Annotated in this window: 48 protein-coding genes (2 of these 48 only partly in view); 26 read left to right on the top strand and 22 right to left on the bottom strand. The window is 66.9% G+C overall.

Annotated features, from left to right (window positions below; genetic code table 11):
- A protein-coding gene (locus ACZLZY_RS19270) for an AI-2E family transporter (RefSeq protein WP_472935664.1) crosses the window boundary here: on the top strand, positions 1-689 show its 3' portion. Its footprint begins 1,252 nt before the window's first position; only the last 689 of its 1,941 coding nucleotides appear in the window; its start codon lies off the left edge, out of view; it ends in the stop codon at positions 687-689.
- Positions 690-742: 53 nt separating this feature from the next.
- Here ACZLZY_RS19270 and ACZLZY_RS19275 read toward each other — a convergent pair whose 3' ends face one another.
- The gene (locus tag ACZLZY_RS19275; RefSeq protein ID WP_472935665.1) at positions 743-1,129 is read right to left on the bottom strand and encodes a response regulator; all 387 of its coding nucleotides are present in this window, start codon (positions 1,127-1,129) and stop codon (positions 743-745) included.
- Positions 1,126-4,395, bottom strand: a complete 3,270-nt coding sequence (locus ACZLZY_RS19280; RefSeq protein ID WP_472935666.1) for a response regulator — start codon at positions 4,393-4,395, stop codon at positions 1,126-1,128. The genes ACZLZY_RS19275 and ACZLZY_RS19280 overlap by 4 nt, the downstream gene beginning before the upstream one ends.
- A 319-nt stretch (positions 4,396-4,714) precedes the next feature.
- On the opposite strand from ACZLZY_RS19280, the gene ACZLZY_RS19285 reads away from it, so the two are divergent.
- Positions 4,715-4,930 (top strand): CsbD family protein, encoded by a 216-nt coding sequence (locus ACZLZY_RS19285; protein ID WP_472935667.1) that lies wholly within the window; start codon positions 4,715-4,717, stop codon positions 4,928-4,930.
- A 705-nt stretch (positions 4,931-5,635) separates the two neighbouring features.
- Here ACZLZY_RS19285 and ACZLZY_RS19290 read toward each other — a convergent pair.
- The 6 genes from ACZLZY_RS19290 to uxaC all read right to left on the bottom strand — a co-directional run bounded on the left by ACZLZY_RS19290 (position 5,636) and on the right by uxaC (position 11,897).
- Complete coding sequence (locus ACZLZY_RS19290) at positions 5,636-6,088, bottom strand: hypothetical protein (RefSeq protein ID WP_472935668.1); 453 nt, start codon at positions 6,086-6,088, stop codon at positions 5,636-5,638.
- A 168-nt stretch (positions 6,089-6,256) separates the two neighbouring features.
- Positions 6,257-7,102 (bottom strand): ABC transporter permease, encoded by an 846-nt coding sequence (locus ACZLZY_RS19295; protein WP_472935669.1) that lies wholly within the window; start codon positions 7,100-7,102, stop codon positions 6,257-6,259.
- A 4-nt stretch (positions 7,103-7,106) separates the two neighbouring features.
- Complete coding sequence (locus ACZLZY_RS19300; protein WP_472935670.1) at positions 7,107-8,024, bottom strand: ABC transporter permease; 918 nt, start codon at positions 8,022-8,024, stop codon at positions 7,107-7,109.
- Positions 8,021-9,172, bottom strand: a complete 1,152-nt coding sequence (locus ACZLZY_RS19305) for an ABC transporter ATP-binding protein (protein ID WP_472935671.1) — start codon at positions 9,170-9,172, stop codon at positions 8,021-8,023. Before ACZLZY_RS19305 ends, ACZLZY_RS19300 begins: the two co-directional genes overlap by 4 nt.
- A 79-nt stretch (positions 9,173-9,251) precedes the next feature.
- On the bottom strand, positions 9,252-10,433 hold the full coding sequence (locus ACZLZY_RS19310) for an ABC transporter substrate-binding protein (protein WP_472935672.1): 1,182 nt from the start codon (positions 10,431-10,433) through the stop codon (positions 9,252-9,254).
- A gap of 63 nt (positions 10,434-10,496) precedes the next feature.
- The gene (gene uxaC, locus ACZLZY_RS19315; RefSeq protein ID WP_472935673.1) at positions 10,497-11,897 is read right to left on the bottom strand and encodes a glucuronate isomerase; all 1,401 of its coding nucleotides are present in this window, start codon (positions 11,895-11,897) and stop codon (positions 10,497-10,499) included.
- Between the two features lie 109 nt (positions 11,898-12,006).
- Here uxaC and ACZLZY_RS19320 point away from each other — a divergent pair, with 109 nt between their 5' ends.
- Both ACZLZY_RS19320 and ACZLZY_RS19325 read left to right on the top strand, forming a co-directional pair.
- Positions 12,007-12,747 carry a GntR family transcriptional regulator gene (locus tag ACZLZY_RS19320; RefSeq protein WP_472935674.1) on the top strand — a complete coding sequence of 247 codons (741 nt, stop codon included), beginning with the start codon at positions 12,007-12,009 and terminating at the stop codon, positions 12,745-12,747.
- 116 nt (positions 12,748-12,863) lie between these two features.
- Positions 12,864-13,691, top strand: coding sequence for an amidohydrolase family protein (locus tag ACZLZY_RS19325; RefSeq protein WP_472935675.1), 828 nt, complete (start codon positions 12,864-12,866; stop codon positions 13,689-13,691).
- An 88-nt stretch (positions 13,692-13,779) separates the two neighbouring features.
- Here ACZLZY_RS19325 and uxuA read toward each other — a convergent pair whose 3' ends face one another.
- From uxuA to ACZLZY_RS19345, 4 genes are all read right to left on the bottom strand, one after another.
- Complete coding sequence (gene uxuA, locus ACZLZY_RS19330; RefSeq protein WP_472935676.1) at positions 13,780-14,964, bottom strand: mannonate dehydratase; 1,185 nt, start codon at positions 14,962-14,964, stop codon at positions 13,780-13,782.
- 66 nt (positions 14,965-15,030) lie between these two features.
- Entirely contained in the window at positions 15,031-16,527 is a 1,497-nt protein-coding gene (locus ACZLZY_RS19335) for a mannitol dehydrogenase family protein (protein WP_472935677.1), read from the bottom strand.
- Positions 16,528-16,568: 41 nt separating this feature from the next.
- Entirely contained in the window at positions 16,569-17,312 is a 744-nt protein-coding gene (locus ACZLZY_RS19340; protein ID WP_472935678.1) for an SDR family NAD(P)-dependent oxidoreductase, read from the bottom strand.
- A gap of 21 nt (positions 17,313-17,333) precedes the next feature.
- Positions 17,334-18,068, bottom strand: a complete 735-nt coding sequence (locus ACZLZY_RS19345; protein WP_472935679.1) for a GntR family transcriptional regulator — start codon at positions 18,066-18,068, stop codon at positions 17,334-17,336.
- A gap of 151 nt (positions 18,069-18,219) precedes the next feature.
- On the opposite strand from ACZLZY_RS19345, the gene ACZLZY_RS19350 reads away from it, so the two are divergent.
- The 5 genes from ACZLZY_RS19350 to ACZLZY_RS19370 all read left to right on the top strand — a co-directional run bounded on the left by ACZLZY_RS19350 (position 18,220) and on the right by ACZLZY_RS19370 (position 24,146).
- A complete protein-coding gene (locus ACZLZY_RS19350) occupies positions 18,220-19,242 on the top strand; it encodes a sugar ABC transporter substrate-binding protein (protein ID WP_472935680.1) in 1,023 nt (340 codons plus the stop codon).
- A 75-nt stretch (positions 19,243-19,317) separates the two neighbouring features.
- Complete coding sequence (locus ACZLZY_RS19355) at positions 19,318-20,358, top strand: ABC transporter permease (protein WP_472935681.1); 1,041 nt, start codon at positions 19,318-19,320, stop codon at positions 20,356-20,358.
- The gene (locus ACZLZY_RS19360) at positions 20,355-21,341 is read left to right on the top strand and encodes an ABC transporter permease (RefSeq protein WP_472935682.1); all 987 of its coding nucleotides are present in this window, start codon (positions 20,355-20,357) and stop codon (positions 21,339-21,341) included. Before ACZLZY_RS19355 ends, ACZLZY_RS19360 begins: the two co-directional genes overlap by 4 nt.
- 1 nt (position 21,342) lies before the next feature.
- The gene (locus ACZLZY_RS19365) at positions 21,343-22,860 is read left to right on the top strand and encodes a sugar ABC transporter ATP-binding protein (RefSeq protein ID WP_472935683.1); all 1,518 of its coding nucleotides are present in this window, start codon (positions 21,343-21,345) and stop codon (positions 22,858-22,860) included.
- Between the two features lie 272 nt (positions 22,861-23,132).
- Positions 23,133-24,146 carry an aldo/keto reductase gene (locus tag ACZLZY_RS19370; RefSeq protein WP_472935684.1) on the top strand — a complete coding sequence of 338 codons (1,014 nt, stop codon included), beginning with the start codon at positions 23,133-23,135 and terminating at the stop codon, positions 24,144-24,146.
- Positions 24,147-24,756: 610 nt separating this feature from the next.
- On the opposite strand, the gene ACZLZY_RS19375 is transcribed toward ACZLZY_RS19370, so the two are convergent.
- Positions 24,757-25,797, bottom strand: coding sequence for a glutamine synthetase beta-grasp domain-containing protein (locus tag ACZLZY_RS19375; RefSeq protein ID WP_472935685.1), 1,041 nt, complete (start codon positions 25,795-25,797; stop codon positions 24,757-24,759).
- A 303-nt stretch (positions 25,798-26,100) separates the two neighbouring features.
- On the opposite strand from ACZLZY_RS19375, the gene ACZLZY_RS19380 reads away from it, so the two are divergent.
- Positions 26,101-26,292, top strand: coding sequence for a DUF2735 domain-containing protein (locus ACZLZY_RS19380; protein WP_472935686.1), 192 nt, complete (start codon positions 26,101-26,103; stop codon positions 26,290-26,292).
- Positions 26,293-26,405: 113 nt separating this feature from the next.
- On the opposite strand, the gene ACZLZY_RS19385 is transcribed toward ACZLZY_RS19380, so the two are convergent.
- Positions 26,406-27,341 (bottom strand): glutaminase, encoded by a 936-nt coding sequence (locus tag ACZLZY_RS19385; protein ID WP_472935687.1) that lies wholly within the window; start codon positions 27,339-27,341, stop codon positions 26,406-26,408.
- Between the two features lie 186 nt (positions 27,342-27,527).
- Between ACZLZY_RS19385 and ACZLZY_RS19390 the strand changes: the two genes are divergently transcribed.
- The 5 genes from ACZLZY_RS19390 to ACZLZY_RS19410 all read left to right on the top strand — a co-directional run bounded on the left by ACZLZY_RS19390 (position 27,528) and on the right by ACZLZY_RS19410 (position 32,735).
- Positions 27,528-27,989: a YbaK/EbsC family protein gene (locus tag ACZLZY_RS19390; RefSeq protein ID WP_472935688.1), complete on the top strand. Its 462-nt coding sequence runs from the start codon at positions 27,528-27,530 to the stop codon at positions 27,987-27,989.
- A gap of 234 nt (positions 27,990-28,223) precedes the next feature.
- On the top strand, positions 28,224-29,189 hold the full coding sequence (locus tag ACZLZY_RS19395; protein WP_472935689.1) for a phytanoyl-CoA dioxygenase family protein: 966 nt from the start codon (positions 28,224-28,226) through the stop codon (positions 29,187-29,189).
- A 185-nt stretch (positions 29,190-29,374) separates the two neighbouring features.
- Positions 29,375-30,292, top strand: coding sequence for a dihydrodipicolinate synthase family protein (locus ACZLZY_RS19400; protein WP_472935690.1), 918 nt, complete (start codon positions 29,375-29,377; stop codon positions 30,290-30,292).
- A gap of 222 nt (positions 30,293-30,514) precedes the next feature.
- Positions 30,515-32,089 carry an aldehyde dehydrogenase (NADP(+)) gene (locus ACZLZY_RS19405; RefSeq protein WP_472935691.1) on the top strand — a complete coding sequence of 525 codons (1,575 nt, stop codon included), beginning with the start codon at positions 30,515-30,517 and terminating at the stop codon, positions 32,087-32,089.
- Positions 32,090-32,348: 259 nt separating this feature from the next.
- Positions 32,349-32,735, top strand: a complete 387-nt coding sequence (locus ACZLZY_RS19410; protein WP_472935692.1) for a response regulator — start codon at positions 32,349-32,351, stop codon at positions 32,733-32,735.
- Between the two features lie 206 nt (positions 32,736-32,941).
- Here the strand turns inward: ACZLZY_RS19410 and ACZLZY_RS19415 are convergent, their stop codons facing one another.
- A complete protein-coding gene (locus ACZLZY_RS19415; RefSeq protein ID WP_472935693.1) occupies positions 32,942-35,038 on the bottom strand; it encodes a PAS domain-containing hybrid sensor histidine kinase/response regulator family protein in 2,097 nt (698 codons plus the stop codon).
- Between the two features lie 363 nt (positions 35,039-35,401).
- Between ACZLZY_RS19415 and ACZLZY_RS19420 the strand changes: the two genes are divergently transcribed.
- Genes ACZLZY_RS19420 through ACZLZY_RS19450 form a run of 7 tightly spaced genes read left to right on the top strand, consistent with a single transcriptional unit; the run spans position 35,402 to position 43,401 of the window.
- Positions 35,402-36,517 carry a transporter substrate-binding protein gene (locus ACZLZY_RS19420; protein WP_472935694.1) on the top strand — a complete coding sequence of 372 codons (1,116 nt, stop codon included), beginning with the start codon at positions 35,402-35,404 and terminating at the stop codon, positions 36,515-36,517.
- Positions 36,514-37,131 carry an ANTAR domain-containing response regulator gene (locus ACZLZY_RS19425; protein ID WP_472935695.1) on the top strand — a complete coding sequence of 206 codons (618 nt, stop codon included), beginning with the start codon at positions 36,514-36,516 and terminating at the stop codon, positions 37,129-37,131. The genes ACZLZY_RS19420 and ACZLZY_RS19425 overlap by 4 nt, the downstream gene beginning before the upstream one ends.
- Entirely contained in the window at positions 37,128-38,036 is a 909-nt protein-coding gene (locus tag ACZLZY_RS19430) for an ABC transporter permease (RefSeq protein ID WP_472935696.1), read from the top strand. The genes ACZLZY_RS19425 and ACZLZY_RS19430 overlap by 4 nt, the downstream gene beginning before the upstream one ends.
- Complete coding sequence (locus ACZLZY_RS19435; protein ID WP_472935697.1) at positions 38,036-38,956, top strand: ABC transporter permease; 921 nt, start codon at positions 38,036-38,038, stop codon at positions 38,954-38,956. Before ACZLZY_RS19430 ends, ACZLZY_RS19435 begins: the two co-directional genes overlap by 1 nt.
- Before the next feature lie 59 nt (positions 38,957-39,015).
- A complete protein-coding gene (locus ACZLZY_RS19440) occupies positions 39,016-40,644 on the top strand; it encodes an ABC transporter substrate-binding protein (protein WP_472935698.1) in 1,629 nt (542 codons plus the stop codon).
- Positions 40,634-41,578 carry an acetamidase/formamidase family protein gene (locus ACZLZY_RS19445; protein WP_472935699.1) on the top strand — a complete coding sequence of 315 codons (945 nt, stop codon included), beginning with the start codon at positions 40,634-40,636 and terminating at the stop codon, positions 41,576-41,578. The genes ACZLZY_RS19440 and ACZLZY_RS19445 overlap by 11 nt, the downstream gene beginning before the upstream one ends.
- On the top strand, positions 41,575-43,401 hold the full coding sequence (locus ACZLZY_RS19450) for an ABC transporter ATP-binding protein (RefSeq protein ID WP_472935700.1): 1,827 nt from the start codon (positions 41,575-41,577) through the stop codon (positions 43,399-43,401). The genes ACZLZY_RS19445 and ACZLZY_RS19450 overlap by 4 nt, the downstream gene beginning before the upstream one ends.
- Positions 43,402-43,429: 28 nt before the next feature.
- Here ACZLZY_RS19450 and ACZLZY_RS19455 read toward each other — a convergent pair whose 3' ends face one another.
- Positions 43,430-44,584, bottom strand: coding sequence for a YbfB/YjiJ family MFS transporter (locus tag ACZLZY_RS19455; protein WP_472935701.1), 1,155 nt, complete (start codon positions 44,582-44,584; stop codon positions 43,430-43,432).
- A gap of 441 nt (positions 44,585-45,025) precedes the next feature.
- Between ACZLZY_RS19455 and ACZLZY_RS19460 the strand changes: the two genes are divergently transcribed.
- On the top strand, positions 45,026-46,846 hold the full coding sequence (locus tag ACZLZY_RS19460; RefSeq protein WP_472935702.1) for a methyl-accepting chemotaxis protein: 1,821 nt from the start codon (positions 45,026-45,028) through the stop codon (positions 46,844-46,846).
- A gap of 40 nt (positions 46,847-46,886) precedes the next feature.
- Here ACZLZY_RS19460 and ACZLZY_RS19465 read toward each other — a convergent pair whose 3' ends face one another.
- Complete coding sequence (locus tag ACZLZY_RS19465; protein WP_472935703.1) at positions 46,887-47,924, bottom strand: glycosyltransferase family 4 protein; 1,038 nt, start codon at positions 47,922-47,924, stop codon at positions 46,887-46,889.
- A gap of 99 nt (positions 47,925-48,023) precedes the next feature.
- On the opposite strand from ACZLZY_RS19465, the gene ACZLZY_RS19470 reads away from it, so the two are divergent.
- The 3 genes from ACZLZY_RS19470 to ACZLZY_RS19480 all read left to right on the top strand — a co-directional run bounded on the left by ACZLZY_RS19470 (position 48,024) and on the right by ACZLZY_RS19480 (position 50,929).
- On the top strand, positions 48,024-49,202 hold the full coding sequence (locus ACZLZY_RS19470; protein ID WP_472935704.1) for an NAD-dependent epimerase/dehydratase family protein: 1,179 nt from the start codon (positions 48,024-48,026) through the stop codon (positions 49,200-49,202).
- 88 nt (positions 49,203-49,290) lie between these two features.
- Positions 49,291-49,761 carry a nuclear transport factor 2 family protein gene (locus ACZLZY_RS19475; RefSeq protein WP_472935705.1) on the top strand — a complete coding sequence of 157 codons (471 nt, stop codon included), beginning with the start codon at positions 49,291-49,293 and terminating at the stop codon, positions 49,759-49,761.
- A 283-nt stretch (positions 49,762-50,044) separates the two neighbouring features.
- Entirely contained in the window at positions 50,045-50,929 is an 885-nt protein-coding gene (locus ACZLZY_RS19480; protein WP_472935706.1) for a DMT family transporter, read from the top strand.
- Between the two features lie 233 nt (positions 50,930-51,162).
- Here ACZLZY_RS19480 and ACZLZY_RS19485 read toward each other — a convergent pair whose 3' ends face one another.
- The 5 genes from ACZLZY_RS19485 to ACZLZY_RS19505 form a co-directional block, all read right to left on the bottom strand.
- The gene (locus tag ACZLZY_RS19485; RefSeq protein WP_472935707.1) at positions 51,163-52,062 is read right to left on the bottom strand and encodes a carbohydrate ABC transporter permease; all 900 of its coding nucleotides are present in this window, start codon (positions 52,060-52,062) and stop codon (positions 51,163-51,165) included.
- A 49-nt stretch (positions 52,063-52,111) separates the two neighbouring features.
- Positions 52,112-53,059 carry a carbohydrate ABC transporter permease gene (locus ACZLZY_RS19490; RefSeq protein ID WP_472935708.1) on the bottom strand — a complete coding sequence of 316 codons (948 nt, stop codon included), beginning with the start codon at positions 53,057-53,059 and terminating at the stop codon, positions 52,112-52,114.
- A gap of 223 nt (positions 53,060-53,282) precedes the next feature.
- Positions 53,283-54,596 carry an ABC transporter substrate-binding protein gene (locus ACZLZY_RS19495; protein WP_472935709.1) on the bottom strand — a complete coding sequence of 438 codons (1,314 nt, stop codon included), beginning with the start codon at positions 54,594-54,596 and terminating at the stop codon, positions 53,283-53,285.
- A 184-nt stretch (positions 54,597-54,780) separates the two neighbouring features.
- Positions 54,781-55,845, bottom strand: a complete 1,065-nt coding sequence (locus ACZLZY_RS19500; RefSeq protein WP_472935710.1) for an ABC transporter ATP-binding protein — start codon at positions 55,843-55,845, stop codon at positions 54,781-54,783.
- 93 nt (positions 55,846-55,938) lie between these two features.
- Positions 55,939-56,563 carry the 3' portion of an SDR family oxidoreductase gene (locus ACZLZY_RS19505; protein ID WP_472935711.1) on the bottom strand. The gene runs 143 nt beyond the window's last position, so the window shows 625 of its 768 coding nt (coding positions 144-768); its start codon lies off the right edge, out of view — the gene reads right to left on this strand; the stop codon is at positions 55,939-55,941.

The following is a 56,563-nucleotide window of genomic DNA, read 5'->3' on the forward strand; positions in this document are numbered from 1 at the left end:
TCGCCGTGGAGGGCATGCGCCTTGCCCACGAGGACGTCGCGCGCTTTGCCGTCACCGGGGACCGTCTCGAGGTCCTCAGGCACTCCGCCCTGGACCTCGTCGGTCGGCTCGAGCGGATTCGCAGCCCGGTGCCTTCCGGTGGATCGCTGAACGCTGAAGCGGCCGCAGCCGTTGCGGCGGCAGGTCCGGATCTTGAGGTCGCACACATCGTGCGCCGTCGCGACGAACTGGCGCCTGCCTTCCGGAGCGCGACCCCGGTCGTGTGCGTCTCGGGCATCAGCGCGCTCGACGAGCCGTTGACGGAAATGCTGGCGCAGACGATCCGCAAGCATGGTCTCGGCACCAAGACGACGACCTGGAAGGCTCTGGCCCAGCGCATGCCGACCCCCGCGGAGGCCGATGGCGTCGCGCTGGTTGTGCTGTCGTTCGTGGAGCCGCTCAGCCTCGTGCACCTGCGGCAGGCGGTTCGCCAGGTCCACCGGGTGGCGCCCGCCGCCAAGATAGTCATCGGAATCTGGCGCGAACGGGATCCCGCAATGCTGAAGGAGTTGAAGCGTCGGACGCATGCCGACGCTGTGACCACCACCTTCAACCGCACCCTTGCGGCAGTTCTGGAGCTGTCGGCAGATCAGCCGCTGAGGCTCGAAGGCAAGGGGCTCGATCGCCAGGCTGTCACGCAAGCGGCCTGACCATTACATCAGAAAAAAAGCCACTCTCCGGCATCCGGAGAGTGGCTTTTTTCTTAGAGGGTAGCCGACGCTGTTTCGGACGGAACCAACGCTTCGATCTGTCCGACGAGCTTGGCAAAGTCGACGGGCTTGGCATGGTAGTCGTCGCAACCGGCGGCGATGGTCTTCTCGCGGTCTCCCGACATCGCATGTGCCGTCAGTGCGATGATCGGCATGCGCGGGAGGGAAGAGTCGGCACGGATCGTGCGGGCCGCCGTCCAGCCGTCCATCACAGGCAGGTTCATATCGAGAAGGATGATGTCCGGGTTGGAGGCGCGCGCCTTTTCCACGCCGTCCTGTCCATCATGCGCGAGAATGACGTCATAGCCACGCCGCTTCAGCCGACGGGACAGAAAGTCCCATATTTCCTCGTGATCTTCCACGAGAAGAATGCGTGTCATATGCGTGGCTCCAGTTCGGCTTTGGCAAGGTTCAGTGGCGGATCGCCAACGCTGCCGCGTTGCATGATAACGTGGATCTCGGCAACTAGCTCCCGCAGGGCCACATTGCTCTTCGACAGCACCTGGTCAGCATCGCTCTGAAGCCGCTGCCATTCCTTGGCGGTCAGGTCCTTCGAGCTCAGCACCACGACCGGGATCGATTTCCACTCGGGCTTCGCCCGCAGCTTCTCGAGGAACTCAAAACCATTCATCACCGGCATGACGAGGTCGAGCAGGATCAACGTCGGGATCCGCTCGGCGACTCGTTCGAGGCCAAGCTCTCCGTTGGAGGCGGTGACGACGGGAATGTTCTCCTTGGCCATCAGCGAGGTGAAGCGCTCCAGCGTGTCGGCATCGTCGTCGATGGCGAGGATCAGCCCCTCATTGTCCAGCCGGTAGCGCGCCATCACGTCGCGCAGCCTGTTCCACTCCACCGGCTTCAGGAGATAGTCGGACGCGCCGAGAGAATAGCCGAGATTGTGCTCGTCGATGATCGTGACCATCACCACCGGCACGTTGGCGAGCACCGGATCGGCCCGCAACTCGGTGAGGACGGCCCAGCCATCCATCTTCGGCATGGTGACGTCGAGGATGATCACCGTCGGGTTGATCGCCCGGGCCATTTCGAGGCCCGAAAGGCCGTCGGAGGCGGTACGCACGGCAAAGCCCTCGCGGCTGAGGAAGCGCGTCAAAAGTTCACGGGCATTCGGGTCGTCGTCGATCGCGAGAACAAGGCCGGCATTCTGAGCCGCGCCGGGATCGGGCATGTGCAGGATCTCGGTCTCGTCGACCTTCTCCACGGCGTCAGCGGGGATGCGGATGGTGAAGGCCGAACCCTTACCCTCCTCGCTGCGCGCACCGATATCGCCGCCAAGCAAGCGACAGAAAGCCTTGGTGATGGCAAGGCCGAGGCCGGTGCCGCCGAACTTCCTCGTGGTCGAGGCGTCGGCCTGGGTGAAGCGCTCGAACAGGTTCTCCAGTTGCTGCGGCGTCATGCCGATGCCGGTATCGGAGACCTCGAAGTTGAGCCAGTCCCGCTGCCCGTCGGACGAGCCTTCGACCCGCAGCCGGATCTCGCCATTCTCGGTGAACTTCGAGGCGTTGCTGAGGAGGTTGATCAGGCACTGCCGCAGCTTCACCTGGTCGGTGTGGGCCGCGCCGAGGTCGCCGATCTTCTCGATGACCAGGCGGTTGTCCTTCTTGGAAATCAGCGAGCCAACGGTCGACGTCACCTCGTCGACCACCGTCTCGATGTCGAAGGTCTCGGCATAGATGTCCATCCGATCCGCTTCGATCTTCGACAGGTCGAGGACGTCGTTGATCAGGCTGAGCAGGTGGCGGGCATTGCCCTTGATCTTGCGGATGTCTTTAAGGAGGCCGTCCTCGCCGAGATCCTCGACCTCTTCCTCCAGCATTTCGGCGTAGCCGATGACGGCGCTGAGCGGGGTGCGCAGTTCATGGCTCATATTGGCGATGAACTGGCTCTTCGCCTTGTTCGCCGTCTCCGCCGCGTCCTTGGCCGCCTCCAGCTCGTGCTCGACCGCCAACTGGGTGGTGACATCCGTATTGGTGCCGAACCAGCGCAGCACCTTGCCGCTCCCGTCGCGGATCGGCGTCGCCTGCGACAGGAACCAGCGGTATGAACCGTCGACGCCGCGCAGCGGGAAGGTGTCCTCCCACATCGTGCCTTCGGCAAACTGGCGCTTGAACTGTTCGATCACCCGCGCCTCGTGCTCGGGATGGTGCACTTTGTGCCAACCCCAGCCCTGCATGTCCTCGAGGGTCGTGCCGGTGTAGTCGAACCAGCGCTTGTTGTACCAGAAAATCTCCCCCGACGGTTCCGCCATCCAGGCCAGCTGCGGGATGTTGTCGGCCAGGGCTTCGAACTGCGCACCGGCCTCGCCAAGTTTCTTCTCGGCCTGCCGGAGTTCGGTGATATCAGTGTGCGTGCCAACCCATTCCGCCACTTCGCCCTTGGCATCAAGTGTCGGCGCGGCCTGCACGGCCATCTGGCGCCAGCTGCCATCGGCGCGCCGCAGGCGATGCTCGGTCTTGAAGACAGTCTTTTCGGCGCGGGCGGCCGTCCAGATTTTGAACGTCGAGCTGCGGTCGTCGGGATGGACGGATTCCAGCCAGCCATTGCCGAGGTGCTCGCCCTCGGACTGGCCGGTAAAGCGCATCCAGCTCGCCTGCGGCTGCTCGAAGCGGCCGGAAGCTGGTGCCGTCCAGACGATTGAGGCGGCGGCGTCAATCAGCGAGCGGAAGCGTCCCTCACTTTGTTCGAACCGGCGTTCGGCCTGCTTGCTCTTGGTGGTGTCGATGACCACCAGGCCCAGTACCGGTGCGCCGGCATGTCCTGTCCCCGAGATCGGAAAGGCATTCAGCAGAAGATAGTGTGTCTTGCCACCGACCTCGACCTCGGTCGCGACGTTCGATGTCGAAGAGCCGGCCTTTGCAGCCTTCAGGATGGCTTCGACCGTTCCGCTGTCCTTCGTCTTCGAGAGCAGTGACAGACGGCCGTCGTGGATCAGCAGCTCGGCGAAAGGACGGTTGCGTCGGACGACCTCGAAGCTGCTGTCGAGGAAGCCGATGCCGACCGATGCATTTTCGAGCAGGCTGCCCATGACCTCGGATTGGGCGCGGCTTTCGCGGCGCCGTCGGTAGGCGAGATATGCGAGAAGCAGCGCTGCGGCGACGGCAGCAGCGAAGCCAACCATCTGGAGGGTGCTGGCGAAGCGGCTCCGCTTGAGGTTTTCCGAGATGACGCTGTGCGCCTCGCCGTCGATGACGCCGGCTTTGGCGTCGACCTGGTCCATCAGCCGCTTACCCTCGCCTTCGCCAACGAGGGCGGCAGCGGCCTCGAAGCCTGCGGCCCGGCGCGTCTCGATGACCTTTTTGGCGTAATTGATCTCGGCGGTGACGAGCGCGGTGAATTCGGTGAGGTCGGCCGTCTTCATTCCGCTCCCGGAATAGGTCGAGGTAAGCGAAGCCAGCGCCTTATCAAAGCTCTTCAGCGCCCGGTCGTATGGCTCAAGAAAAGCGTCCGACCCCGTGAGGACAAAGCCGCGCTCGCTGCTCTGGACGCTGGTGACGTTGCTGACGACCCGCTGGACCGCGGCAATGATCTCGGTGTGCCGCGTGCTGGAGGCCGTCGCCCTGCGCATATCGATGACCGTCCAGCCGAAAGCGGCGACGGCGATGATGAGGAGTGCTGCCGCACCCGCCATCCTCCAACCGGGTCCGATGGGAAGACCGCGGAAGCGGGCGGCTTTGGGAATTGATGCGTTCACGCGATGCCCTCGGGAAAATGACTGCCACGCGGGCATAATCACCAGCTAGACCAATAGCGGACAATGGAAAGGCTTTCGCAGCGAGATCAGCTCCTGCGGGCCGTCACACACTGCTTCACATCGAATTGCCAGGACGCGTTTCCTGCCATTTCGTTCGTCGAGCGAAGCGTTTCTGCACCGCACAGCGTGAACCAACCGGCCCCGAGCGCATTCTTAAACCCGAGGACATCATGTCCGCAGCTGATGGAGAATGACCATGGGTAGCACTTCCGACAAGATTTCGGGCCTCGCCAATGAAGCCGCCGGCAATGTGAAGCAGGCAGCTGGCAAGGTTACCGGCAACGACCGCCTTCAGGCCGACGGCAAGGCGCAGGAGCTCAAGGGCGAAGCGCAGCAGGCAGTTGGCGACACCAAGGCTGCGGTCAAGAAAGGCGCGGACGACGTATCGGATGCGGCACACCGCAAGCTCTGATCAGAAGTTGCTAGATGCGAAGCCGGGATCCGAAAGGGTCCCGGCTTTTTTTGTGTGCCAGACCGGCAGCGAAGCTGACGGTGCGGGCAGAGTCGCCAGTGGTCAGCGGCAGATCGTCTTGTAGCGGTCCGGCGGGCCCTTCACCAACTCGCTCGTGCAGTCGAGGCTGGTTTTCAGGGCGCGGCGATTGGCGATCGGCGACATCCGCGTTCCCGATCGACGCTGTGGTCGTATCGCAGTCCGCTCCACAGCTGTGGCCGGGCCGGGCCCGCTCACGCTGGGCGACAGTGGAGCGGCAGCCGACACGCCGTCACGCTGCTCGCAATAGCGCGGGTCTTCCCCGCGCGCCCGCAAGCTGTCCGCCAGTCGCCGACGCTCCCCAGCCGCGTCATAGCCGTCGAGGGCCTTCCGCCAAGCCAGGCAGATATACTCGGTCGAGTTCTCGGAGGAACCCACACTGCCCAGTTCCGGCACGAGGCGCGGAGATGATGCGGGGCTGCAGCCGCTGAGGACGGCAAGGACAAGGATGGAGGCAGTCAACGGTCGTCGCATGGGGCAAGTCTTGCAACGAAAGACCGGACGCCAAAAGGGGGAGGCCGCACTTTTATTCGCAGCTACTAGCCGTTTCTCGCAATTATCTACGACGTGCCTGATCATGGAGTGTTCTGGCGGTGGTAGGCCGAAGGCATTCCCTGCTGGTCCGACCTAAAGCCGCTGCATGTCCGCCAGGCGAGCCAGTTCGTTTGGACGCTCGCTGTGGCCGATGCCGGCCGCTTTCATGCCGAGGAGCATGATGAACAAAGCAAGGCACATGATCGCCCGGAACGCGATCTTGCGCAGCACAACGGAGGTCCAAGCCCGGCTGAAGAGATAGCCGGAGCCGGCGAAGACGACCGAGACAAAGCTGAGGTAATACAGGACCGTCAGAAACATTCGGGCGCTGTGCGTATCGTTCTCGTCGATGGCGAGAATGAAGCTTGCGACAAGCGCGAGCATTACGAGATCAAGCAGGAACTGCCAGTGCGCCACCGCCTTCGCATGCAGATGCTCGAAGGCCTGTGCGCCGGCATTGCCCATATTGACCCGGCGCGCCACCACGCAGAGGGTCGCGGTCAGCAGCGTGGGAAAGACCAGCAGGAGCGGCGCGATGTAGGGCATCATTCTTTTCCGGCATTGATTAGCCGGAACTGTAGCTGGCGCTTGTAAACTTCCTGGAAACGAAAACGGTGGCGTTTTGCTTGCCGTATTCAGGCTGAATTGACTAAAATCATTGCTTTTCGGCCGGCGTAAACCGTCGGCCGCAGTATTCCCACCAAGTTTTCCGTTTCAGTGGGCGTTCGACGGCTGCTTGGCGCGCGCCACGATCTGCGTCGGGTTGACGAAGCGCAGCGCAAGGACCAGCCAGAACAGCGTCGTCACCATGTAGACCACGGCCATCGCGTCGATCGACTGCGAAGCGCGAACCCCGGAGGCGAAGACGGCGTAGTAGAGCGAGACCACCAGCGTCTGGCTGGTCGGGCCGGCGACGAGGAAAGTCAGCTCGAACATCGCAATGGTGCGCACTAGCACCAGCAGCAGCGCGGCCAGCATGCCCGGCAGGAGCAGCGGCAGGAGGATGCGCAGGAAGAGGCTTCCCGTTCCCGCGCCGAAGACGCGCGCCGCCGCCTCGATGCGCGGGTCGATCTGTTCGATGAAGGGAATCATTACCAGCACCACGAAGGGCACCGACGGCACGAGGTTGATCAGCACCACGCCCCAGAAGCCGCCGCCGAGCCCGGCCTGGTAGAGGAGCGTCGCCAGCGGAATGCCGTAGGTCAGCGGCGGCACCAGGAGCGGCAGCAGGAAGACCAGGATGACGAAGCGCTTGCCCGGAAACTCCCGCCGGGCCAGCGCATAGGCCGTGGTGATGCCGATGAGGCCCGACAGAAACGTGACGAGGAAGACGATCTGAAAGGTCACCAGCATGACCTCGGTCAGCTGGAACTCGCTCCAGGCGGCGAAATACCAGCGCGTCGTCCACCCCGTCGGCAGCCAGGTGCCGAGCCAGCGGGTCGCCAGCGAATTGGTGATCACCGTGGCGATGACGCCGAGGAGGTTGAGGACGAAGAGGATCGTCACCGCCCAGATGGCGGTGCGCCAGAGCTTCGAGCCGAGGCCCTTGTCGCGGATCATCGTATCAGCCTTTCGTGCCGCCGGTCGGGCCGCGGTAGAACAGCCGCCGGAGCGCCAGCACCGCCAGCACGATCGCGAGCTGGATCACGCCCATGATGATGGCGATCGCCGAACCAAGGGAGTGGTTGTATTCCTCGAAGGCCGCGGAATAGGCGGCGATCGAGATGACGCGGGTCGGCCCCGCCGGGGCGCCCAGTAGCACCGCCGAGGGGAAGACCGCGAAGGCCTGGACGAAGGCGAGGCAGAAGGTCACCGCCAGTCCCGGCACCAGCAGCGGCAGCAGCACCTTGCGGAAGCGCGCCCAGGCATTTGCGCCGAGCGTCGCCGCCGCCTGCTCGATCGCCGGGTCGATGCCGGTGACGTAGGAGAGGGTGAGGAGGAAGGCGAAGGGGAAGCCGGTGATGAACAGCGAGGCAAAGACGCCCCAGTAGTTGTTGGTGAGCCGGATCGGCGTGTCGAGGATGCCGACGAGGATCAGCGTCCGGTTGAACCAGCCCTGCGGCCCGAGATAGTTGAGGAGGCCTTCCGCCACCAGCACTGTGCCGAGCGTGATCGGCAGGACGAGAAGGATGGTCAGGAGCTTCTGGCGCCGCATCAGCCGGACCCGGAAGGCGATCGGCACGGCCAGCGCAAGGTTCAGGATTGTCACCGGCAGCGCCAGCTTCAGCGTCGCTCCGATGGTGTTGTAGAGGAACGGGTCGGAGAAGAAGCGGCGGTAGTTCTCGAACATCCCCCCGGTTTCGGGCGTCAGCGAGTCCACGAGACCGTAGAGGAAGGGATAGACGAAGAGCGCGATGATCGCGACGAGGCCGGGCAGGACGAGCAGCGTTGTGCCGTCGAAGCCGCGGGCCGCCAGCCGTGTGCGCAGCGATGTCCGGGCGATCGTCCGGGCGATCGGACGAGCCCGTATAACGTCACTCATTGCCGGTCACCGGCGCCAGCGGACCGGCCCGCTGCGCTGCCCGGCTTTGGCCGGTCCGCCGGGAAAACCAGCGTGCGCTGCGGGTCGGCGCGCAGAAGGACCGTGTCGCCGATCTTTACGGCGGCATCGCTGCGGAAATAGACGGGGGCGCCGTCCGGAAGGTTGGCAAGGCCGAAGAAGGCTCTTCCGCGGTACTCGATCGAGCGCACCGTCGCCGTCAGGCCGGGGCCGCCGGCGGACGCGACCAGATCCTCCGGCCGGATCGAGACCGTGACGGCAGCGCCCGGGCTGAGTTCGCCGGGATGGTCGGCCTCAAGCAGGCCACCGCCCGCCGCGATCGTCGTGCGGCCCGCCGCGGTGGCCTGGACGCTGCCGGCGATGCGGGTGCGAAAGCCCATGAAATCGGCGACCTCGATATGGTTCGGCCGCTCGTAGAGATCTTCCGGCGTGCCGGTCTGGCGGATCACGCCCTGGCTCATCACCACGATCCGGTCGGCGAGCGACAGCGCCTCGTCCTGGTCGTGCGTGACGTAGATCGTGGTCGAGCCGATGGCGTCGTGGATGGCGCGGATTTCCGCGCGCATCTCCAGCCGCAGCTTGGCGTCGAGGTTCGACAGCGGCTCGTCCATCAGCACCAGCGCCGGGCGGATGACGATGGCGCGGGCGATGGCGACGCGTTGCTGCTGCCCGCCGGAGAGCTGGCCCGGCAGCTTGTCGCCTTGCTCGCGCAGGCGAACGAGGTCGAGCGCCTGGTCGATCCGGCCCTCGGCCTCGGCTTTCGCGACGCCCTGCATGGCGAGGCCAAAGCCGACATTCTTGCGGATCGTCATGTGCGGGAAGAGCGCGTAGCTCTGAAACACCATGCCGAAGCCGCGCTGCTCCGGCTGCAGTTCGTCGATCCGCCGCCCGTCGAGCCGGATTTCGCCGGAGGTCAGCGGCAGCAAGCCGGCGATGCAGTTCAGCGCCGTCGACTTGCCGCAGCCCGATGGCCCGAGCAGCGCGATGAACTCGCCCTTCTCCACCGTCAGGTCGATGCCGTCGAGCGCGGTATAGGCGCCAAAACTGCGGCGCAGGCCGACCAGCTCGAGCCGGCCGCTGTCGGCAACGGCCAGCGCGGCGCCCGCGCGGGGGGAGGAGGTGGCGTTCATATCAGTCCTTGGATCAGGCAAAGCGGCGGGGCATCGGCCAGAGAGGATGGGGCCGCCGGAGAGGGCGGCCCCAAAGGGCTCAGCTCTTCTTGGCGCCGATGCGCTCGTCCCAGATGCGGAACGCGGCGACGATCTTGTCGGGGTCGAGCGGCACTTCCAGAGGCGTCTCGGCGATCCACTTGTCGTATTCCGGCCGGCCGAACTCCTTGATCGCGTCCTGGCTCTCCTGCGGCGCCATCGACAGCGGCACGTCCTTCACCGCGGGGCCCGGGTAGAAATAACCCTGGTCGTAGGCATAGGCCTGGCTCTCCGGCGTCATCATGAAGTTCATAAGGTCGAGGAGGACGGCGAGCTTTTCTTCCGAGACGCCCTTCGGCACGACCATGTAGTGGGCGTCGGTCACCCAATGGAAGCCGGCGAGCGTGCCGACCTTGGCCTCCGCCGGCACGATGCCGAGGACGCGCGGGTTGATGTCCCAGCCGGTGGTCGACACGACGATGTCGCGGGTGCCTTCGCCGAACTCGCGCATCGTCTGCGTGGTGCCGGTGGCGTAGTACTCGATGTTCTCGCCGAGCGCCTCGAGGAAGGTCCAGGTCTTCTCCCAACCCTTTTCGGGGTCGCGCGGGTCGCTGTCGCCGAGAATGTAGGGCAAGCCCATCAGGAAGGTGCGGCCGGGGCCGGAATTGGCGGGGCGGGCGTAGATGAACTTGTTCGGGTTGGCCTTGGTATAGGCGAGGAGTTCTTCGGCGCTGGTCGGCGGCGTCGCGACGCGGTCCGGCATGTACTCGATCAGCGGGCCGGAGGGGTAATAGGAGACGACGACGCCGCGGTCCTTGGCCATCGCCTGCATCTTGAACGCCTGCGGGATCAGGATGGATTCAAGGTTCGGCAGGTCCGCCTTGTAGGGCGAGAGGTCGGTCCAGATGTCCTGGTCGAGGCCGGCCGAGAGCGCGTCGGTGCCGGTCAGCACAAGGTCGATGTCGAGCCGGCCCGCGGCCTGCTGAGCCTTGAGCTTGGAAGGCAGTTCGGGCGCCGGCGCCTTGGTGAAGGCGATGCGGCTCGCCCATTCGGGCTTCGCCTCGGTGTAGCGCTGCATGGCGGCCTGCGTCAGCGCGAGGTTGCCGGCGACGTCGACGACGGTGATCGTCACCGGGCTCGACGGCGCCTTCAGCGCGGCGAAGGCCTTGCCGCCGAACGGCAGTAGCGAAGCTCCGGCCAGCGCGGCGGAGCCCCCGATGAGATGTCTGCGGTTGATGCGCATGGTGTGTTTCCTCCCAGAAACACCGATCGGCCTCCCGGCCGCCGGTCCGTTGTCAGGTTGTCGTCACAGGCGGTAGGCGTCCTTCGCCAAGCGGTAGGCGAGATCGTGGGCGACTTCCTTCGCCTCGTCCTCGTCCAGCCGGTGGTCGGCGACGAGGCGGGCGAGGCAGGCGCAGTCGACCCTCCGCGCCATGTCGTGGCGGGCGGGGATCGAAAGAAAGGCGCGGGTGTCATCGTTGAACCCGACGGTGTTGTAGAAGCCGGCGGTCTCGGTCGCCGTCTCGCGGAAGCGGCGCATGCCCTCGGGGCTGTCGAAGAACCACCAGGGCGGCCCCAACCGCAGCGCTGGATAGTGGCCGGCGAGCGGCGCGAGCTCGCGCGAATAGGCTGTTTCGTCGAGGGTGAAGAGGATGATGGTGAGGCCCTGCTCGTTGCCGACGGCGTCGAGCAGCGGCTTCAGCGCATGGACGTAGCCGGTGGGGCCGGGGATGTCGGCGCCCTTGTCGAAGCCGAAGCGGGCGAAGACGCCGGCATTGTGGTTGCGCACCGATCCCGGATGGATCTGCATCACCAGCCCGTCGGCAACGCTCATCCGCGCCATCTCCGTCAGCATCTGCGCGCGGAAGGTCTCGGCCTGGTCAGGCGTTGCCGCCCCCGCCACGATCGCGTCGAATAGCGCGGCGGCGTCGGCGGGCGCGAGATCGGCGGTGCGGGCGGTGGGATGGCCGTGGTCGGTCGCGGTGGCGCCGTTGGCAATGAAGAAGGCCCGCCGGCGACGGTGCGCCTCGAGATAGCCGGCATAGCTCGTCGGCTGGCCCTCGATCGCCAGGAACCGCTGCAGCGCGTCGGCAAAGCCCGGCCGCTCGGGGTCGACCACGGCGTCCGGCCGGTAGGTCGGCAGCACCCGTCCGGCCCAGCCGGACGCCCTGATCCGGCGGTGCAGCGACAGGTCGTCGGTCGCCGGATCCGTGGTCGAGATCGCCTGGATGCCGAACCGGTCGAACAAAGCGCGCGGCCTGAGGGCGTCGGTCGGCAAGGCCTCGGCGATGCGGTCGTAGAGAGTGTCGGCATTCTCCGCCGTCAGCCGGTCCTCGATGCCGAACACGCTTTCCAGCGCATGCTCGAACCAGAGCCGCGAGGGCGTCCCGCGGAACAGCCGGTAGTGCTCGGCGAAAATCCGCCAGATCGCCCGCCCGTCGGTCTCGGTCGGCCCGCCGTCGCTGCGCGGAATGCCGAGCTTTTCCAGCGGCACGCCCTGCGAATAGAGCATGCGGAAGATGTAGTGGTCGGGCACAACGAAGAGCTGGGCGGGATCGCTGAACGGCGTGTTGTCTGCGTACCAGGACGGCTCGGTATGGCCGTGCGGCGACAGGATCGGCAGGGCCGCGACCTCGCCGTAGAGGCGCCGGGCGATCGCCCGCGCGTCCGCCTCGATCGGAAACAGCCGATCCGGGTGCAGCGCCATCCCCGTCTCCTCCCACATCCGCCGCGCCGGCGGCTTATTCCTGCTGGGCGCCTTGGCGGTCGCTCTTGGCAGGACCATTGCGCTGATATATTAGAATGTCAACCAAGAGATGAGGGAGACGTCAGTGCCGGATGGATATGTCGCTCCCGGAGGGCATGGCGCGGGCAGCGGCAAGACGGCGGCGGGGCGGCCGCAGCGGATCACCTCGGCCGGCCTGATCTACGCGACGCTGCTCTCCGAGATCGTCGCGCTGGAACTCGCCCCCGGCACGCCCCTGCAGGAAAAGATGCTGGTCGAGCGCTTCGGGGTCAGCCGGACGCCGGTGCGCGAGGCCGTTCTGCGGCTGGCTGAAATGGGGCTCGTCGACATCTTCCCGCAATCCGGCACCTTCGTCTCGCGGGTGCCGGTCAATGCCATTCCCGAGGCCGTGCTGGTGCGCCAGGCGCTCGAGGGCATCACCGTTTCCGCCGCGGCCCGCTCGACGGCGGCCGACCGGGGCCGGCGGCTCGACGCGATCATCGCGCGGCAGCGGCTGATGGACGAGATCGGCGACCTCGGCGGTTTTCACGAGGCCGATGAGGCGTTCCATGCCGAGATCGCCGCGATCGGCGGCCATCCCGGCATCTGGAAGCTCTTGGCCCAGGTAAAGGTTCAGATCGACCGGGCGCGGCGCCTCACCTTGCCGGCCCTCGACCGGATGGGCCAGGTGATCGCCGAGCACGTCGTCATCCGCGACGCCATCGTCGGCGGCGACGTCGCAGCGGCGGCGACGGCGATGGAAGGCCACCTCAACGCGGTCATTCCCGACGTCGCCGAACTGCGCCTCCGCCATCCCGCCTATTTCGCCTGAGCCACGCGCCCTCTATTCTTGTCACTCCGCTCGCACCTCGGGTCCTGCGGCCGGCGCGCCGCCACGGCGAGGGGACGGCGCGGGCGCCCCGTTCGATGCCACCAGAGGAAGATCCCATGCGCATCCTCGATACCCATCTCCACCTCGTCTACCCCGACCGCCTCGCCTATCCCTGGCTGGCGGGCGCGCCGGCGCTGAACCGGCCCTGGTCGGTCGAGGCCTATTTCGCCGAGGCCGAACCGCTCGGAATCGCCTCGGCGCTGCACATGGAAGTGGACGTCGCGGAAGCCGACCAGGCGGCGGAAACGGCGCTGGTGCTGGGGCTCGAACCGCGGGTGATCGGCGCCGTGGCCGCCTGCCGGCCGGAGCATGCCGACTTCCCGGCGGCGCTGGAGCGGCTGCAGGCCATTCCCGGCGTCCGGGGCCTGCGCCGTATCCTGCATGAATCGCCGGACGATCTCTCGGCCTCCGCCCGCTTCACCGACAACATCCGCCGCATCGGACCGACCGGCCTCAGCTTCGATCTCTGCGTGCAGGCGCGGCAGTTGCCGATCGGCCGGGCGCTGGCCGAGCGCTGCCCGGACGTCTCCTTCGTCCTCGACCATTGCGGCAACCCGCCGATCGCCACCGGCGACCTCGACGTCTGGCGGGCCGACATCGCCGCCATCGCCGCCCTGCCGAACGTCGCCGGCAAGATCTCCGGCATCGTCAACCACGCCGCCGCCGGCTGGACGCCGGAGGATCTCCGCCCCGTGGTCGAGCACATTGTCGCCTGTTTCGGCTGGGACCGCCTCGTCTGGGGCAGCGACCATCCGGTCGCGACCCTCGGCGGCGGGCTGACGGTCTGGGTCGAGGCTGTCCGGACGATCGTTGTTGGCTGCAGCGAGGACGAACAGGCCCGCCTCTTCCACCGCAATGCCGAGCGGATCTACCGGCTGGGGTGACGCTGCGGAATTTCAGCTCGGTCATCCCGGCTTCCCGGGATGACGGTTTCAGCGTTTGCGCTTCGGCCTCAGCCGCGGGCGCTTAGCCTCACCCCCGGCCGAGCGTCGGGTGCTCCAGCGTGCGGATGATGCCGCGCAGTTCCGCCAGGCCCTTCAGCCGGCCGACCAGCGAGTAGCCGGGATTGGTCTTCTTGGTGATGTCGTCGCCGAGGAGGTGGCCGTGGTCGGGCCGGAACGGGATCGGCTTGTTGTCGCCCGCCGCCCGGCGCCGGCCTTCCTCGCGCAGGAGGAGGTCGATCACCGCCACCATGTCGGTCCCGCCCTCGAGATGCTCGTCCTCGACGAAGGAGCCGTCCGGCTCGACGGTGACGTTTCTGAGGTGGACGAAGTGGATGCGCTCGGCGAACTCGCGCACCATGGCGGTGACGTTGTTGTCGGCCCGCGAGCCGTAGGAGCCGGTGCAGAGCGTGATGCCGTTGGCCGGGCGGTCAACGGCCGAGAGGATCGCCCGGACGTCCGCGGGCGTCGAGACGACGCGCGGCAGGCCGAACAGCGAGAACGGCGGGTCGTCGGGATGGATGGCGAGCTGGACGCCGACTTCCTCGGCCACCGGCACCACCTCCCGCAGGAAAGTCTTGAGGTTCTCGCGCATCGCGTCGTCGGAGAGGCCGTCATAGTCGGCGATCAGCCGACCGATCGAGGCGCGGTCATAGCTTGCCTCGCCGCCGGGCAGGCCGCGGATGATGTTGGCTTCGAGCCGGTCGATCGCCTCGGTGTCCATGCCCTCGATCCGCTGGCGGGCTTTCTCGATGAGATCGGCGGGATAGCTTGCCTCGGCGTTCGGCCGCCGGAGCACGAAGACGTCGTAGCCGACGAAGCTCACCATGTCGAAGCGCAGCGCGAGACCCGAGGTCGGCATGCGGTAGTGCAGGTCGGTGCGCGTCCAGTCGACCACCGGCATGAAGTTGTAGCAGACGGTCTTGATCCCGGCGCGGCCGAGGTTGGCAAGTGTGTCCTTCCAGGCGCCGATCGCGCGCGGGGCGTCGGCGTTGCCGAGCTTGATCGCGTTCGGCATCATGATGCTCTCGCAGACGCTCCAGACGAGACCGCCGGCCTCGATCACAGCCTTGCGCTCGGCGATCTGCTCAGCCGTCCACGCAATGCCGGGCGCGATCTGGTGCAGCGCCGAGACGATGCCCGTCGCGCCGGCCTGCCGGACGTTATCGAGGCTGACGGGATCATTGTCCCCGAACCACCGCCATGTCTGTTCCATCTTGCCTCTCCCTTATCCCTCTGCCCCGATCCCCGCCCGTTCTGTCCGGGGCAAGCGATCGAGAGCCTATCGTTGCTCTAGGCGCCCGTTATCATCCGTCAGGCCGCCGAAGCGAGCTTCGATCGCGCCAAGGACACCGTTTTCCGCAATCGCGCGCGCGAAATCCTTCAGTTCCGCCACGACGGCGTCATCCCGTTGGAGGTCGGTGCCGAACACGCTTTCGAAGCCGAGGAAGGCGTCGATCCCCGCCTCCGGCGATATTTCCTTCGCCGGCTTATCTCGCCAGCGTTCCAGCATGGGATCGCTGACCTCGAACGGCTGCCCGGCATCGTCGATGCCGCGGCAGGACCGGATATAGGCGGCGATGGCAAAGAGGATCGCAGGCGCGTTCTTGCCGCGCGCGCGGCGGATCCGCAAGGGCGCCAGCAGCCGCTGCGGCACCTTCAGCGAGGCGTCGGTGGCGATCTGCGCGGTCCGGTGCGGCAGTGCGGGGTTGCCGAAGCGCGGTAGGAGGGCCGCGCCATAGGCGGCAGCCGTCTCGGCGTCGATCGACAGCGTCGGCGCCGCCTCGGCCCAGTAGGCCGCGAGGAACCGCTGGACCCGCGTGTCTTGCACTGTTTCCGGCACGGTCTGCAGCCCGGCGAGGCGGCCGATCGCGGCGATCGCCGTATGGGCGCCGTTGAGGAGGCGGAGCTTCATCTCCTCATAGGGCTCGACATCCCCGACGAAGCGCACGCCGCTGGCCTCGAAGGGCGGCCGTCCGCCGGGAAAGCGATCCTCGATCACCCAGTCGAAGGCGGGCTCGGCCATCACCGGCCAGGCATCGGCAAGGCCGAGGCCGGCATCGACCTCGGCGCGATCGGCCGGCGTCGTCGCCGGCACGATGCGGTCGACCATCGAGGAGGCGAAGGCGACGTTCGCATCGATCCAGCGGGCGAGGCCATCCTGTTTCAGCTCGGCGAATTCCAGCAGCACCGTCTTCAGCGTCTCACCGTTCTTCGGCAGGTTGTCGCAAGAGACGATCGTGATCGCCGGCGCACCCGTCCGCCGACGCCGTGCGAGGCCGGCGGCGAGGAAGCCGAGCGCCGAGGTCGGCGCGCCGTCGCCTGCGAGGTCGCGGCGCACCGCCGGATCGTCCCGGTCGAGCCGGCCGCGGTCGACGGCATAGCCCTTCTCGGTGATGGTCAGCGTCACCAGGCGGATGGCGGGGTCGGCGAGGGCGGCGACCAGCGCCTCCGGGTCCTCCGGCGCGACGATCATGCGGATCACCGAGCCGATCACCCGCAGCCGCGTCGTCTCGCCGTCGCGGATCGCGAAGGTGTAGAGCCCATCCTGCGGCGCCAGCGCATCGCGCGTCTCGGCGCTGCGCAGCGACGCGGCGACGATGCCCCAGCCGGTCTCGCCGCGGTTAAGGGCGTCGTCGGCGAACACCGCCTGGTGCGCCCGGTGGAAGGCGCCGAGGCCGAGGTGGACGATGCCGGCGGTGACCGCGCTGCGGTCGTAGCCGGGGCGGTCGACGCCCGGTAGGGCCGAGGCGAGGGTGGCGTTGGAAAGTCGCTGCATCTGGGCTGCCAGTCAGGGGAGGGGCGGAGAAGCCGGACGCGTCAGCCGAACTGCAGGCCGCCGTTCATGTCGATGATCCCGCCGGTGATGAAGCCAGCGAGCGGCGAGGCAAGGAAGGCGACGGTGTGCGCCACTTCCTCCGGCTCGCAGAACCGGCCGACCGGGATCGCCGCCAGCTGCGCGGCGCGCTGCGCGTCTGTCAGCTGCTCCATGATCATCGGCGAGACCACATAGGCGGGAGCCACGGCATTGGCGGTGATGCCGGTGCCGGTCAGCTCGCGCGCCGAGGAGAAGGTCAGCCCGACCATCGCTGCCTTCGAGACGGAATAGGCGGTGCCGGCTGTCAGGCCCCCCGACTTCCAGGCATAGGAGGACATGTTGATCAGTCTTCCCCAGCCGTTCGCCCTCATCCCGGGCACCACGGCCTGGGTCAGGAGGAAGGCGGCGTCGAGGTTGACCGCCATCAGCGCCTGCCATTCGGCGAGCGTCGTGCCGGCGAGCTTGTTCGGCGACAGGATGCCGGCATTGTTGACGAGGATGTCGACGCGCTCGAACTGCGCGAGGACCGCGGCGATGCCGGACGCGATCGAGCCGGGATCGGCGAGGTCGACGACGAACGGCGTGGTGCTGTCGCCAAGATCCGCCGCGACGCGCGCAAGGGCCGCCGCGTCGCGGTCGACCAGCGCGATGCGGGCGCCGGCGGCGGCGAGGCGGACGGCGATCGCCCGGCCGATGCCGCCGGCGGCACCGGTGACGAGGGCGGTCCTGCCGCTGAGTTCCTGCATGTCGGATCCTTTCTGAAGGGCCTACGGCACGAAGTGCCGGCGCTCCGCCTCGGGGAGCTGGTCGAAGAGAATGAAGACCTGGTCGAGATGGGTGACCAAAGCCGCCTCGGCGGCGGCGGCATTGCCCGCGTCGAGCGCATCGAGGATGGCGAGATGCTCCTCGATCACCACCGGCAGCCGCTGGGCATGGCCGGAGAAGCGGATGAAGCGGGTCAGCTGCGACTTCGCCGCGAAGATCGCCGACCAGACGCCGTCGCGGCCGGCATGGACGGCGAAGAGCTGGTGGAAGCGCTCGTCGCTGGCGTGGAAGGCGTCGGCGTCGCCTGCCTCGACGGCGGCGCGCTGGGCGTCGACGGCTTCGCGCAACGTGCCGCTCATCGCGCCCGTCCAGCGCGGCGCGACCTCGCGCAGCAGCGCCACCTCGAGCGAGCGGCGGACGAAATGGTTGTCGTGGATGCCGCCGACCCGGATCTTTGCAACGAAGCTGCCTTGCTGCGGATAGACGTCGACGAGGCCTTCTTCCGACAGGCGCTGGATCGCCGCCCGCACCGGGGTACGCGACACCGCGAACTGACGGCATATCGAGTTTTCCGAGATCGGCGTGCCCGGCATCAGCCGCACCCGGACGATCGCCTCGCGCAGCACGCGGTGCACCTGGTCGGCGACCGAGAGGCGTCGGTCGAGCTGCAGGGTGAGGTCGGCAAGGCCTTCGCCCCCGATCCCCGGCACCTCTGTCGTCCGCGTCGCCTCGCTCATGCCAGTTCCGATTTCCTTGCCGCGAGAATCCGTTTGCGGCTTGGATACAAGAATACTAGTGTCGGGACGGTCAGCGCAAGCCGCCTGCGTCGCTTCCTCGGGAGGAGGCAGCAGAAAGACGGAAAAGCGGCTTGGAACGGGAGGAAATTTCATGTCGAAACGGATGATGCGACTGATGGTGGCCGGGCTGTCGATGGCGGCCGGCCTCGGGGCGGCCCAGGCGGCGGACGACACCAAGATCGGCCTCGTGCCGGGCGGCCCGCACCCCTATTTCACCGCCTGGGAGCAGGCCGGCAAGGATGCGGCGCGGGATTTCAAGCTCACCGGCGCCGACTACAAGGTCCCGCAGAAATGGGAGCTCAGCCAGCAGAACCAGCTGCTCGAGAGCATGCTCTCGCAAGGCTATAACGGCTTCCTCGTCTTCCCCGGCGATTCCGTCGGATCGGTCAGCACGGTGTCCGAGCTCGTCGGCAACGAGGCCCCGGTGATCGCCGGCGCCGGTTGCCTGAAGGATCCGTCGGAAGCCGCCTTCTGCCTCGGCACCGATACCGGCAACTCCGCCTATCTCGGCACGCAGGAGCTGTTGAAGTCGCTCGGCGAGAAAAAGCGCATCGCCCATTTCACCGGCTTCCTCGTCGATCCCAACACCCAGCTGCGCATCGACGCCGTCGAGAAGGCTGCCAAGGAAGGCGGCGCGACCGTCGTCCAGGTGATCGCCGACATCGACGCGCCGGAGCCGGCGGAAGAGAAGATCAACGCCTACCTCGCCGCCCATGCCGGGGAGATCGACGGCATCGTCACCACCGCCTGGGTGCCCGCGGTCGTTGCCGCCAACGCGCTGCGCAAGATCGGCGACAAGCGCATCAAGATGGTCGGCATCGACCATGACGAGGTCGTTCTGAAGGCGATCAAGGACGGCTTCGTTTCCGGCACCATGCTGCAGAACCCCTATGGCCAGGGCTATATCGGCAGCTTCGCGCTCGACAAGCTCCGCTCCGGCTGCACCGTGAAGGCCGACGCGCCGTTCAAGTCGAACGCGCTGACGGCAAAGTTCATCGACAGCGGCACCGTCTACGTCGCCGCCGATGCGGTCGACACCTACGTCCAGTCGATGCAGGCGATCACCAAGACGCTCTTCGACGGCTTCGAGAAGACCTATCTCGACTGCCCCTGACCGAGCCGGGTCCGCCGGCGCCGCAAGGGCGCCGGCGGACCCGTGCCGTTCGATGCTGACGGAAGAGAGTACCGCATGATCCTCGAGACAAACCCGCGCACGCGCCCGGCCGGAGAGGCGTCAGCCCCGGCCGCCAAGGCGGACGCCGCGACCAAATTCTACCTGACGAACGAGTTCGGGCTGGCGGCGCTGATCGTCTTCTTCCTCGTGCTCTTCGGCACGCTGGCGAGCGGTTTCCTGTCGCCATTCAACCTCTTCACCCTCGGCCGCACCTCCGCCATCAACATGATGATCGGCCTCTCGATGATGGTCGTCATCGTTACCGGCGGGCTGAACCTTGCGGTCGGGGCGATCGGCGTCTCCGCTGCGATGACCGTCGGCTATCTCATCGAGAGCGTCGGTCTGCCCTGGCCGCTGGCGATCCTCGGCGCGCTGGCGCTCGGCGCGGCGCTCGGCTTCGTCAACGGCTGGACGGTCGTGCGTACGGGCCTTCACTCTTTTATCATCACGCTCGCGACCATGAGCATCTTCTTCGGCGTCATGATCTTCCTGACGCGGGCGGAATCCTTCCGCGGTCTGCCGCCGGCCTTCACCGCCTTCGGCAAGATGAAGCTCGCGGGCTATGTCTCTCCGCTGCTGCTGGTGACGCTCGCCGTCGCGCTCGGGCTCGTCTTCCTCTACCGCTTCACCGCGCTCGGCCGCGAAATGCTCGCCGCCGGCGCCAAGCCCGAAGTGGCGGAGATGTCGGGCATTCCGGTCGGGCGGATCTTCATCCTCTGCCACATGCTGTCCGGCGCCATCGCCGCGGTCGCCGCCCTGATGCTGGTCGCGCGCAACGGGGCTGCGATCCCGTCGATGGCCGGGCAGCTCGGGCAGGACTGGCTGCTGCCCGCCTTTCTCGGCCCCGTGCTCGGCGGAACGCTTCTTACCGGCGGCAAGGTCTCGGTGATCGGCACGTGCCTCGGCGCCTTCCTCGTCACGATGCTGACCAGCGGGCTCCTGTTGCTGCAGCTTGGCGAGTTCTGGATCCAGTCTTTCCTCGGCTTGCTGCTGCTGCTCGCCGTGCTGATGGACAAGGCGCGCCGCTCCTATCTCGCGCGGAGGAACATCGCATGAGCGCGACGACGCAGAGCACTCCGCTCTCCCGGACGCTGCGGGCCGACTGGTTCGGCCCCTTCGTCGTGACTATCGTGGCGATCATCATCGTCGGCAGCTTCAGCCCGTCCTTCCTGTCGCCGTTCAACATCCAGATCCTGCTCTTGGCGATCGCCGTCAACGCGCTGATCGCCTTCTCGCAGATGATCATCATTGCCATCGGGCAGATGAACCTCTCGGTCGGCGCCATCGGCGGCCTGGCGGCGATCTCGTTTGCGGGGATGATGGAGGTCTGGGGCCTGCCGGCGCCGGTCGCCGCCGTCCTCGCGCTGGCGCTAGGCATCGCCTGCGGCCTGCTGAATGGCCTCTTCATCGTCTGGACCGGCATCTCGGCCTTCGTCATCACGCTGGCGAGCCTTTCGATCTACAAGGGCATCAACCTCGGCATCACCCGCGCCGAGCCGTTCTACGGCGTCGCCGACAGCGTCAAGGCCTTCGGCCAGGCCACGCTCGCGGGGCCTTTCCCCTGGCTGGCGCTGCCGACGGTCCTCGTCGCCGTGGGCCTCTGGTACCTCCTCAGCCGCTTGCCCATCGGCCGCTTCATCCTCGCGGTCGGCGGCAACAGCCATGCCGCCGAGCTGTCGGGCATCACGGTCGGCGGCACCGTCATCTTCGCCCATGCGCTGTCGGGCTTCCTTGCCGCGCTCGCGGGCATCCTCCTCGTCGCCCGCTTGCAGATCGGCCAGCCGACGATCGGCGACGACTGGCTGATCATCTCCTTCGCCGCCCCGGTGATCGGCGGCGCGGTGCTGGCCGGCGGCCATGTCAGCGTCGCCGCGACGCTGTTCGGCGTCGTCATCGTCGCGATCATCACGCAGGCTTTGGTGCTGTTCAACATCGACCCGTTCCTGGTGCAGGTCGTGCTCGGCGCGATGATCCTGGCCGCTGTCGGCGTCAACCGGCTGCGCGAGGTTCGCCTCGCCGGTTCGCGGAAGGGATTCTGAGATGGAAACGGTCTTCGAAGCCAAGGGCATCGAGAAGAGCTTTCCGGGCGTGAAGGCGCTGCGGGGCGTGTCCCTCACGCTGGCGCCGCATTCGATCCACGCTTTGCTCGGCGAGAACGGCGCCGGCAAGTCGACGCTGATCAAGGTGATCACCGGCGTCCACCGGCCGGACGCCGGGACGCTGACGCTCGGCGGCGAGGCGGTCGCCTTCACCAGCCCGCGCGACGCCATCGCCCACCGCATCGGCGTCGTCCACCAGGAGCGCAACCTGATCCCGCGCTTCTCGGTGGCCGAGAACATCCACCTCGAGCAGCTCGGCGGACGCTTCCTGAAGCCGGTCGACTATGCCGAGCTGAACCGGCAGGCGGCGCGCTGGCTGGAGGCGCTCGACCTCGACATCGACCCGCGCACCCCGGTGTCTAAACTCTCGGTCGCGCAGATGCAGCTGGTCGAGATCGCCAAGGCCCTGTCGCTGCGCTCGCGCGTCCTCCTGCTCGACGAGCCGACGGCCTCGCTCACCTCCAGCGAGACCGACGTCCTCTTCGGCTTCCTGAAGAAGCTGCGCGACAACGGCGCGAGCATCCTCTTCGTGTCCCACAAGCTGGAAGAGGTGCTGGAGATCTGCGACCGCGTCACCGTCCTGCGCGACGGCAGCAACGCCTCGCCCAGCCGCTCGATGGAGGGGCTGACCCGGCACGACCTTGTCACCATGATGATCGGCCGTGGCGAGCAGGCGAGCGGCTGGAAGCAGCGTGTGCCCTCGAGCGCGCCGGTGGCGCTGCAGCTGAAGGGCGTGTCGACGGCGCTCGGCCACGTCGGTGTCGACCTCACTCTGCGCCAGGGCGAGATCGTCGGGCTCTACGGTCTCGTCGGGGCGGGTCGCACCGAGCTTGCCAAATGCATCATGGGCCAGTCGCCGGTGACGCAAGGCACCGTTGAGGTCTCCGGCAAGCCGGTGAAGATCGGGTCCGTCGCCGAGGCGGTGCACCGGCACGGTATTGGCTATGTCAGCGAGGACCGCAAGCAGGAGGGCCTGGTGCTGATGCACTCGGTGCTCGACAATGCGGGCATTGCCGTCTGGCGCCAGCTGTCCGGGGCTTTCGGCCTCCTCACCGACGGCCGGATCCGCCAGGCCGTCGCCCCCTTCATCGCGAAACTCGAGGTGAAGACGCCGAGCATCTTCCAGACCGTCGGCAATCTTTCCGGCGGCAACCAGCAGAAGATCAGCGTGGCGAAATGGCTGGCGGCGGGGGTGAAGATCCTGATCGTCGACGAGCCCTCGGTCGGCATCGACATCAAGACGAAAGCCTATCTCCACGACCTCCTGCGCGAACTGGCCGATGCCGGTACCGCGATCCTTGTCATCACCAGCGACATGCCGGAGATGATCGGCCTTGCCGACCGGATCGTGGTGATGAACGACTACAAGGTCTGCGGCGAGCTCGCCAATGACGGGGTCTATGACGGCATGAGCCAGGGGATCATGGGACTCATCCACCGCGAGGAGCAGGCGGCCTAGCCGTTTGCAAGGCGGGACGGTACGGCCCTGCGCGAACGGCGCTCGACGCTCCCGCGCCGTCCCGCTATCTCAGCGTTCTCGGCGCTACGGCACCCTCGGCGCAAACAGCGTCCTGAACGCTGAATGAGTCCCATAGGCTCGCAGCGTCAGGGGCTGGTGGCAGCGGCGGGATCCGTTGCCGATCGGGCGCGCCGCTGTGGAGCAGGACACCAGACAATACGGGCGGCATCCGCCCGAGCACAATCGGCCGGAGCGGCCAAGGGAGGAAGAGCATGGCATTCGAACGACGCCCGGTCGGCGAGACGGGTCTGACGCTGCCGGTCTACGGCTTCGGCACCGCACCGCTCGGCAACCTGTTCCACCCGATCGCCGACAAGGACGCGCCGGAACTGGTGATCGCGGCCTTCGAGGCCGGGCACACTTTCATCGACACCGCACCCTTCTACGGCTCCGGCCTCAGCGAGCGGCGCGTCGGCGAGGCGCTGCGGCGGCTCGACCGGTCGCAGGCGGTGATCTCGACCAAGGTCGGGCGGCTGCTGGTGCCGGACGCCCAGCACGACGCAACAAAGAACGCCTTCTTCGACGCCGCGCCGTTTCGCCCGGTCTTCGACTATTCCTATGACGGCGTGATGCGCTCCTTCGAGGACAGCCTGCAGCGGCTCGGCACCGACCATGTCGAAATCCTCTTCGTCCACGATGTCGGCGAGGAGACGCAAGGGGAGGGGAACCTCGCGCCGTTCGAGACGGCGATGGAGGGCGGCTATAAGGCGCTCGACCAGCTCCGTTCCTCCGGCGCGGTGAAGGCGATCGGCCTCGGCGTCAACGAGTGGCAGGCCTGCGAGAAGGCGATGGACCGCGGCCGCTGGGACGTCTTCCTGCTCGCCGGGCGCTACACGCTGCTGGAGCAGGAATCGCTGAACTCCTTCCTGCCGCGCTGCGTCTCCGAAAACGTCTCCATCGTCATCGGCGGCGCCTTCAACTCCGGCATCCTCGCCACCGGCGCGGTCGACGGTGCGACCTACAATTATGCGCCAGCGCCCGCGGAAATCCGCGCCAAGGTCGACGCCATCGAGGCGGTATGTCGCGCCCACAACACGCCGATGGCCGCCGCCGCCTTGCAGTTCCCGCTGACCCACCCGGCCGTCGCCTCCGTCATCCCCGGCGTCGCCGCACTCTCGCACATCGAGCGGAACTCGGCGCTGATCCAGACTCAGGTGCCGGTGGGGCTCTGGGCCGACCTGAAGGCCGAAGGACTGCTGCGGTCGGATGCGCCGGTGCCGGGCTGAGGACCATCGATCTCCCCCCTTGAGGGGGAGATGCGGGCAGGCAGAGGGGGGGCGCCGAAGGGCGCAACCAACGCAGAACCGGCGACGGCGGGCCGTGGGCGACGGCGGACCGACGTGGGTGAAGGCACGCTGCGCGCAACGGCAGGCCGCCGCCGGGTGCACGACGGCCGTCGGTGGCGCGCTGCTGACGATGAGCAGGCGATAGCGACGGACAAGCCGACCGAGCCAAACCGAGCCGCCGCACCCAGCCGCTTGGTCCGGCGCTCTCCAGACGTCGTCATCCCGGGCTCGACTCGGGATCCATTCCAAACCGCTCAACGCGAACACGGCGGTGGACTTTGCCACTCCAGATCACGCCCCACGCTTCGGCTTTTCTAACGACTTGAAGGTCCACCGTTCGTGATCACGTTCGGCGATTTGGAATGGATCCCGGATCAAGTCCGGGATGACGAAGCGGAGGGGTTGGCGCTAGTTCTGTAAAGGGATGCGACACCGTCGATCTGACGTCTCAAAGGTTCGAGTCCTACTCGGGGAGCCAACTCCTCTCCCCAAACAGAAAAAGGGCGCCCACCCTGCGGTGCGCGCCCTCTCTCACCTTAAACCGTAACCCTTACGCGGCAGCCGAAACGCTCGCCTCGGTCGGGACTTCCGAGATGGTCTTCAGGATCTGCGAGGCGATGGCGTAGGGGTCGCCCTGGGAGTTCGGGCGGCGGTCCTCGAGATAGCCCTTCCAGTCATTGTTGACGAAGGAGTGCGGCACGCGGATCGAGGCGCCGCGGTCGGCGACGCCGTAGCTGAACTTGTTCCACGGGGCGGTCTCGTGCTTGCCGGTCAGGCGCTTGTCGTTGTCCGGGCCGTAGACGTTGATGTGGTCCATCAGGTTCTTGTCGAACTGCGCCATCAGCGCCTCGAAATAGGCCTTGCCGCCGACTTCGCGCATGTGGGTGGTCGAGAAGTTGGCGTGCATGCCCGAGCCGTTCCAGTCGGTGTCGCCGAGCGGCTTGCAGTGGTATTCGATGTCGATGCCGTACTGCTCGGTCAGGCGCTGCAGCAGGTAGCGGGCCATCCACATCTCGTCGGCGGCCTTCTTGGAGCCCTTGCCGAAGATCTGGAATTCCCACTGGCCCTTTGCCACTTCGGCATTGATGCCCTCGTGGTTGATGCCGGCGGCAAGGCACAGGTCGAGGTGCTCTTCGACGATCTCGCGCGCGACCGAGCCGACATTGGAATAGCCGACGCCGGTGTAATAGGTGCCCTGCGGGGCGGGGTAGCCGGACTCGGGGAAGCCAAGCGGGCGGCCGTCCTGGTAGAAGAAGTATTCCTGCTCGAAGCCGAACCAGGCGCCCTCGTCGTCGAGAATCTTTGCGCGGGTGTTCGAGGGATGCGGGGTCTTGCCGTCCGGCATCATGACCTCGCACATCACCAGCACGCCGTTGGTGCGGGCGGCATCCGGGAAGACGCGGACCGGCTTCAGCACGCAATCGGAATTGCTGCCCTCGGCCTGCATCGTGGAAGAGCCGTCAAAGCCCCAGAGCGGCAGCTGCTCGAGCGTCGGAAACTCTTCGAATTCCTTGATTTGCGTCTTACCGCGCAGGTTCGGAACCGGCGTGTAGCCGTCGAGCCAGATGTACTCGAGCTTAAATTTGGTCATCGCAAAACTTTCGTAAGGTGGTGATACGAACCGGAAACTCTCGACCCACGTCGCGCCCTCAACGGGCCCGCGCGGGCAGCCGCACACCTTAAAGCATTTTACATGCCAAACTGCGATGCTGGCTACCGAGCGCCTTGCCGCGCCGGAACTGCACGGCCCTCGCAACGCTTTAGACAGCGGGCATCGAACCCCGATGCCTTGGAATCCGCCTCGTGCTGATTATATTTAGGGCAAATAGCGCAAAAATGGTGCAGACTTCGGCGGTCGGGGTGTGCAGCCCGCGCCGCCAGGGAGGATTATCCGATGATGACACCCGCATTTCGTTCAACCGCCAAGATCATCCAGTTTCCAAAGCGTGGACGGCTGGGCTTTGCTGGCCATCTTGCCGACCGCCAGACAGCGAACGCCGCGGCCGTGCCGGCCTTTGCAGATTTCAGCAGTTGGTATCATGAGGCAGCGGTCCGCGAGGCTGCCGAAGAGGCTCGCAAGCCCTAACAAGGTCCGCGTGTCCGGAGTTTGATGCTTCAGCCGACGCGTTGACGGCTTCGCGCTGCGGTCGTGCGCCAACGTCCAGCGTCGTGCACAAGCGCTCCACGTTTCCGCTGCGTTTAAGCCCCGAAAATCGACCAACCCATCCGCCGCGTCAGCTGCTCCAGCGCGATGCGGCCAAGGTGGGAGTTGCCAGAGGCATCGAGGCCCGGCGACCAGACGGCGATCGACGCCTTGCCGGGCGCAATCGCCAGAATGCCGCCGCCGACGCCGCTCTTGCCGGGCAAGCCGACGCGGTAGGCGAACTCCCCCGATCCGTCATAGTGGCCGCAGGTCAGCATCACCGCATTGATGCGGCGGGCGCGCTCCGGCGTCACCACGGTGAAGCCGGTCGCGGGATTGCGGCCGCGGGCGGCGAGAAAGCGTCCAGCCATCGCCAGCTGCCGGCAGGACATGGCGATTGCGCAATGGTGGAAGTAGACACCGAGCGTGTAGTCGACGGGATTATCGAGGACTCCGAAGGATTTCATGTAGTTGGCAAGCGCCGCGTTGCGAAAGCCTGTGCGCTGCTCGGAGGCGGCCACCGCCTCGTCGATGGTGATAGAGGGATCGTCGGAGAGAAAGCGCATGAAGCGCAGGATCTCGCCCAGCGCCTCGCGCGGCTTGTGGCCGGAGAGGATGACGTCGGTGACCGCGATGGCACCGGCATTGATGAAGGGATTGCGCGGAATGCCCGATTCCCGTTCCAGCTGGACGATCGAATTGAACGCGGTGCCCGACGGCTCGCGCCCGACCCTCTGCCACAGCCGGTCGCCGATCTGGCCGAGCGCCAGCGTCAAGGTGAAGACCTTCGAGACGCTCTGGATGGAGAAGGGGGTCTCGGCGTCGCCCCCGAGGGCGACATTGCCTTCCGCATCGATCACCGCCATCCCGAAGGCCGCCGGATCGACGCGGGCGAGCTCGGGGATATAGCTGGCCACCTCGCCGCGATCCGGCCGCTGGCGCATCTCGTCGGCGATCTCGCGGACGACGGTGTCAAGGTCGGGCTGGTTCATGGAGGCGGCTCGGCGGCTGGCATGTCAGGAAGGTCGGCCCGAGGCGGCGGAACGGGCACCGGGCAGCATGGCGGGTTTTTCTGGCACTGTGCCGGCCGCCAGTACAGTCTGTAAAGCGGCGCGGGCTGGCTGCACCGCTTTACAGACTGGTCGCCTCGCTTCGGCGAGGCCTTGCAAGGATGCCCCATGAGTCTTGAAACCGTCCGCGCCTTCCTGGCGGAAAACGCTCCCGACATCGCCATGATCGAACTTTCCGACAGCACCGCGACGGTCGCGATGGCCGCCGCCGCGCACGGTGTCGCACCTGGCCAGATCGCCAAGACGCTGGCGCTGATGGTCGGCGAGCGCGGCCTTCTCCTGTGTGCGGCCGGTGATGCAAGGCTCGACAACGCCAAGGCGCGGGCGGCTTTCGGCGGCAAGGTGCGGATGATGACGCCGGAGGAGGTGGCGGCGCTGACCGGCCATCCGATCGGCGGCGTCTGCCCTTTCGGGCTGGCCACACCGCTGCCGGTTCACTGCGACGTCAGCCTCGAGCCTTTTGATGTCGTCATTCCCGCGGCCGGCTCGCCCAACTCCGCCCTTCGCCTTTCACCGCAACGTCTGGCCGGTTTGACCAATGCCGAATGGGTCGATGTCTGCCGGAAGTAAATAGCGAGTGAGTTCCTGGGCTAAGATGCGATTATAAGCATTGGCTCAGAGAGTTCTTAGAGAATAATGGGTGAAGCCTCTCGAGAAATTGTATAGAATATAGGAATATTACTGAGAAACATTATGCTGCGATGCAGCAAAAACTGTTCAAGGGGGTTAGGCAGAGACGGTGCCGTTCCGACAGGGAGGGCAGGGCGCCACTGCCCGGCGACAATGCTCCCTTGAGGAATGCCGATGACACGCCCTTTTTCCAAAGCGCCTGACGATCTCGAAACCATCGCGCGCCGCGGTAGCCCGTTGCGCCGCATGGCGGCGCGCGTGCCGACCTATCTGGCCGACGTAAAGGAAAATCCGTCCTGGCTGCCGATGTTTCTCCTCGCCCGCACCATGCCGGCGCGCCGGGCGCACTGGCGCACCGCCGCCAAGGTGGTGGCCCGGCCGGCCCGGCCCTCGATGTTCCAGGGCGTCGACCGCGATGCGGCTGCGGCCAGCCTGCGGGCGGACGGGATCTTTCCGGGCCTTGTGCTGCCGGAGGCCGTCCATAGCGAGATTGCCGCGTTTGCCCGGGAGACCGCCTGTTTCGGCAATTTCGACCGCAAGCTCGAATTTCGCGCTGGCGATCATGCGGCGGCCGAAGCGCATTTTGGCAAGCCGCTGCTCAGCGGCCATCACTTCGAGCGGGCGCTGGACTGTCCGGCCGTGCTGGCCGTGCAGGAGGACCCGCTGCTCGCCGACATCGCCCGGCTCTATCTCGGCGGCGAGGCACGGATGATCACCACGCGGGTCTGGTGGAGCTTCCCGGCGCCGGCAGCCTCCGAAGCCGACCGGCACCTCGCCTCGCTCGACAAGTATCATTTCGACCTCGACGACTGGCGGATGCTGAAGTTCTTCTTCTATCTCGTCGACGTCGACCTGGAGAACGGTCCGCATGTCTTCGTCAAGGGCAGCCATGCCAAGCGACGGGTGAAGCACCAGCTGACGCTGCTGGTCGGCCATCCCGCCGACGAGGTGCTGGGCTTCTACGGCGCCGAGAACGCGATGACGCTAACCGGCAAGGCGGGTTTCGGCTTTGCCGAGGATCCTTTCGGCTTTCACATGGGAACGGTCGCGAAATCAGCGCCCCGGCTGATGATGGAGGTCGGGTTCGGCGTCTCGAAGCCGTCCCGCCGCCGTTTTCATGGCGAGCCGGTGGTGCGCTGAGCAGGCGGACGCGCTCCCCTTTATGTATGGCTAGGCCGCGCCAACAGGATTCAATCGAATCGTACGATGATTAGCGCAGCCGGCGGATTGTCGGGCGTCCCTTGCGCTGGTATTCCCGCGGCAGATCGTGGCAGCCGGTGCTTCCGGCTGTCGCTCTTCCCGCGGCCCGCAGCATCGGAACCGACATGACACGACCCTTCACCGGCCTCTGGCCCGTAGCGCCCACCCCCTTCCACGAGAACGGCGACCTCGATCTCGAGGGCATGCGCCGGGTGCTCGACTGCATGATCGACCAGGGCGTCGACGGCATCTGCATCCTCGCCAACTATTCCGAGCAGTTCCTGCTCTCGGACGGCGAGCGCCAGACGCTGACCGAGCTCAGCCTCGAGCACGTCGCGGGCCGGGTTCCGGTGCTGGTCACCACCAGCCATTTCTCGACCCGCGTCGCCGCCGAGCGCGGCAAGCACGCGGCCGAGCGGGGCGCGGCCATGCTGATGCTGATGCCGCCCTATCACGGCACCGGCCTGCGCATCGACGAGACTTCGATGATCGAGCATTTCCAGCGCGTCGGAGAGGCCGCTGGCATCCCGATCATGCTGCAGGATGCGCCGCTGTCGGGCGTCACGCTGTCGGTCGGGACCTTGCTGAAGATGGCCAAGGCGGTTCCGCTGCTGCGCTACTTCAAGATCGAGACGCCGCAGACGGCGGCAAAGCTCCGCACGCTGATCGCTGCCGGCGGCGACCTCGTCGAGGGTCCGTTCGACGGCGAGGAGGCGATCACCATGATGGCCGATCTCGACGCTGGCGCCACCGGCACCATGTCGAGCGCGCTGCTGCCGGACCTCTTGCGCCCGGTCTTCGACCTGCACCGCGCGGGCGATCGCGTCGGCGCCGCCGAGGCCTATGCCCGCATCCTGCCGTTGGTGAACTACGAGAACCGCCAGTGCGGCCTGCGGGCGGCGAAGACGGCGATGATGGCCGGCGGCGTGATCAAGAGCGACGTGGTGCGCCACCCGCTCGACCAGATCCATCCCGATACGCGGGAAGGGCTCCTGGAGATCGCCCGGACCGTCGACCCGCTGGTCCTGCGCTGGGGCAAGTAGGGTTCTGCCCTCTCCGCTCGACCGCCCTGTCGGCCGTGAACATACGATGAAAGCCCGTGCGCCGGTCTTGGGATCGGCGGCGGGATGTCCTAGATAGGCGGAGTGATCCGCATTCGGGCGCCGCCACGGCCGCCTGACCCGATCGGCGCCCGGCGCCTCCCATCTTGCAGCGCACCCCGGCCCCGTGCCGGCCATGGCGCCGCCGTCCCAGGAGACATTCACATGACCATTCTCGGCGAACAGTTCATCGGCCAGCGCACCGTCAAGGGCAGCAATGGCGAGCTCTTCGGCATCGAGGCTGCCACCGGCGAGCAGCTGCAGCCGGGCTTCGGCGGCGCGACGCTGGAAGATGCGGACGCCGCTTGCGCACTGGCGGAAGCTGCCTTCGACACCTACCGCGAGACCAGCCTCGAGGACCGCGCCAAGTTCTTGGAGACCATTGCCGACAACATCCTCGCTATCGGCGACGAGCTGGTCGAGCGCTGCATGGCCGAGAGCGGCCTGCCGCGTGGCCGGATCGAGGGCGAGCGCGGCCGCACCATGGGCCAGCTCAAGCTGTTCGCCGGCGTGCTGCGCGATGGCGGCTATCTCGAGGCCCGGATCGATCCGGCCCAGCCCGAGCGCCAGCCGCTGCCGCGTCCGGACCTGCGCCTGCGCAACGTCCCGCTCGGCCCGGTCGCCGTGTTCGGCGCCTCCAACTTCCCGCTCGCCTTCTCGGTTGCCGGTGGTGACACCGCCTCGGCGCTTGCCGCCGGCTGCCCGGTGGTGGTGAAGGCGCATTCGGCCCATCCCGGCACCTCCGAGCTGGTCGGCCGCGCTGTCCAGAAGGCGGTCAAGGATTGCGGCTTGCCGGAGGGCGTTTTCTCGCTGATCTTCGACAGCGGCCGCAAGGCCGGCCAGGCGCTGGTCGCCGATCACCGCATCAAGGCCGTCGGCTTCACCGGATCGCGCGGCGGCGGCATGGCGCTGGTCAAGATCGCGTCCGAGCGCAAGGAGCCGATTCCGGTCTATGCCGAGATGAGCTCGATCAATCCGGTTCTCCTCTTCCCCGCGGCCCTTGCGGCCCGCGGTGCGGCCATCGGCAAGGCCTTCGTCGGCTCGCTGACGCTCGGCGCCGGCCAGTTTTGCACCAATCCCGGCCTCCTCATCGCGGTCGAGAGCGAGGGCCTCGACGCCTTCGTTGCCGGCGCCAGCGAAGCGATGGCCTCGGCGCCCGCCGCCGTCATGCTGACGCCCGGCATCCAGAAGGCCTACTGCGAAGGCGTCGACAAGCTCGCAGCCCACGCGGACGTGACGAAGCTCGCCGAGGGTCTCGCCGGCGAGGGCCTCAAGGGCCGCGCGGCGCTGTTCAGCGTCAAGGCCGCCGACTTCCTGGCCAACCCGGAACTGCACGAGGAGGTCTTCGGATCGTCCTCGCTGCTGATCCGCTGTGCGGACGCGGCGGCGATGCGCAGCGTCGTCGAGGCGCTGGAAGGCCAGCTGACGGCCGCCATCCACATCGAGGAGGCCGACCACGCCGCGGCAAAGGCCTTGCTTCCGCTGCTCGAGCGCAAGGCCGGGCGCATTCTCGTCAATGGCTTCGGCACCGGCGTCGAGGTGGCGCATGCCATGGTGCACGGCGGACCGTTCCCGGCGACCGCCGATGGCCGGTCGACCTCGGTCGGCAGCCTTGCCAGCCACCGCTTCCTGCGGCCCGTCTCCTACCAGGATCTGCCGGCAGCGCTGTTGCCGGACGCGCTGAAGGACGAGAACCCGCTCGGCCTCGTGCGCCGCGTCGACGGCAAGATCACCGCCTGATCACCGCGCTGCTGAACGACGCCCGCCGACGAGAGTTGGCGGGCGTTTTGTTGCGCGGAACCGCGGTCCTGTGGCGGGAATGACGCATCCGATCGGCCGTAGCGAGAGCGGAGCATGCGACTTCGCCAGAGCGTGCAACGAATTTGACGATCGACCATTATAGACCAGTGCGTATCAAGCCGCCTGCATGAGGGCAGTGAGGTTGCATGGGTAAGCCTCGGGTTTCCTTCGGCGGTTACCACCGTGGCAAGCATGTAGAGTGACGGGAACCATCGTGACTGCAGGTCTTCAGATGCAAGGTGTTCGCAAGGTCGTTCTCGTCGTCGACGATGAGCCGCTGGTGAGAATGAATGCCGTCGATATGTTCGAGGACATGGGCTTTGAAGTTCTCGAGGCAAATGATGGTCTTGCCGCGCTGAAGGTTCTCGAAGCACGCTCCGACGTGTCGCTTCTCTTCAGCGACTGTCGCATGCCGGGAATGACCGGACCGGAACTTGCCGAGGTGGCTGCCGTCCGCTGGCCAGACCTGCGCATCGTGCTGGTTTCCGGCTATGTCAACATCAAGCCGGTAAGCTGGCCGCTTCTGCCGAAGCCCTATGATGCCCGTTCGCTGCACAAGGTTGTTGCCGAAGCTGGTAGCGCTTGAGGTCGATCAGGCCGCCGCCAATTCTTGCTGCCTGACGAAATTGTAATCCGTCAAGCGACGCAGACATTTCCCCTCACGTTGGGTAAATTCTCTTGCTGTCCCGACCGACTGTGAAGTCGTCCGTGGCAGGTTTTTCTTTGTGCTTTTGAATTCGCACTTCCGCCGCATGCCATTGTCTTAACAGCGTCTTCTCGTGATCTAGCCACTCACTGCACTAGCGTTCTGGACCGTTCCCGGTCGCCGACGTCCTGCAAAGAGGCTCTATCCACCGACGTTTCCTTCTCGCTGTCGACGCGATGGCGCGGGAGGAAAATCTTGATCGTCGTTCCCTGGCCCGGTTCCGAGTAAATCTTCACGTGACCGCCGGATTGTCTGGCAAAGCCGTAGACCATCGACAGGCCGAGACCCGTGCCCTTGCCGATTTCCTTGGTGGTGAAGAAGGGATTGAATGCCTTCTCGATCACCGCGGTAGGCATGCCCGTGCCGGTATCGCTGACCGCGATCAGCACATACTCGCCAGGCGCGATGTCGGGATGGCCCGCGGCGTAGGCGGCATCGAGATGCGCATTCCGGGTCTCGATGGTCAGTCGCCCGCCTTGTGGCGCCATGGCGTCCCTTGCATTTACCGCAAGGTTGAGGATCGCGTTCTCGAGCTGGTTGGGGTCGACGTGGCAGCGCCAGAGGCCTTCGCCGAGGGCCGCCTCCAAATGCACCAGTCCGCTCAGTGTATGGCGCAGGAGATCAGACATGCCGGAGACCAGGCGGTTGACGTCGATGGCTTCGGGGCTCAGCGGTTGCTGGCGTGAGAAGGCCAGCAGGCGCTGCGTCAGCGCCGCCGCGCGGCGGCCGCCTTCCATGGCATTGTCGACATAGCGCCGCGCCCGCTCGTCCTCGCTGTCGATCCGCCGGCTGAGCAGATCGAGCGAGCCAATGATGACGGCCAGCATGTTGTTAAAGTCGTGCGCGATGCCGCCGGTGAGCTGGCCGACGGCCTCCATCTTCTGCGCCTGGCGCAGCTGTTCCTGCGCTTGCTCCAGTTCGGCCTGCCTCAGGCGGAGCGCGGTGATGTCACGGGCCACGGCATGGAAGTTGTTGCCCTTGGGCGTGCTCACCCAGTCGAACCAGCAATAGCTGCCGTCGGCGGCGCGCACCCGGTTCTCGTGGCGCGCACTTTCGCCGCGCCGCATCCTGGCCACCGCGTCGGCGCTGATCGGGAGATCCTCGGGGTGGACGAGTTCCCAGAACGGCGTTGCCAGCAGTGTCGCTTCGTCGTGGCCGAGCAGACGCGTCCAGGCCGGGTTGACCGACAGCAGCTGCCCGTCGAGCGTGCCGGTCATGAGAAGATCGGGGATCAGCGTCCAGATGCCGTCGCGCTCGCGCGTGCGCGCCTCGACCGCGGCCTCCAGCGCGAGATTGATCGCGGTGAGCTCGCTCAGCTTCTCCTTCTGGTCCTGAATGTCGGCATTGGTGCCGATCCAGCGGACGACGCCATTGTCGTCGGTGACGGATTCGGCCCGCGATACCATCCAGCGGTAGAGGCCGTCGTATCGGCGGACGCGAAACTCCGACTCGTAGCGATCGCTGCCGGCGACCGCGTCGGCCCACGCCTTGCCGGCGCGCTCGGCATCCTCGGGATGGACGAACATCTCCCAGTCCGTCGCCAGCTGCTCGGCGGTCGCGTTGCAATAAGCCATGACGCGATCGTTGACCCAGTCGATCGTGCCGTCGGCGGTGGCGGTCCAGACCTGGTTCGGCACAGATTGCGCGAGCCGGCGGAACTGCGCCTCGCGCCCGCGTGTCGCTGCCTCGCTCTCGCGCAGCGCCTTTTCCACCGCGACGCGCTCGGTGGTCTCGGTGCAGACGCAGAACATGCCGATGACGGCGCCGGCCTCGTCGCGCACCGGCGTGTAGGAGAAGTCGAAATGCGTCTCCTCGAGGTAGCCGTTGCGGCGCATCAGGAACTCGATGTCGCTCATATAGGTCGGCTCGCCCGCATAGGCGCGCGACAGGATCGGCTCGACTTGGTCCCAGATGTCGAACCAGACGTCGCCGAAGGCCCGGCCGAGCGCGCCGGGATGGCGGCCGCCCAGCATCGCGGCATAGCCCTCGTTGTACAGCGTCGTCTGCGCCGCACCCCAGACCAGCAGCATCGGCTGCGGCGAGCCGATCATCACGCCGAGCAGCGTCTTCAGCGCGGTCGGCCAGTGCTCGGCGGTGCCGAGCGGCGTCGCCGACCAGTCATGCCCGCGCACCAGCGTATTCATCGCGCCGTCGGCGGAGAGAAAATCGAAGGGAGCTGCCATGGAAACTCGCTCGAAATGACGGATGGCCGACGCTCGAAATACAACGCGCTCGCCCGTTTGGGCCGGCTATTTCGTTAGCTGAGAAGTCATTCAGTTGAAAGCACGGCGAGGGTGATTGCGGCTGGGACAGTGCTCCAACAGGCCAAGGCAGCCTCAGAATGCGCAATTACTGTGCGGCTTTAGCGATTTCTGCCTCATCTGCGGGCATGTGCGGTTCGCAGGCAACCTGCTTGACATCGCCGTCAAGTTCAATAGGCTGATCCCCACATACCGGCCTCGTCTGCCGGACGGCATCCGAGCCTCGTACGTCCCGCGCGCTTCCCATTGCGCAGGGCGGCGGGGCTTTTTCGTTGGTGAACCCTTTTGCTCAAGCGTCGCATTGATATCGGCATCCTCTTCTCCCGCTCCGGCCACTACGCGGTGCTGGGCGAGACGTGCCGTGCGGGCGCGATGATGGCGATCGAGGCGGTGAATGCGGACCCTGCGTCCGGCATCACCTTCGTGCCGGTCGAGCGCGATCCCGAAGGGCGGATCGACGCCTATGCGCCGCTGTGCGAGGAAATCCTGAAGGGCTCCGGTGCCCGGCACGTGATCGGCTGCATTACCTCGTGGAGCCGCAAGGAAGTGATCCCGGTGCTCGAGCGCTGCGGCGGGATGCTCTGGTACGGCGCGCCTTACGAGGGTTTCGAGGCGAACGAGCACGTCGTCTATCTCAATGCCTGCCCCAACCAGCACCTCGTGCCGCTCTTCGCCCATGTCGTGCCGCGTTTCGGACCGGACGCCTTCCTCGTCGGCTCGAACTACATCTGGGGCTGGGAGACCAACCGGGTGGCGCGCGACCTCGTGGCCGATGCCGGCGGCGAGGTGCGCGGCGAGCGCTATCTGCCGATGGGCGATACCGACGTCTCCCGTCTGATCGAGGAAATTCGCGCGACGGTGCCGAACTTTGTCCTCAACAACCTCATCGGCCCGTCTTCCTATGCCTTCTTGCGCGCCTATGCGGCCCTCGGGGCGGATGACGAACGGTTCCGCCCCGACCGGCGGCCGGTCGTCAGCTGCAACCTGACGGAGCCGGAGCTTGCCTCGATCGGCGACGCCGGCAACGGCCATCTCTCGATCGGACCGTTCTTCCACGATCGCAACGCCATCGGCGGCGCGGCAGGGCCGACCTCGGGGTTCATGGCCGCCAGCCATGCGGCTGTGATGACGCTGGCGGCGACGATCGCCGGTACCGGCAGCGACGATCCCGCGGCCACCGTCGGCACCTTCGCTGCGGCACGCTTTCGAACCGCGCTCGGCGACATCGTCATCGATCCCCAGACCCAGCAGGCCAGCCTGCCGGTGAAGCTCGGCCGCATCCGCGATGGCGGCTTCGACATTCTGGAATCGAGCCCCTCGCTGGTCGCGCCGGATCCCTACCTGTCGCGCTACGATCCCGCCGCGGCGTTTCCACGGGCCTCGCTGAGGGTGGTGCGATGAAGCGTCGAATGCGCATTCCCAATCTCGGCGGCAGCCGCGCGGTCGTCCTGCACCGTGCGCACCAGACGGTCGCCGCGCTGACCCGCCAGCTGGCGGCGATCGGGCTCGAGACCGAAGAGTGCTGGCCGGACCTCAACGCCTCGGTGCTGGGTGCCGACTTCCTGTTCTTCGACGCCGACCTCGGCTTCGACGCGCAGTTCCCCTGGGCGCCCGGCGAGGCGCCGATGCCGCTGGTGGCGCTGATCGGCTCGGAGGCGCCTGGCCGGATCGAATGGGCGCTCTCGCACCGCGCCGACGCACAGCTCCTGAAGCCGGTCGGCAATGCCGGCGTCTACAGCGCCCTCCTGATCGCCCGCCAGGGTTTTGACCAACGCCAGACGCTGGCCGCGGAAGTCGCGTCCCTTCGCGAACGCGTCGCCGAGCGGCAGAGCGTGGTGCGCGCGGTGATCGCGCTCGCCGCGAGCGGCATTGGCGAGGACCAGGCCTTCGCGCAGCTGCGCCAGCTCGCCATGGGCTGGCAGGTCAGCGTCGAGGAGGCCGCGCGGCGGATCAACGCACTCCAGAACGGCGGTGCCGCCAACGCACCTGTGCACGAACGAGGAGGCGCGGCATGAGCGTTCCCGTCGCGACCGACATTGTCCTCCCGACGCCGGCCGCCCCGATCTCGCGCCGCGGCGTCTGGCAGCGGCTGCGCCAGCGCAAGCTCGCCGTGCTCGGCATGGCCGTGATCGCCGTCGTCGTGCTCGCCGCCGTCCTTGCGCCCCTCATCGCGCCGTTCGATCCGAACGAGCAGTTCTTCGACGGCCTGACCATCGAGGGCGCGCCGCTCGGCCCGTCGGCGACCTACTGGCTCGGCACCGACCTCCTCGGCCGCGACCTCTTCACCCGCATCCTCTACGGCGCGCGGAACTCCCTGATCATCGGCGTCGTCGCCAATGGCGCCGCGCTGGTCATCGGCACACTGGTCGGTATCACGGCCGGTTACGTTCAAGGGGCGGTCGGCGGTCTCCTGATGCGCTTCACCGATCTGATGATGGCGTTTCCCGCGCTCCTGCTCGCCATCTGCCTTGCCGCCGTGCTCAGGCCGAGCCTTTGGATCGTCGCGCTTGTCATCGCGCTGGTGAACTGGGTGCAGATCGCCCGCGTCGTCTACACCGAGACGAGGGCGCTTTCCGAGCGCGAGTACATTGCGGCCGAGCGCAGCATCGGGGCAGGGGACGGGCGCATCCTCTTCCGCCACATCCTGCCGCACCTCTGGTCGACGATCATCGTCTACGGCACGCTCGGCATCTCGACGACCGTGCTCTTGGAGGCGACGCTTTCCTATCTCGGCGTCGGCGTGCAGCCGCCCAATGCCTCCTGGGGCAATATCATCTTCGAGAACCAGACCTATTTCCAGGCGGCGCCCTGGCTGGTGTTCTTCCCCGGGGCGATCATCCTCCTCGTCGCACTCGCCTTCAACCTTGTCGGCGACGCGCTGCGCGACGTGCTCGACCCGACCCAGCGGGGCCGCGACTGATGCTGGTCTATCTCGTCCGCCGCCTCGTGCAGGCCGTCGCCATTCTCGTCGGCGTCTCGCTGATCACCTTCGCGCTCCTCTATCTCCTGCCGGCCGACCCCGTGCGGCAGATCGCCGGGCGCACCGCCTCGGCGGCGACGGTCGCCAACATCCGCGCGCAGCTCGGGCTCGATCAGCCGTTTCCCGTGCAATATGCGCGCTATCTCTGGTCGCTGCTGCAAGGCGATCTCGGCCGGTCCTATCTCCAGCGCTCCGAGGTCGCCGATCTCATCGGCGCGCGGCTGCCGGCAAGCCTTCTCCTGATGGCGGCGGCGATCGGCGCCGAGCTGGTGCTCGGCCTCACCATGGGGCTCGTCGCCGCGGTGCGGCGGGGCAGCGCCACCGACCAGGCGCTGATGGTCGCCTCCTTCGTCGGCGTCTCGGCGCCGCAGTTCGTCGTCGGCCTGCTGCTTCTCTACGTCTTCGCCTACCAGCTCGGCTGGTTCCCGATCGGCGGCTACGGCACCTGGCGCCATCTGGTGCTGCCGGCGCTGACGCTCGGCATCCTCGGCGCCGGCTGGTACTCGCGGATGATGCGCTCGTCGATGATCGACGTGCTGCGCCAGGACTATATCCGCACCGCCCGCGCCAAGGGGCTCGGCGGCATGACCGTCCTGATGCGGCACGCGCTGCCCAATGCCGTGCTCCCGGTGATCGCGATGATCGGAATCGATATCGGCCTGTTCATGTCCGGCATCGTCGTCGTCGAGGGCGTGTTCGGCTGGCCGGGCATCGGCCAGCTCGCCTGGCAGGCGATCCAGCGCGTCGACCTGCCGATCATCATGGGCGTCACCCTCGTCTCCGCCGTCGCCATCGTGCTCGGCAACCTCATCGCCGACATCGTCAGCCCCTTCGTCGACCCGCGCATCAAGCTGCGGTGACCCATCTGCCCCGTCCCGTCCGTTCAACCGCCCCCAGCTCAACCTAAGGAACCCGCGTCATGAAGACCCTCCTGAAGCTCGGCGTCGCCGCCTCGGCCCTGATGATCGCCTTCGCTCCCCTCTCGGCCGCAGCACAGGATGCCAAGGCCGGCGGCGAGATCGTCGTCACCTATAAGGACGACGTCGCCACGCTCGACCCGGCGATCGGCTACGACTGGCAGAACTTCTCGATGATCAAGAGCCTGTTCGACGGACTGATGGACTACGAGCCCGGCACCGCGACGCTGCGGCCGGGCCTTGCGGAGAAGTACGAGATCTCGCCGGACGGCAAGGTGTTCACCTTCACGCTGCGCGATGGCGTCAAGTTCCACAATGGCCGGGTGATGACCGCCGACGACGTGAAGTACTCGCTCGACCGCGTCACCAACCCGAAGACCCAGAGCCCGGGCGCCGGCTTCCTCGGCTCGATCGCCGGCTATGACAAGATGCTGTCGGGCGAGGCCACCGAGCTGTCGGGCGTCAAGGTCGTCGATCCCAAGACCGTCGAGATCACCCTGTCGCGGCCGGACGCGACCTTCCTGCAGGTGATGGCGCTGAACTTCTCCTTCGTGGTGGCGAAGGAGGCGGTCGAGGAGTTCGGCGCCGATTTCGGTCGCCATCCCGTCGGCACCGGTGCCTTCAAGCTCGCGGAATGGACGCTCGGTCAGCGCCTCGTCTTCGAGAAGAACGCCGACTACTGGCGCGAGGGCGCCCCGAAGCTCGACAAGATCAGCTTCGAGATCGGCCAGGAGCCGGTGGTCTCCCTCCTGCGCGTGCAGAACGGCGAGGTCGACCTGCCGGGCGACGGCATCCCGCCGGCGAAGTTCCGGGAGGTGATGGACAATCCCGAGACCAAGAAACAGGTCGTCGAAGGCGTGCAGCTGCAGACCGGCTACATCACCATGAACACGACCATGGCCCCCTTCGACAACGTCAAGGTGCGCCAGGCCATCAACATGGCGGTGAACAAGGACCGCATCGTCCAGATCATCAACGGCCGCGCAACGCCCGCCAACCAGCCGCTGCCGCCGACCATGCCGGGCTACGACAAGAGCTATAAGGGCTATGCCTACGACCCGGCGGCCGCCAAGGCGCTGCTGGCGGAAGCCGGCTTTGCCGACGGCTTCGAGACCGAGCTGTTCGCCTCCAACACCGATCCGCAGCCGCGCATTGCCCAGGCGATCCAGCAGGATCTGGCCGCCATCGGCGTGAAGGCCTCAATCCAGTCGCTGGCGCAGGCCAACGTCATCGCCGCCGGCGGTTCCAAGGAAGGCGCGCCGATGGTCTGGTCGGGCGGCATGGGCTGGATCGCCGACTTCCCGGATCCGTCCAACTTCTATGGCCCGATCCTCGGCTGTGCTGGCGCGGTCGAGGGCGGCTGGAACTGGTCCTGGTACTGCAACAAGGATCTCGACGCGAAGGCCGCCGAGGCCGACGCCATGGTCGACCCGGCGAAGGCCGAGGAGCGGGCAAAGAAGTGGGGTGAGATCTACACCGCCATCATGGCCGATGCGCCTTGGGTCCCCGTCTTCAACGAGAAGCGCTACACGCTGAAGAGCCCCCGCATGGGCGGCGACGACGCGCTGTATGTCGATCCCGTCAACACCCCGATGAACTATCGCTACGTGACGGTGCAGGATGTGCAGTAACTGCGGCTATACGATCCACGGCCACCAGCACCATTTCGGCTGGGACAATGCGATCGCGCCGGCGGCCACCGTCGCCCCTGGCTCGACCATCGAGTTCGAGTGCCGGGACGCGTCCGATGGCCAGCTGACGGCGGCCTCGACGGTGGCGGACGTCTCGTCGCTCGACTTCTCGCGCATCAACCCCGTATCCGGCCCGATCTATGTCGACGGGGCGGAACCGGGCGATGCGCTGAAGGTGACGATCGAGGCGTTCAAGCCGTCCGGCTTCGGCTGGACGGCGAACATTCCGGGCTTCGGGCTCCTCGCCGACGACTTCAAGGAGCCGGGGCTGACGCTCTGGCACTATGATGCGTCGACCATGGCGCCCGCGCTGTTCGGAAAGCACGGAAGGGTGCCGCTGAAGGCGTTTGCCGGGACGATCGGCAATGCGCCGGCCGAACAGGGCCTGCACTCCGTCGTCCCGCCGCGGCGGGTCGGCGGCAACCTCGACATCCGCGACCTCTCCGCCGGCACGGTGCTGTACCTGCCGGTGGAAGTGGCGGGCGCGCTGTTCTCGGTCGGCGACACGCATGCCGCGCAAGGCGATGGCGAGGTCTGCGGCACGGCGATCGAAAGCCCTATGAATACGGTGCTGACGCTCGATCTCGTGAAGGGGGCGAACCTCAAGATGCCGCGCTTCACCACCGCCGGGCCGGTGACGCGCCATCTCGACGCCAAGGGCTACGAGGTGACCACCGGCATTGGCAGCGACCTGATGCAGGGGGCCAAGGAGGCCGTCGCCCAGATGGTCGACCTCCTGTCGGCACGCTACGGGCTCGATCCGCTCGACGCCTATATGCTGACCTCGGTCTGCGGCGATCTGCGCATCTCCGAGATCGTCGACATGCCGAACTGGGTGGTGTCCTTCTACTTCCCGCGGTGTGTGTTCGAATGATCCTCGCCGCGCGCAAGGAGGTCGGCGCCTCAGTGCCCGCCTCCGCCGATCCGGTGTTGAAGGTCGAGGGTCTCAGCGTCGTCGTGCGCACCGAGGCGGGCATCAAGCCCCTCGTCGAGGATCTCAGCTTCACGCTGTCCCGCGGCGAGACGCTGTGCATCGCCGGCGAGTCCGGCTCGGGCAAGTCGATGACGGCGCTGGCGATCATGGGCCTCCTGCCGAAACCGGCGGTCAGTATCGGTGCCGGCGCCATCCGGCTCGGCGCGCTGGACCTTGCCGGGATGGACGAGCGGCAGTTGCGGCGGGTCCGCGGCGACCGGGTGGCGATGATCTTCCAGGAGCCGATGACCTCGCTCAACCCGGTGCTGACCATCGGCCGGCAGCTGACCGAGGCGATCCGCGCGCACCGGCCGATCTCTGCCGCCGAAGCTCGGCGAAAGGCGATCGCGGCGCTCGAAGCCGTGCGCATTCCCGATGCCGCCGGGCGGCTCGCGCAGCATCCGCACGAGCTCTCCGGCGGCATGCGCCAGCGCGTGATGATTGCCATGGCGCTGGCGCTGGAGCCCGACGTCCTCATCGCCGACGAGCCGACGACGGCGCTCGACGTCACCGTGCAGGCGCAGGTGCTGGGTCTCCTGAAGGACCTGCAGCGCCAGTACGGCACCGCGCTCATCCTCATCACCCACGATATGGGCGTCGTCGCCGAGATGGCGACGCGGGTCGTCGTGATGCGCGAGGGGCGGATGGTCGAAGAGGGGCCGGTCGAGCAGATCTTCGCCGCCCCGCAGCATGATTATACCAAGGCGCTGCTCGCTGCCGTGCCGCGCCTTGGCAGCGGCGCCGGGCGGGTGACCTCGCCGGCCACCGACATCACCGCCGAGCCGGGGGCGGCGTCGCTCTCCGTCACGCCGCCGCGGCCGGTGGCGGAGATCAGCGATCTCGTCGTCCGCTTCGACCTCGCCGGCGGCCTTTTCGGCCGGGTCGAGCGGCATGTGCACGCCGTCGCCGGCGTCTCCTTCTCCATCCAGCCGAACGAAACCTTCTCGCTGGTCGGTGAATCCGGCTGCGGCAAGTCGACGACGGCGAAGGCTTTGGCCGGGCTGCTGCCGTACCAGGGCGACATCGTCGTCGGCGGGCGCAACATGGGCGGGCTCGACGCCGCCGGCCGCAAGGCGATGCGCCGCGACGTGCAGATGATCTTCCAGGATCCCTATGCCTCGCTCGATCCGCGCATGACCGTCGGCGACCTCGTCGCCGAGCCGCTGGTGATCCACAAGCTCGGCACGAAGGCCGAGCGGCGCGAGCAAGTCGCCGCGCTGTTTTCCCGCGTCGGCCTGTCGGCGGACCAGATGGACCGCTATCCGCACGAGTTCTCCGGCGGCCAGCGCCAGCGCATCTGCATCGCCCGCGCGCTGACGCTGAGGCCCAAGCTCATCGTCGCCGACGAAAGCGTCTCGGCGCTCGACGTCTCCGTCCAGGCGCGCGTGCTGGAGCTCCTGCGCGCGCTGCAGGACGAGTTCGGCATCTCCTACCTCTTCATCTCGCACGACATGGCGGTGGTCGAGAACATCTCGACCCGGGTGGCGGTGATGTATCTCGGCCAGATCGTCGAGACCGGCACGCGCGACCAGGTGTTCGGCGATCCGCGCCATGCCTATACCCGCCGGCTGATCGAGGCGGTGCCGCAGCCCGATCCGACGCGCCGCCGGGCGGGCTTTGCGCGGATGGAGGGCGAGATCCCGAGCCCGGTGCGCCCTGTCGGCGATCCGCCGGCGCGCGTCACGCTGGTGGATGTCGGCGGCGGGCACCTCGTGGCGACTTAAGGCCCGCGGCTTTCCCGCAGCCGCCGGCTCAGGCCGGCTGGTCGCGGCGGGTGGCGATGGCGACGCCGAGACAGGCGACGCCGACCACCAGCACCGCGGCCGAAGCGAGCAGCGCGCGGTCGTAGTCCGCGGGTCCCGCCACCAGCCAGCCGGTCGCCACCGGCCCCAGCATCTGCCCGAGGCCGAAGCCGGCGGTGAGGACGGCGAAGCCGCGGCCGCCGAGGCCCTTTCGCCCGAGCGGCATGGTCAGCAGCGTGATCGGGATGAAGGTGCCGCCGAACAGCACGGCGGCGGCGAGCGCGGCGGGGCCGGCATCGCTCAGCACCGGCAGCAGCACGCCGACGATCTGGGTGATGAAGGCGAGCGTCAGCGCCCGCGAGAAGCCGAAGCGCTCGGCAATTCCGCTCCAGAACAGGCAGCTCGGCAGGCCGGCGAGGCCGACGATGATCCACACCCAGTTGCCGATCTCTTCGAGGCCCGGGCGTGACTTGACGATGGCGACGATGAAGGTGGCGAAGACGGAGTAGCCGAGCCCTTCCGCCGTATAGCTCGCAAACAGCGGCCAGAACGGCAGCGGGCGGGGCACCCGGCGCAGGTGCTTGCGGGTCTGCGGCGTGCCGACGAGCTGCCGGTCGCCGACGCCCAGCAGCAGGACCGGCAACAGTGCCGCGCAGGCGAGGCCGGCGGCGATCCACAGCCCGTCGCCATCGAGCGGCGGGTGGGCGAGGTGGACGAGGAGCCCGGAGGCGGCGATGCCGGTGCCGACGCCGCCGAACACCCAGCCGATCCGCGCCTCTTGGTCGATACCTGCCAGCGCCTCGGCGATGATGCCGGCGGCCGAGATCATCGCCAGCGCACTGGCGATGCCGGAAACGGTGCGCAGCGCGTACCAGACGGAGAGATTGTCGCTGAGCCCCATGCCGAGTGTGGTGGCGACGCTGAGGATGACGCCGGTCCGGAAGGCGAGAAGGCGCATGGCGCGGCCGGACACCAGCGATACCAAGAGCGAGCCGAGCAGGTAGCCGGCGAAATTGAAGCCGGCGATGAGGCCGGCGGTATCGACGCCGAAGCCGTGCTCGTCGCGCATGATCGGCAGCAGCGGCGTGTAGTAGAAGCGCCCGACCCCCATGACGACGGCAAGCGTCAGGAAGCCTGACAGGAGCAGGCGAAACAACGGTGACACGGGAACAGGCTCCTTCAGGCGACGGGGCCCACCGTCGGTCCCGCCGCGAACCCCTAAAGGATATGCTGTCGGTGTTGAACCGCGTCGCCGGTACTTCCTCCGAATTCATGACATCGTCAGAGCGCGGGTCACTCGAAGCGGACTGACACATCCGCTGAACAGGCAAGTCATTAAAATTCTGAATGAGACCTTGGGCTTACCCATCGAAATCTACGTCCGACTCTCCAGGCGCTCCCCAGGCTCTTCGCCCTGAGAGCGAAGTAGAATTATTCAATTCACCTCCTCTGCTGCCGGCTAGATCCCCATAAAGACTAAGTCACCAATACAATATGGCTTTGAGGTAAGTTGTTATCCGTAAATAATTAGCTGAACGCTCAATTGGATCAATCGATTGTTAGGCGGGTAATGGCATGCTGGAGTCCGTTCTCCCGGAGTGTTCCCATGCTGCGCACCATTCGCCAGAAGATGATCGCCGTCAGCCTTGCCGTCTTCGCTCTCGCCCTCGGCAGTTCGGGGGCGGGCCTCTGGGTTGCCGGGTCGCTGGGCGAGGGACTGGCGGATTCGGTGCGATCGTCCTCGATCCTGCGCAACCACATGCAGGCGGACATGATGCACGACGCGCTGCGCTCGGATGTCTACGCCGCGATCCTCTCGGGCACGCCAGCGGCGGGCATTGCCATTGACGGTGTCCGGACCGATCTCGGCGAGCATGTCGCGGAATTCCGCGCGTCGATCGACGCCAACAAAGCGCTGGCCGTCGAACCGGCGATGCGCGAGGCCTTGGCAAAGGTGGAGGCGCCTTTGGCTGCCTACATCGATGCCGCCGGTCAGATCGTTGACCTCGCCACGAAGGATGCGCCCGGCGCGTTGCGCCAACTGGCGGACTTCAACACCCAGTTCACGGCACTGGAAGGCGAGATGGGGAACGCCGGCGACACCATCGAGGCGACGGCGAGCGCGGACGCTGCTGCGGCGCTCGACGTGTCGACGCTGGGCCGCTCGATGATGATCACCGCGCTGGCGATCGGCGGCGCCTTCGCGCTTCTCCTCCTCGTCTTCACACGCCGGTCGATCTCGAAGCCGATCGACCAGCTCGCCAAGGACATGCGCGAACTCGTCGGCGGACGCACCGACCTGACGCTCGCCGGCGCCGAGCGTTCCGACGAGGTGGGGGAGATCGGCCGCGCCGTGCGCGATTTCCAGGCCTTGATCGTCGCCAAGGCCGCGGCCGACGCAGCTGAGGCGGAGCGCCATCGCCTCGCGGAGATGTCGGCCGGGGAACGGGAGAAAGCCGAGCGGGCGGCGCGCGCCAAGGCGCAAGGCATGGTCGTCGACAGCCTCGCCGGCGGTCTCGGCAAGCTCGCCGGCGGCGATCTCGCCTTTCGCCTCCTCACGCCCTTTGCCGACGAATACGAGACGCTGCGCTGCGATTTTAACGACGCCATGGCCACCGTCGAGACGGCCCTCCGGGCGATCCTCAGCTCGGCCCAGACCTTTGGCGACGGCGCCAACGAGATCGGTATCGCCGCGCACGACCTCGCGACCCGTACCGAACAGCAGGCCGCAAGTCTTGAGGAGACCGCGGCCGCCGTCGATCAAATCACCTCGGCGGTCAAGCGCACGGCCCAGCGGGCCGGGCAGGCGCAGACGGTCGTCGCGAACTCCAAGCAGGATGCCGAACGCTCCGGCGAGATCGTGCGCAAGGCGGTCGCCGCCATGGGCCAGATCTCGGAATCCTCCGACAAGGTCGGGCGCATCATCGGCGTCATCGACGAGATCGCCTTCCAGACCAACCTTCTGGCGCTCAACGCCGGCGTCGAGGCCGCGCGGGCGGGCGAGGCGGGACGCGGCTTTGCCGTCGTCGCCCAGGAGGTCCGGGGCCTCGCCCAGCGCTCGGCGGAAGCGGCCAAGGAAATCAAGAGCCTGATTTCGACCTCCAGCGCGCAGGTAGGCGAAGGCGTGGAGCTCGTCGGCGAGACCGGTCTGGCGCTCGACCGGATCGCCCATCAGGTCGTCGAGCTGAACCAGCTGATCGACGAGATCTCGGCATCGGCCCGGGAGCAGTCCGCCGGGCTCGGCGACGTGAACAACGCCGTCAAACAGATGGACCTGATGACCCAGCAGAACGCCGCCATGGTCGAGCAATCGACGGCAGCCACGCAGGCGCTGGCCGGCGAGGCAGGAAATCTTCTCGCCTCCGTCTCGCGCTTCAAGGTCGGCAGCGCTCCGCGCAGCGCAGCGCGACAGGCGCGCGCCGCCTGACGACCGCCGGCCGGCGCCGCGCGCCGGAACACGCTCCGCGTCAGGCCGGGAGGGCGTCTCGCCGGATCGGCTCGAGATTGTCGGCGAACTGCCTGGTGCATTCCCGCCAGGAGAAGCTCTCTGCAAAGGCCCGGCAGCCGCGCCGGTCGATCGACAGCGCCGCCAGCGCGCCGGCCCGCAGGTCGTCAGACAGCACGGCGTGCGGCGCATCGCCGAGAATGTCCGCGGGGCCGGGCACGTCGAAGGCCGCGACCGGGGTGCCGCAGGCGAGCGCCTCCAGGACGACGAGGCCGAATGTCTCGAAGCGAGAGGGGAAGACGAAGACGTCGGCGGCGGAAAGATGCCGGGCGATGTCGTCGCCATGGCGGTAGCCGAGGAAATGCACGGCCGGAAATTCCGCCTTCAGCCGGGCCATCGCCGGGCCTTCGCCGACGACCACCTTCGAGCCCGGCAGGTCGAGGCCGAGGAAGGCCGGCAGGTTCTTCTCCGGCGAGACCCGGCCGAGATAGAGGAAGATCGGACGCGGCAGGCCGAGGAAGTCGGCGTCGAAGCCGGGGTCCTCGCGGCAAGGATGGAAGAGGGCGGTATCGACCGCGCGGCCCCAGCGGCGGATGTTGGCAAAGCCTTTCGCGGCGAGCCCCCGCTCCAGCGTCGGCGTCTGCACCATGAAGCCCGCCCCGGCATTGTGGAACCAGCGCTGCGCCGCCGTCGCCGGCCGCGGGCTGATGCCGAGTCTTGCCTCGAAATAGTCGCCGAAGCGGGTGTGGAAGGAGGTCGTGAAGGGCAGGCCGCGCTTGCGGCAATAGTGCCGTGCGGCCAGTCCGATCGGCCCCTCTACGGGAATATGGATGGCGTCCGGCCGGAAGGCGTCGATCATCTCCGGCAGGCGGCGTCCGAGCGTCATTGCCAGCCTTACCTCGGGATAGCCCGGTGCCGGGACGGTCAACGGAAAGCGGTCCGGCCCGATCACCTCTACGGCATGGCCCATCTGCCGAAGATGATGCGCGGTGGTCTCGAGCACGCGGACGACGCCGTTGACCTGCGGGGCCCAGGCGTCGGAGGCAATCAGGATGCGCATGCGGGCTCCGTCGGGGGATTTGTCTTTGCCCCCCGGTTGCGGATATGGCTGCTGGGAAGGAAATGCCAAGGTCGCCATCGCAAGGAGTACCGGCCGGTCATGAAGATCATCGTTCTGGGCGGAGACGGCTTCTGCGGATGGCCGACGAGCCTTCATCTCGCCGCGCAAGGCCACAGCGTCGTCATCGTCGACAATCTCGTCCGCCGCGCGACCGACCTCGAGCTCGGCGCCTCCAGCCTGACGCCGATCGCCGGCATCGACGAGCGGCTCGCCGCTTGGCGGGAGACCCGCAACACCCCGATCGATTTCGTCCACCTCGACGTCGCCCACGACTACGACGCACTGGAGGCGCTCTTCGCCGAGACGAGGCCGGACGCCATCGTGCATTTCGCCGAGCAGCGCGCCGCGCCCTATTCGATGAAGTCGCCGCGCCACAAGCGCTACACCGTCGACAACAACGTCAACGCCACCCATGCCGTGCTCTGCGCCATGGTCGAGGCCTGTCCGGACGCGCATCTCGTCCACCTCGGCACCATGGGCGTCTACGGCTACGGCAAGGCGCAGGGCATGACGATCCCCGAGGGCTACATCGACGCCACGCTGCGCTCGGGCGGCACCTCGGCCGACGTCGAGATCCTCTACCCCGTCGATCCCGGCTCGATCTACCACATGACCAAGACGCTGGATCAGCTGCTCTTCCTCTATTACGCCAAGAACGACGGCCTCAGGATCACCGACCTGCACCAGGGCATCGTCTGGGGCACCGCGACCGACGAGACCTTGCTCGACCCACGCCTCGTCAACCGCTTCGACTATGACGGCGACTACGGCACGGTGCTGAATCGCTTCCTGATGCAGGCCGCCATCGGCCATCCCCTGACCGTGCACGGCACCGGCGGCCAGACGCGCGCCTTCATCCACATCCGCGACACCGTGCGCTGCATCCTGTTGGCCGCCGAGACGCCGCCCGAGCGCGGGGCGCGGGTGCGGATCCTCAACCAGATGACCGAGACCCACCGCATCCGCGATCTCGCCGCGATGGTCTCGGCCATGACGGGCGTTCCGGTCGAGCATCTCGACAACCCCCGCAAGGAAGCGGCCGAGAACGAGCTCGTGGTGGCGAACGACACGCTGATGGGCCTCGGCGTCACGCCGACCAAACTGTCGGACGGGTTGCTTGCCGAGGTGGTCGACGTCGCCCGCCGCTATGCCGACCGCTGCGACCGCTCGAAGATCGTCTCGACCAGCCGCTGGGTGCGGCCGGAAGCGGCGGAGTAGGTAGGCGGCAGGGCCGCTGCCATTGCTGCAGCCAGTGCCGTTGGGGGCCGTGCCGATGCGGCCGCCCGTGAGACCCGAGGAGAAGACGATGTCCGAGAGCCGCCCGCCGTTTCCGCCCTTCACCGCCGAGACCGCGACCGAGAAGGCCCGCAAGGCCGAGGATGCCTGGAATCGGCAGGATCCCGCCGCCGTCTCGCTCGCCTATACCGAGAACAGCCGCTGGCGCAACCGGTCGGAGTTCTTCACCGGCCGGCCGGCGATCGTCGCCTTCCTCACCCGCAAATGGCAGCGCGAGCTGGACTATCGGTTGATCAAGCAGCTCTGGGCCTTCCACGACAACCGCATCGCCGTGCGCTTCGCCTACGAGTACCGCACGGCCGAGGGCGACTGGTTCCGCGCCAACGGCAACGAGAACTGGGAGTTCGATGCCAACGGCCTGATGCAGCGCCGCGAGGCCTCGATCAACGACCAGGCGATCGCCGAGACCGACCGCTGCTTCACGTGGGAGAAGGGTCCGCGACCCAGCGACTTTCCGGGGCTCGCCGAGCTCGGCCTCTAGCGCCGGGGCGTCAGGCAGACGGCACTCCGCACCGGCCGACCATCGCTCCGTGTGATCGCGCTTGCGGGCCGTGGGAAGGCCATTGCAAGCGCTTCGGAGTCCGGCGTCGGAGGACCGGCGGACAATTCGGCGGTAGATCCGCATCTGGTGGTGGCTTGGTCCCTCTGCCAAAACGTCAGTCAGGCTGCCGAAAGTGGGATACTAGGCTATCCCGATCCCTCCGGCTGTGCTTTCGTCCCCCCGCGGTGTCGCGGGCGACAGCGCAGCGAACAGCAGGCGCGCCGTGAACAGCAATTCCTTTCTCGCCGGCATCGTCCTGACCGTCATCGCCGGCATGGTCTTCTCGCTCATGGACGCCACCGGCAAGACGCTGACGGGGCTGCTCCCAGTTCTCCAGGTGGTCTGGGGTCGCTATGCCGTGCAGACCGTACTGGTCTCCTCCTACCTCGCCAGCACCTCCGGCACCCGTTTCCTCCACGCGCGGCGTCCGGTGCTACAATGCGTGCGCGGGGCGACGCTGCTCGGCGCGACTCTCCTGATGTATTTCGCGCTGGCGAAAGTGCCGCTGGCGGACGCGACGGCGGTGATGTTCTTCTCGCCGATCCTCGTCACCGTGTTCTCGGTGATCTTCCTGAAGGAGACGATCGGCCTGCACCGCATCGGCGCCGTCCTCGCCGGCTTCATTGGGGTGATCCTGATCGTCCGGCCGGGCTCGGCGGGGTTCGATCCCTATCTCCTCCTGCCGCTCTGCTCCTCGGTGCTCAACGCCGCCTATCTCATGCTGACCCGCCAGCTCGCCGGCAGCGAGGACGTGGCGGCGACGCAGTTCCACACCACCGCCACCGGCGCGGTGATCCTCTCCGTCCTCGTGATTCCGTTCTGGCAGACGCCGTCCTTACCAGTGGCAGGCCTGATGCTCCTGATCGGCACGATTGGCGCCGTCGGCCACACCCTCCTCATCAACGCCTTCCGCCACGCTCCGGCCTCGCTGCTCTCGCCCTTCCTCTACAGCCAGATGCTCTTCGCCACCGCCATCAGCCTGTTCTGGTTCGGCGACGGCCTGCACGAGACGACGCTTCTCGGCATGGCCGTGCTGGTGGGAAGCGGGCTGTATATCTGGTGGCGGGAGAACCGGAACGCGCGGGCGTTGAGGGGGGTAAGGGGGTAGGGCGGTAGTCGTGCTTTCTCTGGGCACGGCCTCTCAGCTTCGTCATCCCGGACTTGATCCGGGATCCATTCCTCTCCGCGTCCGGCGCAGTCCGCTTCAGAACGGGAATGTCCACCCTTACCGCACTCGTTTATGCGGTTTGGAATGGATCCCAGCGAAACCGTTGGTTTCGCAGAGATCAAGTCCGGGATGACGAAGTTTCGGACGTTGCGCTAGGTCTCAAGCAGCGCCGCCTACTCCTTCACCGCGCCCGTCATCGACGACACGTAATAGTCCACGAAGAACGAGTACAGGATCACCACCGGCAGTGATCCCAACAGCGCGCCGGCCATCAGCGAGCCCCATTCGTAGACGTCGCCGCGCACCAGTTCCGTCAGCACGCCGACCGGCAGCGTCTTGTTCTCCGAGGACTGGATGAAGGTCAGCGCGTAGATGAATTCGTTCCAGGCGAGCGTGAAGGCGAAGATGCCGGCGGAGATGAGGCCGGGCACCGCCAAGGGGAGCACGACGCGGGTGAGGATCTGCCAGCGGGTGGCGCCGTCGACGAGGGCGCTTTCCTCGAGCTCGAAGGGGATCGAGCGGAAATAGCCCATCAAGAGCCAGGTGCAGAACGGGATGAGGAAGGTCGGATAGGTCAGGATCAGCGCCAGCTTACTGTCGAAGATGCCGACCTGGAAGACGATGAAGGCGAGCGGGATGAAGAGGATCGAGGGTGGGATGAGGTAGGCGAGGAAGATCAGCAGGCCGCTGACCCGCGCGCCGGTGAAGCGCACCCGCTCGATCGCATAGGCCGCGAAGACCGAGGCGGCGAGCGAAATGATGGTCGAGCAGATGGCGACCAGCGTCGTGTTCCACAGCCAGCCGGGATAGGAGGTCTCGAACAAGAGGTACTTGATGTGCTCGAGCGTCGGCCCGACCACCCAGAACGGGCTGTAGACGGAGTAGTTGGTCAGCTGGTCGTTCGGCTTCACCGCGGTGATCGCCATCCAGTAGAACGGGAACAGCAGGACGAAGCAGAACACCAACAAAGGCAGGTAGATCGTCACCAGTCTGCGCGGCATCGAGTTGAACTGCGACATGCCGACGACGTCGTCGGTCAGCGTGCCGGTCGGCTCGGGATGGGTCTTGCTCATGGCATGGTCCTCGAAGATGGCGTGGCGCGGGCGGCGGGAGCGGGGCGCATCAGTCGCCGCCCCCCTGCTGCCATTTGCGCCGCTGCAGGCCGAAGAAGCTGAACAGGATGGCGGCGAGCAGGAACGGCACCATCGACACCGCGATCGCCGCGCCCTCGCCGAGCTGCCCGCCGGAAATGCCGCGCTGGAAGGACAGCGTCGCCATCAGGTGGGTGGCGTTCACCGGCCCGCCCTTGGTGAGGACGTAGATCAGCTGGAAGTCGGTGAAGGTGAAGAGCACCGAAAAGGTCATCACCACGGCGATGATCGGCGTCAGCAGCGGCAGGGTGATCCGCCGGAAACGCTGCCAGGAGGTTGCGCCGTCGAGCGCTGCCGCCTCGTGCAGCGAGACCGGAATGGTCTGCAGGCCCGCCAGCAGCGAGATCGCGACGAAGGGAATGCCGCGCCAGACATTTGCGGCCATCACCGAGATCCGCGCATTCGTCGGGTCACCGAGGAAGTTGATCGGCGAGGAGATGATCCCCCACTTCATCAGGACGTAGGAGATGATCGAGAACTGCGCGTCGAAGATCCACCAGAAGGCCAGTGCCGAGAGCACCGTCGGCACCACCCAGGGCAGGAGGATGATCGCGCGGAAGAAGGATTTCAGCGGCAGGTTCTCGTTCAGCAGCAGCGCCAGCCAGAGGCCGAGCGCGAACTTCAGCACCGAGGCGACGGCGGTGTAGGTGACGGTGTTGAACACCGAAATCCAGAAAACCCGGTCGCGCATCAGGAATTCGTAGTTCTCGAGCCCGATGAAGATGCCGGGCCGGCCTATCTTCGCGTCGGTGAAGCCGAGCCAGACGCCGAGGCCGAGCGGATAGGTGAGGAAGGCGATGAGGAACAGCGCCGCCGGCAGCATGAACAGGAAGCCGAGCCCGTTGCGGCTCTGCGACAGCCGCTCGAAGGCGGATTTTCGCGATGGCGCGGCGTGCGGTCTGGTGGTGGTGGTCGACATCGGTGTTCCTCGAAAGGGGGAGGGGACGCCCGCCGTGTGCGGACGCCGATGTTCGGGGGAGAGGTGGCCTTTTGGCGCGCTGGCGGCAGTTCGCCCCCCTCTGGGCTGCCGCCCATCTCCCCCTCAGGTGGGGAGATCGATAGTCTCCGACGCCGCAGCTTCCGATCTCCCCCCTTGAGGGGGAGATGCCCGGCAGGGCAGAGGGGGGTGAGCCCCTCAAGCCTTAGCGGTAGTAGCGGCTCGCCCGGTTCTCGGCGTTGGCGATCGCATCCTCCGGCGAGGACTGGCCGGTGACGGCTTCCGCGAACATGTCGACCAGCACGTAGTCGGCCATGGTGCCGGCCGAGGCAGCGCCCAGCGGGCCGGCATAGCCGTTCGGCCGGAGCGTCGAGGACGCCCGGGCATAGGCCGCGTGGATCGGGTTCGAGGTCCAGACCGGGTTGTTCTCGAGGCCCTTCAGCGGCTGGCAGCAATAGGCGCTGGCGCCGGTGATCCAGGCGTTGAGGTTGGCGGTGTCGTACATGTGGGCGAGATAGGCCTTCGCCGCCTCGGGGTATTTCGTGTGCGCGAAGATCGACAGGGTCGAGGTCTGGTGCAGCTCGACGCTCTCGCCGACCGGGCCGATCGGCAGATTGGTGGAGCGCATGTCGTCCATGATCTCCTTCATCGCCGGGTCCTTCTTGGCGGCGTAGTAGACCGAGACGCCGTTGGCGGTCAGCGAGACCTGGCCGGCGAGGAAGGCGCGGTTGTTGTTGACGTCCTGCCAGCTCTCGGTGCCCGGAATGAAGGTCTTGTAGAGCTCCATCGCGTACTTCACCGCGGCGAGCGTCTCCGGGCTGTTGATCGTGACCTTGCCGGCCTCGTCGACCATCTTGCCGCCATGGCTCCAGAGCAGCCAATGGGCGTAGTTGTTGCCGTCGCCGACCGCCTTGCCGTGCGGGAAGCCGGCGGGCGTGCCCTTGGCCTGCAGCGACTTGCAGAGCTCGAGGAAGCCGGCGGTGTCCTTAGGGAACTCCGAGAAGCCAGCGGCCTTCATGTGGCTGTCGCGGTACACCACGGCATTGCCGATGGCGCAGAGCGGCATGGCGATGAACTTGCCGTCGCGCTTGGCGTAGGATTCGATGCCCGAATACCAGCCGCCATTGGCCGCGCCCACGGCCTCGCCGAGCTCGGTGACATCGAGCAGCTTGTCCGGGTACTGCTGCGGGTCGTCGAACCAGCTCATCACCATGTCCGGGCCGGAGCCGACATTGGCGGCGACAGCAGCCTTCGGACGCACGTCCTCCCAGCTCTCCTTGTCGATGCGAACCTCGACGCCGGTCTTCTCGGTGAACTTTTTGGTGTTCTCGATCCAGGCGGCTTCTTCCGCCGGCACGAAGGGCGCCCAGCGCAGGAGGCGCAGCGAGGCGCCTTCCTCGGGCTTGTAGGCCGGCATCGCGCCTTGCGCGAAGGCCTGGCCGACGCCGAAGCGTCCGCCGAGGGCCGTGCCGGCGACGAGGCCGGCCGAGGCGACGAGAAGTTTTCTGCGGTCGATCATGCTGTTTCCTCCACGGGTCGGGAGTTTGGTGGATGCGCGGTCGGCCCTCCCGGGATGCCGCCGCGCTTATGCTGGGCCGAAGCGTTTCTTCCTTTAGGGAAGGAGCGCTTCGAAGCTTTGATCCTGCGCACCGGCCGCGCCGAAAATCGATCGCGACTTTCGGCCGATGCGCGTCGTCGTCCCGTCAGACCGACAGGCGCTGACCGGTGGCGGCGTCGAAGAGATGCACCGCCTTCGGGTCGATCGAGACCGGGATGAACTCGCCCGGCCGCACCGTCACGCGGTCGCGGAAGACGCAGGTGACGTCGGTATGGCCGATCTTGCCGAGCACCTGGCTTTCCGAGCCGGTCGGCTCGATCACCACCACCTGCAGCTTGATGTCGCCGCCGAGCGTGATCGCCTCCGGCCGCGCGCCATAGACCAGCGCGCGCCCCAGCGCCTCGGGGCGGGAGCCCGAGACAGGCAGCACGGTCCCGTCCTCGGTGACGAACTTCGTCGGGTCGTTCACGTCGAGCCGGCCGTTCAGCATGTTCATCGCGGGCGAGCCGATGAAGCCGGCGACGAAGAGGTTGTTCGGCCGGTCGTAGAGTTCCAGCGGCGCGCCGATCTGCTCGACCCGCCCGTCCTGCATGACGACGATCTTGTCGGCCATGGTCATCGCCTCGATCTGGTCGTGGGTGACGTAGACGGTCGTGGTGGTCAGGCGCTGGTGGAGGTTCTTGATCTCGGTGCGCATCGAGACGCGGAGCTTCGCGTCGAGGTTCGACAGCGGCTCGTCGAACAGGAAGACCTGCGGGTCGCGCACGATCGCCCGGCCCATCGCCACGCGCTGGCGCTGGCCGCCGGAGAGCTGGCGCGGATAGCGGTCGAGATAGGCGGAGAGGCCGAGGATCTCGGCGGCGGGCTTCACCCGCGTCTCGATCTCAGACTTTGCCGCGTTCTTCAGGGTCAGCGAGAAGGCCATGTTCTCGGCGACCGTCATGTGCGGGTAGAGCGCGTAGTTCTGGAACACCATGGCGATGTCCCGGTCCTTCGGCGGGAGATCGTTGACCACGCGGTCGCCGATGAAGATCTCGCCCGCTGAGACGTGCTCGAGGCCCGCCAGCATGCGCAAGAGCGTCGACTTCCCGCAGCCGGACGGGCCGACGAGGATCACGAACTCGCCGTCCTCGATGCGCACGTTGACGCCGCGGATGACGGGGTGTGCCCCGAAGGATTTCTTGACGTCGACGATATCGACCGATGCCATGCGCATTTTCCTCCCAAATCTCAGTTGGCGCGGGCTTTCAGCCTCTTGTCGCCGGTACGTCCGGCGGAGCCGGCAAAGAATGTGTTGGCTAGGTCAGCCGCGGCCGACATAGGGCATTTTCGTCGCCATGATCGTCATGGTGAGAACGTTGACGTCGAGCGGCAGCCCGGCCATCTGCACCACGGCGTCGGCGACGTGCCGGGGGTCCATCGTCGCCTCGGCGGCGGTGGTGCCGTTCGCCTGCAGCGCGCCGGACTGGATAGTGGTGGTCATCGCGCTTGCGGCATTGCCGATGTCGATCTGGCCGCAGGCGATGTCGAACGGGCGCCCGTCGAGCGCCGTCGCCTTGGTCAGGCCGGAGATCGCGTGCTTGGTCGCGGTGTAGGGCGCCGAGTTCGGCCGCGGCGTCGTCGCCGAGATCGAGCCGTTATTAATGATCCGCCCGCCGCGCGGGCTCTGCGCCTTGAACAGCCTGAAGGCTTCCTGCGTGCACAGGAAGGCACCGGTGAGGTTGGCCGCGACAATGCTGTTCCACTGCTCGAACGAGACGTCTTCCAGCGCGATCGGCGGCACGTTGGTGCCGGCATTGTTGACGAGAAGGTCGAGCCGGCCGAAGCGGCTCTTGATCTCGGCGAAGAGGCCGGTGACGGAGGCGGGATCGCCGATATCGGCGGCGACGGCGACGATCCGGCCGTCATCGCCGGAGAGCTCGGTAACG

The organism is Mesocryomonas lacus (assembly GCF_055730135.2).

What these genes read in the sequence shown, in the direction of transcription:
- ACZLZY_RS19275 (WP_472935665.1), bottom strand. Translation starts at nt 1,129, where the DNA reads ATGACACGCATTCTTCTCGTGGAAGATCACGAGGAAATATGGGACTTT.
- ACZLZY_RS19280 (WP_472935666.1), bottom strand. Translation starts at nt 4,395, where the DNA reads ATGGCGGGTGCGGCAGCACTCCTCATCATCGCCGTCGCCGCTTTCGGC.
- ACZLZY_RS19285 (WP_472935667.1), top strand. Translation starts at nt 4,715, where the DNA reads ATGGGTAGCACTTCCGACAAGATTTCGGGCCTCGCCAATGAAGCCGCC.
- ACZLZY_RS19290 (WP_472935668.1), bottom strand. Translation starts at nt 6,088, where the DNA reads ATGCCCTACATCGCGCCGCTCCTGCTGGTCTTTCCCACGCTGCTGACC.
- ACZLZY_RS19295 (WP_472935669.1), bottom strand. Translation starts at nt 7,102, where the DNA reads ATGATCCGCGACAAGGGCCTCGGCTCGAAGCTCTGGCGCACCGCCATC.
- ACZLZY_RS19300 (WP_472935670.1), bottom strand. Translation starts at nt 8,024, where the DNA reads ATGAGTGACGTTATACGGGCTCGTCCGATCGCCCGGACGATCGCCCGG.
- ACZLZY_RS19305 (WP_472935671.1), bottom strand. Translation starts at nt 9,172, where the DNA reads ATGAACGCCACCTCCTCCCCCCGCGCGGGCGCCGCGCTGGCCGTTGCC.
- ACZLZY_RS19310 (WP_472935672.1), bottom strand. Translation starts at nt 10,433, where the DNA reads ATGCGCATCAACCGCAGACATCTCATCGGGGGCTCCGCCGCGCTGGCC.
- uxaC (WP_472935673.1), bottom strand. Translation starts at nt 11,897, where the DNA reads ATGGCGCTGCACCCGGATCGGCTGTTTCCGATCGAGGCGGACGCGCGG.
- ACZLZY_RS19320 (WP_472935674.1), top strand. Translation starts at nt 12,007, where the DNA reads ATGAGGGAGACGTCAGTGCCGGATGGATATGTCGCTCCCGGAGGGCAT.
- ACZLZY_RS19325 (WP_472935675.1), top strand. Translation starts at nt 12,864, where the DNA reads ATGCGCATCCTCGATACCCATCTCCACCTCGTCTACCCCGACCGCCTC.
- uxuA (WP_472935676.1), bottom strand. Translation starts at nt 14,964, where the DNA reads ATGGAACAGACATGGCGGTGGTTCGGGGACAATGATCCCGTCAGCCTC.
- ACZLZY_RS19335 (WP_472935677.1), bottom strand. Translation starts at nt 16,527, where the DNA reads ATGCAGCGACTTTCCAACGCCACCCTCGCCTCGGCCCTACCGGGCGTC.
- ACZLZY_RS19340 (WP_472935678.1), bottom strand. Translation starts at nt 17,312, where the DNA reads ATGCAGGAACTCAGCGGCAGGACCGCCCTCGTCACCGGTGCCGCCGGC.
- ACZLZY_RS19345 (WP_472935679.1), bottom strand. Translation starts at nt 18,068, where the DNA reads ATGAGCGAGGCGACGCGGACGACAGAGGTGCCGGGGATCGGGGGCGAA.
- ACZLZY_RS19350 (WP_472935680.1), top strand. Translation starts at nt 18,220, where the DNA reads ATGTCGAAACGGATGATGCGACTGATGGTGGCCGGGCTGTCGATGGCG.
- ACZLZY_RS19355 (WP_472935681.1), top strand. Translation starts at nt 19,318, where the DNA reads ATGATCCTCGAGACAAACCCGCGCACGCGCCCGGCCGGAGAGGCGTCA.
- ACZLZY_RS19360 (WP_472935682.1), top strand. Translation starts at nt 20,355, where the DNA reads ATGAGCGCGACGACGCAGAGCACTCCGCTCTCCCGGACGCTGCGGGCC.
- ACZLZY_RS19365 (WP_472935683.1), top strand. Translation starts at nt 21,343, where the DNA reads ATGGAAACGGTCTTCGAAGCCAAGGGCATCGAGAAGAGCTTTCCGGGC.
- ACZLZY_RS19370 (WP_472935684.1), top strand. Translation starts at nt 23,133, where the DNA reads ATGGCATTCGAACGACGCCCGGTCGGCGAGACGGGTCTGACGCTGCCG.
- ACZLZY_RS19375 (WP_472935685.1), bottom strand. Translation starts at nt 25,797, where the DNA reads ATGACCAAATTTAAGCTCGAGTACATCTGGCTCGACGGCTACACGCCG.
- ACZLZY_RS19380 (WP_472935686.1), top strand. Translation starts at nt 26,101, where the DNA reads ATGATGACACCCGCATTTCGTTCAACCGCCAAGATCATCCAGTTTCCA.
- ACZLZY_RS19385 (WP_472935687.1), bottom strand. Translation starts at nt 27,341, where the DNA reads ATGAACCAGCCCGACCTTGACACCGTCGTCCGCGAGATCGCCGACGAG.
- ACZLZY_RS19390 (WP_472935688.1), top strand. Translation starts at nt 27,528, where the DNA reads ATGAGTCTTGAAACCGTCCGCGCCTTCCTGGCGGAAAACGCTCCCGAC.
- ACZLZY_RS19395 (WP_472935689.1), top strand. Translation starts at nt 28,224, where the DNA reads ATGACACGCCCTTTTTCCAAAGCGCCTGACGATCTCGAAACCATCGCG.
- ACZLZY_RS19400 (WP_472935690.1), top strand. Translation starts at nt 29,375, where the DNA reads ATGACACGACCCTTCACCGGCCTCTGGCCCGTAGCGCCCACCCCCTTC.
- ACZLZY_RS19405 (WP_472935691.1), top strand. Translation starts at nt 30,515, where the DNA reads ATGACCATTCTCGGCGAACAGTTCATCGGCCAGCGCACCGTCAAGGGC.
- ACZLZY_RS19415 (WP_472935693.1), bottom strand. Translation starts at nt 35,038, where the DNA reads ATGGCAGCTCCCTTCGATTTTCTCTCCGCCGACGGCGCGATGAATACG.
- ACZLZY_RS19425 (WP_472935695.1), top strand. Translation starts at nt 36,514, where the DNA reads ATGAAGCGTCGAATGCGCATTCCCAATCTCGGCGGCAGCCGCGCGGTC.
- ACZLZY_RS19430 (WP_472935696.1), top strand. Translation starts at nt 37,128, where the DNA reads ATGAGCGTTCCCGTCGCGACCGACATTGTCCTCCCGACGCCGGCCGCC.
- ACZLZY_RS19435 (WP_472935697.1), top strand. Translation starts at nt 38,036, where the DNA reads ATGCTGGTCTATCTCGTCCGCCGCCTCGTGCAGGCCGTCGCCATTCTC.
- ACZLZY_RS19440 (WP_472935698.1), top strand. Translation starts at nt 39,016, where the DNA reads ATGAAGACCCTCCTGAAGCTCGGCGTCGCCGCCTCGGCCCTGATGATC.
- ACZLZY_RS19445 (WP_472935699.1), top strand. Translation starts at nt 40,634, where the DNA reads ATGTGCAGTAACTGCGGCTATACGATCCACGGCCACCAGCACCATTTC.
- ACZLZY_RS19450 (WP_472935700.1), top strand. Translation starts at nt 41,575, where the DNA reads ATGATCCTCGCCGCGCGCAAGGAGGTCGGCGCCTCAGTGCCCGCCTCC.
- ACZLZY_RS19460 (WP_472935702.1), top strand. Translation starts at nt 45,026, where the DNA reads ATGCTGCGCACCATTCGCCAGAAGATGATCGCCGTCAGCCTTGCCGTC.
- ACZLZY_RS19465 (WP_472935703.1), bottom strand. Translation starts at nt 47,924, where the DNA reads ATGCGCATCCTGATTGCCTCCGACGCCTGGGCCCCGCAGGTCAACGGC.
- ACZLZY_RS19470 (WP_472935704.1), top strand. Translation starts at nt 48,024, where the DNA reads ATGAAGATCATCGTTCTGGGCGGAGACGGCTTCTGCGGATGGCCGACG.
- ACZLZY_RS19475 (WP_472935705.1), top strand. Translation starts at nt 49,291, where the DNA reads ATGTCCGAGAGCCGCCCGCCGTTTCCGCCCTTCACCGCCGAGACCGCG.
- ACZLZY_RS19485 (WP_472935707.1), bottom strand. Translation starts at nt 52,062, where the DNA reads ATGAGCAAGACCCATCCCGAGCCGACCGGCACGCTGACCGACGACGTC.
- ACZLZY_RS19490 (WP_472935708.1), bottom strand. Translation starts at nt 53,059, where the DNA reads ATGTCGACCACCACCACCAGACCGCACGCCGCGCCATCGCGAAAATCC.
- ACZLZY_RS19495 (WP_472935709.1), bottom strand. Translation starts at nt 54,596, where the DNA reads ATGATCGACCGCAGAAAACTTCTCGTCGCCTCGGCCGGCCTCGTCGCC.
- ACZLZY_RS19500 (WP_472935710.1), bottom strand. Translation starts at nt 55,845, where the DNA reads ATGGCATCGGTCGATATCGTCGACGTCAAGAAATCCTTCGGGGCACAC.